The following is a 56942-nucleotide window of genomic DNA, read 5'->3' on the forward strand; positions in this document are numbered from 1 at the left end:
TTGCCGAACAGGATGCGATCGCCGGCCTTGACGTCCAGCGGGACGAGCTTGCCGGCTTCGTCGCGGGCGCCGGAACCGACGGCGATGATCTCGCCTTCCTGCGGCTTTTCCTTTGCCGTGTCGGGGATGATGATGCCGCCGGAGGTCTTGGATTCGGATTCGACCCGACGAACGACCACGCGGTCATGCAGCGGCCGGAAATTCGACTTTGCCATTTTGGATATCCCTGGTGCGGAGGTTGAAAGGTTCTCCGTTGCCGGAGCGTGGTTAGCACTCGCCAGTGGAGAGTGCTAACGTGGCGCTGAAATAGGCTGCGGGCTCGTACTAGTCAAGACGTACGAGGGGACGGCCGAAGAGCAAAGGATTTGGAATCGGCGCGGAAGCCTCGCCCCCGTTACGGTGCATCCAACTGCCTAAGCGAGCGTTTCGGCCGTAAGCTCTGGGCCAACTTTCGTCTCTGTTTGGAATGTGAAATTATGTGAAATTAGTGGCCAAGCAGTCGGCCGGAATCGATGGCCAGCCAAACAGTCTTGAGCTTTTTGCAATTCATCAGAACCTAAGTGGCATCGCCCAAAGGAGCGCTTATCGCAATCGATGGTCTGCAAATGCCTGCCGAAGCGCCTGGCAATCCTAAAGCAAGGCGCTCGCAATTTGCTCGTTCGGTAGGTTCCGATCAGCAGGTCGATAGGAATGCTCGTTTTGAGGACGATGTTTGGGATTTCGTGATCGAGCTGGATTGTTTCCGTGGTGAGGTTTGCGTCGGCGATTAGATAGACAAGATGGCGCGCCCGTCCAGTGCGCCTACCGCGCGAATCTCTCCCTTCACGAATTCCGCCGTGAACGCAGCGCGTTGAGCCGCAACGGCACCGGAAAGCCTTGACGATCATGCCGGGTACTGGCGTGTGCTGCGATGTTGTAGGTGGTCACGCGGGCCTTGACGTCATTGCGACGGTAAATGAGCAGCGGGGACCGGGTTGGGGGGCTTGGGGTTAGTCCCCGCTGCTTTGAGCTGCCTTCACAGGGTGCAGTGGCAGCACAACTAAAATAGTGACTGAGCGATGACAGGACCCAGACAGCGGAGCCTTGGGCACCCTGTCAGTCTTACATCGGCTAGTGCCGCCCCCCAAGGCTACCCGGGCGGGTGTCTCAAGAGTGCGGCCGGGGACGGACCTTCAAAGATTGCGACTTCCGCACCCCAGCCTACACTCCGGCCTGACGCGCGTGCCCACCCAATGACGAGTGCCCACCCAATTGACCCCAGCGTCAAGCGACAGGTCATTAGTAGCCGATAAAGATCGCCCCCAAATCGGCCGCTTGGGCTAGCTCGGATAGACAATTCGGGTGAGCGGGTTCAACGGGGTCAAAAGGAGGGGTCGGAATATCCGGGCCAAATTTTCTTACGACCCATCGGATAACAGGCTCATGCGTGGCACCCCCCGTGCCCCTTCGGTTTCACCACACAGGCCCGAGCGAGACGAGCCGCCAGACGCCGAGAGGCTGCCCGGTGGCGGTACCTCAGACCGACATGAGCACGCGCTGGCGGGGCTATCCTTGTCCAGCGGTTGGAGTGCGGAGTGTGCGTAGGGCATACCAATCGGGTCGCCTACTTGCGGCTGTCGTCAGTGCAACGTAGCTACCGGGTAACGAAATGGAGGGGTCTATGTTTCTATGGCCGCATTGCGCTCCTGGTCCTCAGGCCGCTCCCGGTACCGCCCTTCCTGCTTGGCCTTCCGGATACCCTGGGCCTGCCGCCGCCGCCTGTCGTCATAGTCCTTGCGGGCAATCGCGGCGATCATGTCCAGCATCATCCCGTTGATGGCCTCCTGCATTCGGCCGGTGAACTCGTCGGTTCCGCTTGAAGCCATGCTCCAGGAGGTGGGGAGGTCGAGACTGGTCTTCGTCTGCGCGATGTGGATCACCGGCTTCGACGTGCCAACCTGCTCGACGATCCATCTCGACAAGCCAATGAAGAACCACACTCTGATGCAGACGATCGCGCGCGGGAACCGAGTTGCGCCCGGCAAACAAGCGGGTCAGCGCGGATCGATCCGCTGCGCGACCAAACGCAGTCGTTGCGCGTGTGCAAGGTCGAGGAGGCGATCTTCAAGTTTACCGATCCCAACATTGCGGGGAAATCCAAGCTCACGCGGCGACTCGCGCCCGGTCGGCCGGATTTCCAATAACCATCCGCAGGAAACATCGCGGAGCGAACCGACGCCGACAGACGATCAATGACAAGCGTCTGAATTGTGACGACCTGCTCGCGCCCATAGGCCCCTTCGGCGACATCCCGCCAACGAACGCGTCCGCGCTGGCGAACCCAACGGACCTCGGCGACGGTGATATGCATATAGTCGCCGGCAATGCCAGGCCACGATCAGATCCATCGCAGCTTCGTTGCGCACCGGGACGACCGCGGCGACGGAGCACATAGCCTTCGGCCTGTTGGCCTTCGCGATACATTGGTTTTCGCGCGCAAGCGTCCACACCGCGTCTGCCGCTCCCTTCGCGCTGCTGTATTCCTCTATGAGCCTTTTCGCGATCGCCTCCCGCGTGGCGTCGTCCATTGACGCTGCATGCTCTCTGCGTAGCCGAAAGGCCTCGAGGAATCGCTGGTGCAAGGAAGAGACTGCCATCCGGAACTCGTTCACAATGTCGTTGATCACTGCTTGTGCGACAGAGGGGTTGGCGGGCCTTCGTTCTGAATGATCTTGAGTGAAACGGAGCCGGGTCGGCTGCTTACGTCGACCGCTTAGGAAGAGGCGACCGTCGCGCGTTGGGCCGAGCAGCACGGAAATGGCTGCAGAGAGATAGCACGCGGGTATAGATATTGGGACATGCGAACAGCGTGTCGGAGGAGCACCGTGTCGATGTCATCATCGGCATCGACGTAGATGCCGCGCATCAGCTTCACCAGTTTGTCCGTCTCTGCGTGTCTTCTCGATCGTTTCCCCGACCAGATGGAGAGGCATTCTAATTTTTCCGTACTTCAGTACGCGAAAGTACTGCCGAGAAAGCCTTTCTTGGGTCGTCTTCCGAAGCGGAAACGTTGAAGGACAGAGGATCATTGGGCCTATGTGTCCACGCTAGCACGGTGATTCATCCTAAAAAATGCACGACAAGCTCCATCGAACAGGAGATTTGTCGTCAACCTGCCAGCGTATTACGTGATGTTGCTAGCACCGAAGAATTTCAAGCATCAAAGACTTGCCCATGAACGACCTCAAAAAGGTGTGCCCACACAATGTCACAGCAGATGAGAATGCGAAGCTTTGGTCGATCGAGGATCGACAGGATTCGACACGACACCCATCTCCTGCCAGCCCATTCCCGTCTACTCGACCTAGGGCTGTCGAGCATGAGCAAGACCGTCCTTGCCTTATGGTCTGTGAACTCCGGCTTTGACCTCGCCGAATGGCAGTCGTAAATAATGCAGTCAAAAGTGTGCATACCGCGACGGCGACCACATTGTTTTAGTCTTTTCAACAGCCTAAGAATCTGACGGTATTCTTGACGGTATTCCTTGGAAAGATGATAAGATTTTATCAATCAAAACAAGCAGTTATAGACCTCATTGATCATTGAGTGGGAGTAGGGGAAAGACCTAATAAATTCGGCGAAGCGGCTGTTTTGGAGTAGATTAGCGTAGGATCTTCGGCGGTCCGGGAGTTCATCTGCCGCACATGATCAATGACGATCCTGATCGTCTTGTCACAGTAACGCCCGCCATAGTGATTCCACCGTTCACTCGATCGACCCGGATGTTTTACCACGAAGGATTCGCGTCCGACGCTGTGATGTCGCCCGGCATATTCTTCTGTTTCGAGGACCAGGCCCTGGAGCAGGCGCTTGAACAGGCGCGCCGGGTGCGTCACCTTCCAGTGCTCAACCGGCAGAAGCGAATGACGGGGCCTCATCTCGCTGAGTGATATCGCTCTGAAGGGCGAAAGTTCGAGCCTCGCGCCGCTTGCCAAAATCGCTGCACCGGACGCTGAACGGCACCTGCACGCCGCCTGAGGTTTCAGCGGCGGCGCTTGCGAAAATAGACGAAAGCGGCATGCCTTTAGAGGAACCAGGCATGCCGCCCATGAGTCCGACGGAATCGGCTTCCCTTGGAAATCCGTGGCGGCGCTCTCGGCTGATCGATGAGCATCGGCGCCGGCAAGGGCGACCCCTGTAGCAGGCGGCGATTTGTGTAAGCCAATCATGAAGGCCTACCGCCAGAAAGCACTGTGGCCTGAGATTTCAAGTCGGACTTGAAATATCAAGGCGCGCGGCGCACGATGGCGCAGAAATGCACCGAGAGGGAGACGGGGCGGAGGGCTGGAGCGTAGCAGCGCTTGGAGGAAGCCATGAACGTCAAAGCGATTCTCGAGGACAAGGGTCGAGCCGTCGAGACGATTGGCCCGAACGAGACGCTCGCCGTGGCGATCAACAGGCTCGCCGAGCACAGGATCGGCGCACTGGTCGTTACCAATGGCGATCGCAAGGTGGTCGGCATTGTGTCCGAGCGCGACGTCGTCTGCGCCTTGGACAAGCATGGGGCTGCGGCGCTGGAGCAGAGTGTCCGTCACGCAATGACCGCCAATGTCAAGCTCTGCACCGAGAACCACACGATCAACCAGGTCATGGAGATCATGACCACAGGCCGCTTCCGCCACCTGCCCGTGGTGAAGAACGGCCAACTGGACGGCATCGTCTCGATCGGCGACGTGGTGAAGAAGCGCATCGAGGAGGTCGAGCACGAGGCCGAAGAGATTATTCATTACATCTGGGCGGGGTAAGTTCGCCAAAGGCCCGCCGTCTGGCCGCGACGTCCTTTTTTCAGGGTTTCTGATCCCGTGCCGAACCTCCTTCGGCAGCCTGAATAACGGATAGGCAGGCTGCGGGATCGCATACCGTATCAGATGCTGAGACTTGGGCATAACGTAGCGCCAAACCATGTAATCTTGAGAAAAATTCGGTACTAGGGCACAATTTGTAGACGCATCTGAAGTGCGCAGCTATCTCAAACCCGGCCGCCTTGCGCCGAGTGACAGATCGCGGCGGAGGGTTGGCGTCGATGGATCAGGCGTTCTTTCTTCTGTTCGCTGCGGCGTCCGTGATCACGGCACTGACCGTGGTCCTGGCGCGGAATCCGGTTCACAGCGCATTGGCGCTGATGGCGTGTTTCCTGCAGATCTCGGCAATCTTCGTCTTGCTCGAGGCACCGTTGCTCGCTGTCATCCAGATCTTCGTCTATGTCGGCGCAATCATGGTCCTGTTCCTGTTCGTGATCATGATGATCGATGTGCGCGAAGCGGTATTGCAGCGGTTCTTGCCGGGCGGCAACCTGCCGGCTCTGGTGCTGCTCGTCCTGCTTGGGGTCGAGATGCTTGTACTGGTGCTCTGGAGCGACCGCTTTTCGGTCACGGAGCCCGTCGCGATGCGCGGCGGCGATCAGATCAGGCAGCTCAGCATGACACTTTTCGCCGACTATCTCCTACCGTTTGAAGCCGCCTCCGTGATCCTGCTGGCGGCCCTGGTCGGCGCCATCGTGCTGGCGCGGAAGGAGCAGGGGTGATGGTTCCGCTCTGGTGGTATATTTTGCTCGGAGTGGTCCTGTTCGTGATCGGAGCGGCGGGCGTGCTGCTCAGGCGCAATATCCTGGTCGTGCTGATGTCGCTGGAGTTGCTGCTCAACTCGGTCAACATCAATTTCATCGCTTTCGGGCGTTACTACGACGATTTCCGCGGGCAGATCTTCGCGATCTTCGTCATCGCAATCACCGCGGCGGAGGTTGCGGTCGCCCTCGGGATTCTGGTCGCCCTCGTGAGGAACAAGTCCACCCTCAAGGTCGACGACGTGACCATGATGAAAGGATAGCGGCTTGGACCCGGTGATATCGATCCGGCCGCTGCTTGCCGTCGGCGTCGCAGGCCTGGCGGCCCTTGCAGTTCTCGTTCTGAACAACCGCGAGAAACTCCGCGATCTCGTCTCGCCCTTGGCCGCGATCGCCATGTTCGCAATTGTCGCCTCGATGGCACCCACGGTGCTGGCCGGCGGGACGGTCGATTTGCGCCTGTTCGAGATTCTGCCGGGGATCGACTTCGCTTTCCGGGTCGATGCGCTCGGCATGGTGTTTGCCACCGTCTCGTCGCTCTTGTGGATCGTGGCGGCGATCTATTCCATCGGCTACATGCGCCACTTGAACGAGCACGCGCAGACCCGGTTCTTCGCCTGCTTCGCCGCCAGCCTCGCGGCGGCCGTCGGGGGCGCCTTCGCCGCCAATCTGTTCACGCTGGTGATCTTCTACGAGGTGCTCAGCCTCGTTACCTATCCGCTCGTCTATCACCATGAGGACGAAGAGGGATGGACGGGTAGCCGCAAGTACCTCGTCTATTTGATGGGGGCGTCGAAAAGCGTGCTTCTCGCCGCGCTGGCGCTGACCTACCATCTGGCGGGGTCGCTCGACTTCGTGCCAGGCGGGCTGCTGGCCGGGGTCGATGCCTCGCCGGCGCTGCTGACCGTGGTCTACTTCTGCTATCTGTTCGGCTTCGCCAAGGCCGCGGTGATGCCGATGCACGCCTGGCTGCCTGCCGCGATGGTCGCGCCGACACCGGTCAGCGCACTCTTGCATGCGGTGGCCGTGGTCAAGATGGGCGTGTTCTGCGTGCTGCGGGTGGTGTTCCATGTCTTCGGCACGGGGCTGGTGGACGGGCTGGGGCTCGGCATCGCAACGGCCTATCTGGTCTCGTTCACCATCCTGATGGCGTCCATCTACGCCCTGACGCGGGACGACCTGAAGGCGCGGCTCGCCTATTCGACGGTCAGCCAACTCTCCTACATCGTGCTGGGCGCGGTCCTGCTGTCGCCGGTCGCGATGGTTGGCGGGATCATCCACATTGCGGCGCATGCGTTCTCCAAGATCACGCTCTTTTTCTGCGCCGGGTCGATCTATTGCGCGTCCGGCAAGCGGAACATCAGCGACATGGCCGGCATCGGCCGCAGGCTGCCCTGGACGATGGGCGCGTTCTTCGTGGCCTCGCTCAGCATGATCGGGGTGCCGCCGACCGCGGGCTTCGTCAGCAAGTGGTATCTGGCGCTGGGCTCGGTGGAGGCGGGGGAGATTGCGTTCCTGGTCGTGCTCTTGGTGAGCTCGGTCCTGAACGCCGCCTACTTCCTGCCGGTCAGCTATGTCGCTTTTTTCGGGACGGAGACACAGGAAAGTCCGGCGACCGTCCGTGAAATTCCGATGGTGACGATCCCACTGGTCGCGACCGCGATCCTGTCGGTGTCGATGGGTATTTTCCCCGGCTATTTTCTCACCCTGGCGGAAGGAGTGGTCAGATGATCAGGCGTGTCGTCGATTTCTTTGGTGAGGCGAGATACGCGGAGCAACGCCGCCGGCTGTTTTATCTGGCGCTCGTTCTGATCGTCATCGCCGATTTTCTGGTCCCCCGCGAACACGCTGAATTCCTGTGGGACCGCTTGCCGGGCTGGTCGGCCGTCTATGGCTTCTTGTCCTGCGTACTGCTGATCTTCGTCTCCAAGTTCCTCGGCCATCAGGGCGGGTTGATGCGGCGCGAGGACTATTATGATTGACTTCGTCCATCCCGCCCTGCTGTTCATTCTTGGCGCCCTGCCGATCCCTTTTCTGAAAGGATCAATCCGCAAGGCCTATCTGATGTTGATTCCCGTGCTGGCGATCCTCGCCGTGCTCACCGTGCAGCCGGGCAGCTACGGCGCGGCGGAGTTCATCGGGCAGGAAATCCTGATTGCGAAGGTCGACAGGCTGAGCATCGTCTTCGCCACCGTTTTCACCATCATGGCGCTGATCGGCATGGTCTATGCGCTGCACCTGACGGGCGCCGGAGAGCATGTGGCGGCGTTCGTCTATGTTGGCAGCGCGCTCGGCGTGGTGTTTGCAGGCGACTACCTGACCCTGTTCCTGTTCTGGGAAGGTATAGCGTTTGCCTCTGCCTATCTGGTCTTTGCCCAGCGCGGCAAGCAGGCGATCCGTGCGGGGTTCCGGTATCTCATGGTCCATATCACCGGCGGCGTCGCCCTGCTGGGTGGCGTCATTCTCCACGGGCTCGCCACAGGTTCGCTGCTCTTCGGCCCGATCGAGGGGGGGATGGGCGTCGCCGCCTACCTGATCCTTGCCGGGTTCATGCTCAACGCCGCGGTGCCGCCTCTCAACGCCTGGCTGACAGACGCCTACCCGGAGGCGACCGTCACCGGAGCGGTGTTCATGAGCGCCTTCACCACCAAGACCGCCGTCTATGTGCTGGCCCGGGCGTTTCCGGGCACCGAGCTTCTCGTTTGGCTCGGCACGGCAATGGCGCTTTACGGCGTCATCTACGCGGTGCTGGAGAACGACTGCCGTCGGCTCCTGGCCTATCACATCGTCAGCCAGGTGGGCTACATGGTGGCGGGCGTCGGCATCGGTACCGAGATGGCGGTGAACGGGGCCTCCAGCCATGCCTTCGCGCATATCCTCTACAAGGCGCTCCTGTTCATGGGTGCGGGGGCGGTGATCCACGTCACCGGGCGGCGCAAGCTCACCGAGCTCGGTGGGCTCTACAGGACCATGCCGCTGACCGTGGCGCTCTACATGGTCGGCGCCTTCGCGATCTCGGCATTTCCGTTCTTCTCGGGCTTCGTGACCAAATCGATGGTGGTGGCCGCCGCCGGACAGGATCACCGCGCGCTGGTGGTGCTGGCGCTGACGATGGCATCATCTGGGACCTTCCTGCACACTGGGCTCAAGCTCCCGTACTACATGTTCTTCGGCATGGACCGGAAGCTGGAGGCGCGGGAGCCGCCCCGCAACATGCTTGTTGCGATGGGAATGGCGGCGGTGCTGTGCATCGCGATCGGGGTGTTCCCCCAACCACTTTACGCGCTGCTGCCCCATCCAGTCGACTTCGAACCCTACACCGGCGTCCATATCACCGAGAGCCTCGGCATACTGATGTTCACCGCATTGGGCTTCGTGCTGTTCCTCAGGGCGCTCGACCCCGAGAACACGATCAGCATCGACACCGACTGGTTCTACCGCAAAGGCGCGCGGCATTTCATGTGGCTCGCCGAAAAACCGCTGGCGCGCTACGAGAAGGCGGTGAGCGACGTGTCCGAGACCGCGGTGCTGCCCTTCCTACACGGAACCGCACGGGCCGGACTGCGGATCGATCTCAACGGTGTGGACGCCGTCGTGAACGGCGTCGCCCGCTCAATCCTGCGCGGTGGCGGTGCGCTGCGCAAGCTGCAGACCGGCGTCGTGACCCATTACGCGCTGGCGATGATCGTCGGTGTGATCGCAGCCATCGCCGTCTTCGCTGTGGTGTGGCGGTAGGGGTGCGATGGCGTTCCCGCTGCTTAGCCTCATCGTGTTCATGCCCGCCGCCGGGGCAGCGGTTCTGATGTTTCTCCGCAGCGACGATGCGGTGCGGTGGACGGCGCTAGGTGTCACCGTCCTCGACCTCGCTCTCTGCATCGCTATGCTGGCCGGCTTTGACACCACTACCCACGAGATGCAGTTCACCGAGACGCGCCCGTGGGTGCCCGCGCTCGGGATCACTTACGCGCTTGGAATCGACGGAATCAGCGCGCTCTTCGTGTTCCTGACCGCGCTATTGGGCTGGATCTGTGTGCTCGCCTCTTGGGTCGCGATCGACCGCAAGGTGAAGGAGTTCATGGTCAGCCTGCTGGCCATGCAGGCGCTGATGCTGGGGGTGTTCTGTGCGCTCGACCTGTTCCTGTTCTACGTCTTCTGGGAGGCGATGCTGATCCCGATGTACGTGATCATCGGCGTCTGGGGCGGCGACGGCCGGGTCTATGCGGCGTTCAAATTCTTCCTCTACACGCTGGCGGGCAGCCTTCTGTTCCTGATCGGTGTCATCGTGCTCTATTTCCACGGCGGCGAAACCTTCGACATCCGCGCCCTGATGGCGCAGGATTTGCCGTTCCGGGTCCAGTCCTGGCTGTTCTTCGCCTTCCTGATCGCGTTTGCGGTCAAGGTGCCGATGGTCCCGGTCCATACCTGGCTGCCGGACGCCCATGTGCAGGCGCCGACGGCGGGTAGCATCATCCTCGCCGGCGTTCTCCTGAAGATGGGCGCCTACGGCTTCCTGCGGTTCTCGCTGCCGATGCTGCCGGAGGCGTCGCTGTATTATTCGACGCTAATGCTTTCGCTTTCGGCGCTCGCAATCGTCTATGGCGGGTTACTCGCGCTGGCGCAGGACGACCTCAAGAAGCTGGTGGCCTATTCCAGCATCAGCCACATGGGTTTCGTGACGCTGGGTATCTTCACGTTGAACCTCCGCGGGCTCGAGGGCGGCATCCTGCAAATGTTCAATCATGGCGTAACGACGGGCGCGTTGTTTCTGTTCGTCGGCCTGATCTACGAGCGGACCCATACCCGCAGCATCGCGGATTATGGTGGGCTGATGAAGGCGGCGCCGGTCTATACCGCGTTTCTTGCGCTGTTCACCCTGTCGTCGATGGCGCTGCCGGGAACGAATTCGTTCGTGGGCGAGTTGCTGGTGCTGTCGGGCGCGTTTGCGGCCAATCTGGCCGTCGGCGCGGCCGCCGTTTTGGGGGCACTGCTGGGCGCGGCCTATCTGCTTGGCATGTACAGGAAAGTCGCGCTTGGTCCAGCCAGCATCGTCGTGCGGTTCAAGATTCGCGACGTAAACGCCCGCGAACTGGTGACGATCCTGCCGCTGGCGGTCTTCGTGCTCTGGGTCGGGCTCTATCCGAAACCTTTTCTCAACATCATCGGGCCTTCGGTGAGACATCTGCTCACGCAGGTGCATTCTAACGGGGGCGGCCAATGACCGCTGCCACGCTTTTCCAGTCGATCCTAGCGAGCCTGCCCGAGATCGTGGTGGTCACTGGGGCCTGCATCTTGCTGATTCTGGGACAGCTTGTGCCAAAGGGACAGGGGTATTTCCTCGTCTGGGCTTCCGCTGCAACCGTGCTGGTTGCGGCCCTGGCGACACTGTTACTGGCGGGCGAGGTGCGGCCGGCCTATTCGGGCATGTTTATCGCCGACCGCTTCGCGGTCTTCTTCAAGATGGTGTTCTACCTTTCGACCATCCTGACGTTCCTCCTGTCGCGAAAATATGCCGAGATCGAGGAGATCGCGTTGAGCGAATACTATGTCCTGCTGCTCTTTGCGCTTTCCGGCATGATGATCATGGCCTCGGCAACCGACCTTCTGTCGATCTATGTCGGCCTCGAGCTGATGGCGCTCTCGACCTATGTGCTCACCGGCTTCCTAAGGAAGGAGCGGCGGTCGAACGAGGCGGCGCTGAAATACGTGGTTCTCGGCGGGGTCTCGACGGGATTCTTCCTCTACGGCGTCTCGCTGATCTACGGGATCACCGGCACGACGCAGCTGGACGGGATGGCTGCGGCGGTGACCGGCGACCCGCTCGATCCCGGATTGCTCCTGGCGGTGGTCTTCATCGTCGCGGGGCTGGTCTTCAAGGTCGGCGCGGTGCCGTTCCACATGTGGGTGCCGGACGTCTATGAAGGCGCGCCGACGACAATCACGGCCTTCATGTCGGTCGCCCCCAAGGCGGCGGGGTTCGCGGTGATCCTGCGCGTGTTCCTCAACCCGCTGGTCGCCGCTTCCGACGCCTGGATCATCGTCGCGGTGATCGCGGTGGTGACGATGGCGCTCGGCAGCTTCGTGGCGCTGGTGCAGGACAATTTCAAGCGCCTGCTCGCCTATTCCAGCATCGCCCATGCGGGCTTCGCGCTCTTCGGCGTGGTGGCGGGTGGCGCCGACGGGATTGCCGGCGTGATGCTCTACCTGCTGATCTACGCCTTCATGAATCTTGGTATCTTCGGCATCGTCATCATGATGCGGAATGGCGATTTCTCCGGCGAGGTCATCGAGGACTACGCCGGCTTCGCCAAGTCGCATCGCGGGTTGGCGCTTCTGATGCTGCTCTACCTGTTCTCGCTCGCCGGCATTCCGCCGACAGCCGGGTTCTTCGCCAAGTTCTACGTGCTGGTGGCGCTCATCGAGCGGGGTTTCGTCACGTTGGCGGTGATCGCGGTGCTGCTGAGCGCCGTCGCCGCCTACTTCTACATCCGCATCGTCATGGTGATCTACATGCGCGAGCCGGAGCGCGCGTTCGAGCCTGCCCTGACGCCGTCCGTCCGCGCCACGCTCGCCTTGACCGCCGCCGGCACCATCGGCATCGGACTGTTTCCGGCGTGGTTTCTGAGGCTTGCCCAGAGTTCCGTGTTCGGCGGTTGACCACGATTGGGTTTGCAATGAACCGGCCAAGGGAATACTCTGGAGCGTACGAAAGGATGCCCTAGTCGCTGCACGAGGGCCAGCACCGCCGGCCTGAAGATTGGTCGGTCGCAGCTTGAGCAAGCCCTCGGTGGGTGACCAGGGCAGCGCGACATGACTGGAATGGAATTCCTGCCGGTTCTCTTCATGGTCGCCGGAATTGTCCTGGTGGCCGTGGTGACGCTGTTCGTCTCCTCGCTCCTGCGCCCGTCCAACCCCTATCCCGCGAAGAACATGCCCTATGAGTGCGGCATGGACCCGGCCGGCGAGGCCGCCGGGGGCCGCTTCAGGGTGCAGTTCTTCATCCTCGCAATCCTGCTGGTGGTGTTCGACGTCGAGGCGATGTTCCTGTTTCCCTGGGCGGTCGTGCTGAAGGAGATCGGGCTCGTCGGCTATGTCGAGATGTTTGTCTTCATGCTGCTGCTTATCGTGGGCTTCGCCTACGCCTGGCTGAAGGGAGCGCTGGAATGGGAGGAGTAGGCGAAACGATCCGCGACAGCGTGCTGTTCACCACCGCCGACAGTGTCATCAGCTGGAGCCGGCGGTCGGCGCTCTGGCCCGAGACCTTCGGGATTGCCTGCTGCGCCATCGAGATGATCTCGGCCGGCTGTGCCCGCTACGATCTCGACCGCTTCGGCGTGGTGTTCCGGCCTTCGCCGCGCCAGTCCGACGTGATGATCATCGCCGGCACGGTGACGCGGAAGTTCGCTCCGGTCGTGCGCCGGCTCTATGACCAGATGCCGGAGCCGCGCTGGGTCATCGCCATGGGCACCTGCGCGATCTCGGGCGGGGTCTACAACACCTACGCCGTGGTGCAGGGGGCGGAGACTTTCGTGCCGGTGGACGTGCATGTGCCCGGCTGCCCGCCGCGGCCCGAGGCGCTGATGCATGGCATCCTTCTGCTTCAGGAGAAGATCAAAAAATCCCGGGCGCTGGCCGGGACGCCTCTGGAACGGATCGCGGCGTCATGAGCGGCGAAGCCCCTCTCATCCCCGCGGCGATCGCGGAGCGTTTCAGCGGGGGGATCGACGACCTCGGTTTCGCGCACGGTGTTCATGCCTTCGCCGCGCCGTCCGGAATGATCGTCGATCTCTGCCGGTTCCTGAAGGAAAACACTATGCTGAGGTTCGATTTCCTGTCCGACATCTGCGGCGTCGATCACTACCCCGACACACCACGCTACGAGGCGGTGTACCACCTCTATTCGCTGCCGAACAAATGGCGCGTTCGGATCAAATGCCGCCTCGGCGATCCGCCGCGGGTCCCGTCAGTGACGGGGGTCTGGCGCACCGCCAACTGGCACGAGCGCGAGGCCTGGGACATGTATGGCATCCGGTTCGAGGGCCATCCCGACCTGCGCCGGATCTACATGTGGGAAGGCTTCGAGGGCTTTCCTCAGCGCAAGGACTTTCCGCTCCGGGGCTACAAGGACACGCTGAACCCGTTTGGCGCGGAAGGCCCGCCGCCGACGCAGCCCGATCTCGCCACCAAGGACATTCCATAAGGGAGGCCGTTCGAAGCCGGGAAGTGAGATGACCGAAGTCACGGAACTGAGCAGGCCGGCAGGTGAAGCGCTCGACACAAAGGAGGTGCTTCTCAACCTCGGCCCGCAGCATCCCAGCACGCATGGGGTGCTGCGGCTCGTCCTTGAGCTGGACGGCGAGTATGTCGCGCGCGTGGACCCACACATCGGCTACCTCCACCGCGGCACCGAAAAGCTGGCCGAGAGCTTCACTTACACCCAGATTTTTCCGCTAACCGACCGGCTCGACTACCTCTGCCCGCCCTCGAACAACCTCGCTTTCGCGCTAGCGGTGGAGAAGCTCCTGGGCATCGAAGCGCCGATCCGCGCGCAATATATCCGCGTGCTGATGGCCGAACTCGCGCGGATCTCCGGTCACCTCCTGATCACCGGCGCGTTGCCGATGGACCTGGGCGCCATGACCGCGTTGGTTTACGCCATGCGCGAGCGTGAAATGATCATGGACCTATTGGAGATGATCAGCGGGGCGCGGATGCACACCTCCTTCTGCCGGGTCGGGGGTGTGCGCGAGGACCTGCCCGACGGGTTCTTCCCCAAGATCAGGGAGTTCTGCGACATCTTCCCGAATCGGATTCGCGACTATGAACGGCTGGTCGAGAACAACCGGGTGTTCCTGAAGCGAACGCAGGGGATCGGCGTGATCTCGGGCGAGGACGGTATCGATCTCGGCCTAAGCGGCCCGAACCTGCGCGCTTCAGGCGTCGACTGGGACATCCGCCGCGACGAGCCTTACGAGATTTACGACCGGCTCGACTTCAACGTGATCACCCGCGACGAGGGCGATTGCTACGCGCGCTGGCGATGCCGGGTCGAGGAGATGCGCGAGAGCGTCCGGATCATCGAACAATGCCTCGACCAGATGCCCGAGGGGCCGTTCCAGATCGATATGCCGACAATCGCTTTCCCGGTGAACAAGGACAAAGTACACTGCTCGATGGAGGCGCTGATCCAGCATTTCGACCTATCGGCCTATGGCTTCAAGGTGCCGAAGGGCGAGGTCTATTCGGCGATCGAGGCGCCAAAGGGCGAGCTCGGGTTCTACATCATCAGCGACGGGTCGCAAAAACCGTTCCGGATGAAAGTGCGGGCGCCGTCATTCGTCAACCTTCAGGGACTGTTCGGGGTCAGCAATGCCCGCTACCTGGCGGACATGATCGCCGTGCTCGGCAGCCTCGACCCTGTGATGGCCGAGGTAGACAAGTAGCAGGGAATTTTGGACGAGATGAACATGCGCGAACAGATAGAGGCGGCGGCGGCGCGGTATCCCGACCAGCGCTCGGCGATCATGCCCGCGCTTCTGATCGCGCAGAAGGAACATGGTCATCTGCCCGGCCCGGTGTTGGAAGAGGTCTCCGACATCCTGGGTGTCGAGCGGGTCTGGGTCTACGAATTGGCGACCTTCTACACCCTCTTCCATACCGAGCCGGTGGGTCTGTTCCACTTGCAACTCTGCGACAACCTATCCTGTATGCTGCGCCGATCCGAGGACCTACTGAGGCATCTGGAGACTGTGCTGGGGATCGAAAAGGGCGGCACGACCCCGGACGGGCTGTTCACGCTTTCGACCGTCGAATGCCTCGGCGCTTGCGAGATGGCCCCGGTGATGCAGGTCGGCGACGACTATCACGGCGACCTCGACATTGCGCGGATCGACGCGCTCTTGGACAGGCTGCGCGCGGCGGCAGGGCAAGCGACTGGCGCCGAACTCGCCGCCGCAGGACCGCCGGGTGAATAGCCGCCATGTTCGAACCGGTCCTTCTCAGAAACATGGACGTGCCGGATGGCCATCTGCTTTCGAGCTATGAGGCCGGCGGCGGCTACCAGGCGCTGGCGAAGGCGCTGCGCGAGCACACGCCCGACGAGATCATCGACCTCGTCAAGCAATCGAACCTGCGCGGTCGCGGCGGCGCCGGATTCCCGACGGGGTTGAAATGGAGCTTCGTGCCAAAACGGGCCGACAAGCCGAAATACCTGTGCTGCAACGCCGATGAGGGCGAGCCCGGCACGTTCAAGGACCGGATCATCATGGAGCGTGATCCGCACCAGCTGATCGAGGGCATGGCGATCAGCGCCTACGCGATCGGGGCGGAAACCGCCTATGTCTACATCCGCGGGGAATACGTGCTGGCGATCCACCGGCTGGAGCAGGCGATCGCCGAGGCCCATGCGAAGGGTTATCTGGGGACACGGATTCTGGGCTTGGATTTCAATTTCGTCGTGCACATCCATTGCGGCGCCGGCGCATATATCTGCGGCGAGGAGACGGCGATGCTCGACTCGCTCGAAGGCAAGCGGGCGCAGCCCCGTCTGAAACCGCCATTTCCGGCGGTCGCGGGGCTCTACGCCAGCCCGACCGTGATCAACAATGTCGAGACGCTGGTCTGCGTGCCGCATATTGTGGCGCGGGGGCCGGACTGGTTTCGCGGCATCGGCCCTGACAAGAGCCCCGGTCCGAAGCTTTATTGCCTCAGCGGGCACGTGCGGAACCCGGGCCTTTACGAACTGCCGATGGGCATATCGCTGCGTGAACTGGTCGAGGACCGCGCGGGCGGGCCGCCGCCGGGGCGCAGGATCAAGGCGGTGATCCCCGGCGGGGTCTCGGCGCCGCTGATCCCGGAGCGCGGGCTGGATGTCGGGATGGACTTCGACTCGCTGGCTGCGGTCGGCTCGATGCTTGGCTCGGCCGGAGTGATCGTGATCGACGACTCGACCTGCATGGTCAAGGTCGCCACCCGGATCATCGAGTTCTTCCACCACGAGTCCTGCGGGAAATGCACGCCTTGCCGCGAAGGGCTGAACTGGGTGGTGAAAGTGCTGCGCCGGGTCGAGGCAGGGCAGGGCGCGCCGGACGATCTGGAACAGCTGGAAGCGCTCTGCAAGGGCATTTTCGGCAACACGTTCTGCGCTCTGGGCGACGGCGCGGCTATGGGGCTGCGGGCGGCGCTGGCGCATTTCGAGCATGAATTCGTCGCCCATATCGAGGAGGGCAGGTGCTCGTTTCACAGGGAGAAGGCCGCAAGAAGTCATGGTTAGCGTCACGATCGATGAACAAACGCTGGAAGTGGAGGCAGGCTCTACGGTGCTGCAGGCTGCCGAGCGTTTGGGCATCGAAATCCCGACCTTCTGCTATCTGAAGCGGCTGCCGGCGCTGGCCTCCTGCCGCATGTGCCTGGTGGAGATCGAAGGGCAGCGGCGGCTGCAGCCTTCCTGCGCCACCGCGGTCACCGACGGCATGGTGGTGCGGACCAACACGCCGCTGGTCGACGAAACACGTTCTTCCATGCTCGACATGCTGCTCGCCAACCACCCCCTCGACTGCCCGATCTGTGACAAGGGCGGCGAATGTGAGCTTCAGAACCAGGTGATGGCGTACGGGCCCCGCGAAAGCCGGTTCCGCGATGCCAAACGTGTGTTCCACTCCGAGGACATCCGTCTCAGCCCCGTCATCATCATGAACGTCAACCGCTGCATCCAGTGCCAGCGCTGCGTCCGGATGTGCGAGGACGTGGTCGGAGCGGTCGCCTTGGGCACCATCGAAAAAGGCATGGATACCGCCGTCACCGGCTTCGAGGGCAGTCTCGCGAGTTGCGACCAGTGCGGCAATTGCGTCGAGGTCTGCCCGGTTGGCGCGCTGATGAGCTTCCCCTATCGCTACAAGGCGCGGCCCTGGGATCTGGTCGAGACCGACACGGTCTGTCCGCACTGCGGCACGGGCTGCCAGCTGACCGTCGGCACACGCAAGGGCGAGTTCATGCGGGTCCGCTCGAAGTGGGACGAGGGGCTCAACCGCGAAACGCTCTGCGTGCGGGGACGCTTCGGCCTCGATTTCGTAGAGAGCCAGGACCGGATCAAGCGGCCGATGATCCGTCGTGATGGTGCCTTGGTTCCGGTTTCCTGGGACGAAGCCGGGGACTACCTGCGCCTAGGCCTGTCGGCCGTCGAGAGCAAGGCTGCGGGCGGGCTGGCCTCGCCGCGCCTGCCCAACGAGGTGCTTTATCAGTTCCAGAAGCTGATGCGGACGGTATTCCGGACCAACAACATCGACTGCTCGTCGCGCTGGTCCACGCCCTTCGAGACGCTCGGCCCGTTGGTGGCGGGCTTCTACACCCGCGCGCCGCTGGAGGAGGTGATCGGCAACGACTGCGTGCTTGTCGTCGGTGGCAACGTGACCGACGAGAACCCGGTCACTGAATACCTGCTGCGAGACAGCGCCCGGCGGCGGCAGACCGGGTTGCTCATGCTCTCGGCGCGGCCATCCCGTCTGGACGCCGATGGCCGGGTGGTCGTTCGCGTTCGGCCGGGCGGTGAGGCAGCGAGCCTTGCCGCGGTAGTGGCCGGGCTGGTGGCGGCGGCTGGTCAGGCCTTGCCGCGTGACGTTTTTGCCGACAGGGGCGCGACAAGCGGTGGGCCGGAAGCGACCGCAGAGAGTAACGGGCCGGACCGTCTGGTCGCCGCGCTGCTGGAAGGCCGCAGCGTCACCGTTCTTGTCAGCGCCGATCTCCTGAGATCACCCGAAGCGCGCGCGACGTTGCAGCAACTCAGAAACCTGTTGCAGCTTCTCCGCATACTCGGCAAGGACCTGGCGATGCAGTTCCTCTTCGACCGTGCCAACCAGTTGGGCGCCTGGGACATGGGGGTTCTGTCGGCGGCACTGCCGGGGCTGCGCCCGGTCAACGATGATGCGGCGCGCACCGCTCTCGTACGGGCCTGGGGCGCCGAAATTCCGCCTGAGCCGGGCGCAGATCTCGACGCCATGCTGGCGCTTTGTAACGAGGGGCGGGTAGGCGCGCTTTATATCGCCGGAAGCGACCCTCTGATGGCCTATCCCGACCGGGGATTCGTCAAGCGGGCGCTTGATGCCACCGATCTCCTGATCGTGCAGGACACGTTCCTCACAGATACGGTGGGCGTGGCCGATGTCGTCCTGCCAGCGGCGGGTTATGGCGAGGAAACCGGCACCTTCACCAACAACGAGGGCCGGATCCAGAAGGTCTGCAAGTTCCGCGAACCCGCCTTCGAGGCGCGGGGCAATCTAGCGATCTTCGACTTCGTCGCAGCGCTCCGCAACCAGGCATTGCAACCGTCGATGCAAGGCGAAATCTTCCGCGAGATTGCCCGGCTGGTTCCGGCCTGCCAAGGGCTGACGGACGGGCTTGGAGCCGACGGAGCATTCACCACGGCGGACCCGACGCCGCCGGCTGGCGAGTTCTTCGCCCCTCCGCCTAACCCGAATGCGGCCGACCGGCTCATGTTGGTCACCGGCAACTGCCTGTTCCACAATGGATATCTTTCCGAACGCTCGGAGATCCTGAATACGGTGGCGGATGACCCATATGTTGAGATGAGCGCGTGGGACGCCGCGCAGCTTTGCCTTTCGGATCGCGATCAGGTGGTCGTGCGATCCGCCCAGGGCGAACTGAGGGCGCAGCTCAAGGTCAACAGGCATTTTCCCCCGGACCTCGTGTTCGTGCCTGAAAACTATAGAGACCTGCGTCTCAACAGCCTTATGCGGCGGGGCGAATACCCTTGTCCGGTGGAGGTTCAAAAGGCGCACGCTGCCTTCGCCACCGGAGTCGGGGCGCGCCCTGAAAATCGCGGCCAAGGCATTGCCGAGCTTCCGGGCAGTTCACCCTAATCGGCTCCCCCGGGTTTGCATCCTCAGTGATAAGGGGTGCCGGCAATGTAATCGCTCAACGCTTGCTCGGTACGGAGCAATTCGTCGAGCCGGTGCTTGACCACGTCGCCGATGCTCACCACGCCGACAGAAGCGTCGCCATCCATGACCAACACATGGCGCGTGCGTCGGTCGGTCATGAGCGACATCACAAAGGGCAGCAAATCCTGTGTCGAACAGGTCACCACACTGCGGTTCATGATGTCGGCGACCCGCATTGTGGGCGCCTCGATTCCGTATTCAGCCACCGCATAGCAGCAGTCCCGCTCCGACAGCGTGCCCAGGCATTCCCCGGGCGAACGGCTGACGACCACGAATCCGATGTTGTTGTCCCGAAACAGCCGCAGGACTTCTACGACCGTCTGATCTGGTGTGACCGAGATGAGCTCGGGAGATTTGGTCTTCAAGATTTGGCGGACAAGCATCTGAGCCTCCTGTGCTCCGGCTTGACGGCTGCCGCGCGTTCACGTTCGGCGGATATTCCGCCACCAGTTGTATCCCTGAGGCTCGCTCGTCTCGACCAGCACGTCCTGTTCGGTGTTCAGGCGCGCGGCGACCACGCCGCCGCCGGTCGTCGCCTTGCCCGGTTTGCCGAGCAGGTCGTCGCGCCCGACCACCAGGTCACGCGAGGAAAAACTCGAGAATTCGTACTGTTGGCCAAGCGCGATCGCGTCGGCCGGGCAGGCGTCCTCGCACAGCCCGCAGAACAGGCAGCGGGCCATGTCGATCTCGAATTTAGCTGGATGCCGGTTGCCCTTCTCGTCCTCGTAGGGAATGACTTCGATACAGTCGCAGGGACAAATCCGCGCGCAGAGTTCGCAGGCCACGCACTTGATCTCGCCCTCTTCGTCGCGCGTCAGGAAGTGATGCCCGCGGTAACGCGAATAGGGCAACCATTTTTCCTTGTCAGGATACTGCATGGTCACGGATCTGGAGAACATGTAGCCGAAGGTCAGCGCCAAGGCGCCCGCTAGATCGGCGAAGAATGCCCAGCCGATCCATGTTCCACTTATGTGCAGTGCGCGCGACATCGCCGCCTCGCTTGGGGTGGCCCTCAAAGGAAAGCAACACCTGTTACTATTATGTTCGCCAGTGACAGTGGAAGCAAGACTTTCCAGCCGATCGCCATCAGTTGGTCGTATCGATAGCGCGGGAAGGTGAAGCGGAACCACATAAACACATAGAGAAAGAACGCGACCTTGAGCGCGAACCAGAGGAGCGGCGGCAACGGGATCAGCACGCCGTTCCAGCCGCCGAAGAACAGGATGACCGACAGGACCGACACCAGCAGCATGACGGCGTATTCGCTGACCATGAAGAACGCAAAGCGGATGCCGCTGTATTCGGTATGGAACCCGGCCCCCAGATCGCCTTCCGCCTCCGCCAGGTCGAACGGAATGCGCTGCGCTTCGGCCAGCCCGGCGACGAAGAATACGAAAAATCCGACCGGTTGGTAGACGATGTTCCAGACATCGGCCTGTGCCCGCACGATATCGAGCAGGCTCATGGATTGCGCCAGCATGACCACGCCGATGACCGCGAACCCCATGGGGATCTCGTAGCTGATCATCTGCGCGCAGGTTCTGAGGCTGCCCAGGACCGCGTATTTGCTGTTCGCGGCCCAGCCGCCGAAGATGACGCCATAGACCTCGATCCCGATCACCGCGAAGACGAAAAGGAGGGCCACATTCATGTTGGAGACGTAGAGTGTGATCTCGTGACCGAGGACCGAGATGCTTTCGCCGAAGGGGATCGCGACGAACACCACAAAGGGCGGGGCGAGCGCCAGGATTGGCGCCAGTTTGAACAGGAAGCGGTCGGCTTCGGCCGGGATGTGGTCCTCTTTGGTCAAGAGCTTGATGCCGTCCGCCACCGGCTGCAGCAGCCCGTGCCACCCCACGCGCATCGGCCCCATCCGCTGCTGGATGTGCCCGGCGATCTTGCGTTCCACCCAGGTCAGCGGCAAAGGCAGCAGCAGCAGGATCGCAATCAGCAACGCGACCTTGAAGGCGATCAGGCCAAGGGCGACGACAAGTTCCATAATCCGCGGCTACTTGTTCATCGGGTTGAGAGTTACGATACTGAGCACTGCGCTTGTCCGGCTTCGCGGAAACGGCAGTCTGCCGACGGCGACGCAACTTGTGCAATGGTATCACAGTCTTACCGTTGCTGGCCATGGTGTGTGTGTCGCTTGGCGCTCAAACGGGCCCGCACATCGAGCAATGGCACGCAATGACGGGACCAGACGGCCCCAGCGCCTAATACTGAACGCCTCCACAAACAGCCCCCTTTTTACCGTTCAACAACGGCATTCTGCACGAGACACATTCCTAAGGGCCAGAACGCAGGGCACTGAACCGCTTAATCGGTGCAGGTGACGCTCCCCCACTAAAGGGCAATCCGAACGAGTTGCCGCCCGCCCGGCCAAAAAAGAGACCGACAACGCAGACGAGAAATGGGGAAATCTCGGCAGCGTCATCGGTCCAACGGACCAAAGGCGAGGAGGGTTTGGTGCATTGTCAATGCTATCGGTCATTTCCTGACTGACGACCCGCTTCCTCAGCCGCGATGGGAACAAAAGACGCGCGACAGCCCATCGATCCGTCAGAGCACAAAAATCCGGTTGGCAAGCAGCACGATCCCGAGCTAACGATCTAACAGGCATCCCTACAGCAGAGGCCAACAGAAAGATGGTATCTCAGGACACTGCACGGCCGTGCGGCGATCGGCGGTGTTTCGGATACTGCGAGGTGCTCCGTCGCAGATTTGGATTTAAGCCATTTTGTGACGGTATTGTTGACGGTATTCGAAGGAACGCCAATTTGAACCAGCGCCAGCTGTGGTTCAGGACCCAGGACGCAATCGACCAGACGGTGCAACGGCAATTGATCCGCCGCGTCCTGCTGGGCGAAGAGATTGCGCGGACCGTGCTCTTCCTTGCCGCCGATGACAGCCGCATGATCACCAAGCAGTCCATCGCCGTCGATGCCGGTCTGCGCTGATGCGATCGCTTCTACATCTTTCAACGGGACTGCCAAGCTGATGCTTCGTTTCGGCCTCAACCCATACGGACTGACCTACACTCTCGGCCTGCAGGGGCGCGGTACGCCGCGGCACAATCCGGACGGGACGGGGCTGGAAGGCTTCATGGCGCTTGCGCAGGAACTGGGCGCACGCACGCTCGAGATCTATGAACCATGGCTGACCGACTTGCCGGACGCCGAAATCGTCGAGCTGCGCAGGCGTCTGGCCGCGCTCGACATCGTCCCGGTGGTCAGTGGCGGACTTCTGGTGGCCGGTCCGTTGGACAGCGCGTTTCGGGCGGCGCGCCTGCTCGAGGCGACAACGATCCGTATCGCACTGACCCCCGTCCTGTGCGGCGACCGCAACTGTGGGGCCCGAAATGGAGCGAGTTCGACGCGACGATCCGCGCTGCCTTGACGGAATGGGGGCCGCGTGCGGCGGCTGAGGGCCGGATGCTCGGCATCGAGAACCATCAGGATTTCGGCAGCGACGAACTGGTCGCGTTCTGCGAGCTCGGCGGCCCCGGTGTCGGCATCACCTATGATACGGGCAACACGTTCCCTGTCGGCGAGGCACCGCTTGCCTTCACGCGGCGCATCGCACCGCACGTCCGCCACGTTCACCTCAAGGATTATCGCGTGCAGTTCACCGATAAGGGGTACCGTCTGGTCCGCTGCGCGATCGGAGACGGCGCCGTGCCTTTCGCCGAACTGGCAGCCATCCTCGCCGAGCACCACGACACGCTGACGGCGGTGCTCGAGCCAGGCGCACTGGAAGCCCGTCACGTTCGCTGTCTCACCGACGACTGGTGGAACGGATATGCGCCGAAGACCGGGCGCGAGTTCGCCGCCTGCCTGAGTGCTGCGCGCGTAAACCGCCTTGCTGACGACGCCGAGTACCGGACGCCGTGGGAGCGCGACGATGACGGCGCGCTGGTTTCGTATGAGCTCGACATGATCCGGCGCAGCGCCGCCAACATGAAGAAGTTCGATTTCATTGCAATGGAGAAATCAGCATGACTGCCCGAGAACTCAGCGGCCTGACTGCCTTCGTGACCGGCTCGGGACGCGGCCTCGGCCGCGTCATAGCCGACCGCCTGGCCGAACTCGGCGCAAACGTCGCCATCCACGATCTCGACTGGACCCGGCCGTCGCAATATGGCGAATTCGCAGACCTCGGCGAATCCGCCAGGGGTCTGGAAAAGCATGGGACACGGGTAACCGCGGTTACGGGCAACATCGGTGACAGGCAAGCCGTTGCCGAAATGAAGAGGAAGATCGAGGCGGAGCTCGGCGATGTGCATGTTCTGGTCAACTGCGCCGGCGGCGACATCGGCGCCAAGGGGGTAAAGCCCAGTCCCAACAACGCGCTCGACATCGACTATGAAGACATCAAGGTGCTGACCGAGAACAATCTCATCGGCACGATGCTGGTCTGCCAGGCGTTCATTCCGCCCATGGTCAAGCGCGGCTCAGGCTCGGTGATCAACATTGCCTCGGCGGCAGCGCATATCGGATGCTCGCCGGAGGTGGTCTACTCCACGCTTAAGGCCGCCGTTGTCCATTATACCCGTTGCCTCGCCAAGGAACTGATCGACGATGGCGTGCGCATCAATGCGGTGAGCCCCGGCGCCACCAAGACGGCACGGTTCCAAGCGAGCCGCGTCGTCGATCCGGAGCGCATGGATTCAAGCAAGAAATCGCTGAACCGCTATGCCGAGCCTGAAGAAATCGCTGAGGCGGTGGCCTTCCTCGCCGGTCCGCGTGCGCGCTTCATCAACGGGCAGGTCATTCGCGTCGATGGCGGTTTCACCATCTTCCCAGGTTGAATCGCGACCGTTCACATGGCGAACTGTCGGGCTGAGCGCACCCCAATGAGCATGGCCACGACTGCCCATTGCCGACCTTACTTCGTTGATGGGTTGCGACGTGCTCGCAGAGCCCAGGAATCGACGGTGAAGTTCGGCAACACGTCAATTCTCTTGGCGACACGCTGACGTTACAGCCCGCCTGTATGCACCCACGCAATGGCTCAGATTTGTCTGGGTCGGTCTACTCGGCGCCCTGAGAAGGCGAAGATTCCGGATCGAGGCGCTTGGGCCACCGTGCGCCTGGGCAGAGCGAAACGGTCCGGTCTATAAGCTCAGAGGCGCAACATTAGAGGTTGGGGGAACAGATGAGGGAAGAGAACGACATTCAGAAGTTGGTGCGCACGCTGCGTGCTCGAGCACCTGACGACGCGGCTGAATTGCTAGCCCGAGAGTCTCCCGAGTTAATCCGCGACGCACTAAAGTTGTTACCGGATAGGCACGCCCATAAGGTGGCGGAGTATTTGCCATCGCAAAGGAGGCCCATCAAATCTCATACCGACGGCAAGGATCTCGCGATCCCCGAGGCCATCGTCGAGCTGATGGACCCGATCCCCGCCAGCGTTGCTGTCGGGACCACGGTAGCCGCCGCTGTCGAAGCCGTCAGGCGCGCGCAGGTGCCGAGCGAGTTGACTTACCTCTACATCACGGACGAGGGCGATAGACTGGTTGGCCTAGTGGTCTTGCGCGATCTGATGCTGAGCGAGGCCGACGCGACGGTGGATCAGATTATGCTGGCAAGTCCGTTCGCCCTTCACGTCGATATGCATTTGAGCGAAGCCTGCAAGGCGGCGGTACGCCGTCACTACCCGGTCTATCCCGTGGTGGACGCGGAGAACCGGCTGCTCGGGCAGGTTCGCGGCTGGCGGCTGTTCGAGCAGCAAATCATCGAGATTTCTGCCCAGCCTGGCCAGATGGTGGGTGTCCAGAAGGAGGAGCGTTCTTTCACTCCGCTGTTTTCAGCCTTCTTGAAACGTCATCCGTGGCTGCAGCTCAACCTGCTGACGGCCTTCATAGCCGCTTTCGTGGTCGGCTCGTTCACAGGCACGATCGAGAAGATCGTCGCGTTGGCGGCGTTCCTCCCGGTGTTGGCCGGACAGAGCGGAAACACCGGCTGTCAGGCGCTGGCTATTACGCTGCGTGGCCTCGCCTTAGGGGATGTGGACAAACGACCGAAGCTGCATTTGGTGCTGAGGGAGGGAGCGCTCGGGATCGCCAACGGCTTGTGCGTCGGTCTGGTGGCGGCTGCGGCCATGTGGTTCTACGCTTCACGGCAGCCGGAGTCGGCATCCCAGGCGCCCATGCTGGCGCTTGTGATCCTGCTCGCCATGTCCGGATCGTGCCTCATGTCCGGGATCTCCGGCGTGCTGATCCCGTTGGGCCTGCGGCGGGTCGGCGCCGATCCGGCCGTGGCTTCCGCGATCTTCCTCACGACGGTGACCGATATTGTAGGCATGGGCCTGATGCTGGGACTGGCCACCATGCTCGTGCTGTAGGCACGCTCGACGGACGTGATCGCGGACGAGGACGTTGTTGCCTATGAAGTGACCTCGTCGGCGTTCAACAAGATAACAAAGGCTAAGCCGCACATCGCGCAGGCCGTCCTGAGAAGCATCGCCCGCCAGCTCTCTGAGCGCTTGCGCAACGCGGCGGAAGACCTTCGGATGAGCTCCATGTGACCCTGATGCGTCGTGCGGCGACCAGATACGTGGAGAATCGCGCAAACAATATTGATCTTGTCGGCTGCGCAATCCACCGCTGATTATGAGTTGGCTTAGTTGCCGTTTGTAGCGAATACTTGATGGAAGCCAAGCAACGCTGAGAAGATGTTTGACCAACCAGCGTAGGCGAAATGCGAATGAACGCGATAGTTTGTTGCGCAGCTGCAACAGCTGCTGAAGACTCGGAGGTTTCCTGACAGTTCTGTCGCTTTTTTTCGTGCAGGCGTGCTAGATCCGCTGCACTAGTCGGGTTGGGGTGGGTTCTCGGCATGCATTCCTCGTTTTCAATGATCTTCGGCTTCGCCGCGGCGCTGCTTTGTACCGGCATATTGCCGGCCGGCGCACAAGGTCTCTATCCGGCCTATGACGATGCGTTTTCGGCCCGCATTGCCAATCCGACCGACAACGGAGCGCTAGCTCAATTCGTCACAGTTGCCGTCAACGCAGGGCAGTACGATCAGGCGATCTCGTCGATCGAGCAGTATCTCATCAAACATCCTCGCGATGCGCGTGCCCGGCTCTCGGCCAGCCGGTTGTATTATCATGTCGGCTCCTATGAATTGGCCCGGCGGCAGGCGCAGTACGGCCTCGAGGTCGGGGACCTGTCCGCGGATGAGCAGCAGGAAGCCGTTCGCCTGCTCGCCCGCATCGAGCGCGCGTTACGTGGCGTCACCTGGGAAATCGCTCTGACTGGCGGCATGTTCAGCGCATCCACCGATTTTGAGCCGGGCGGGGCCGAAGACGACCGCACCTTGGTCTCGCCCTATGGGCGGGCGGAAGGCTTTATCCGATGGGATCTCGGGACGCCAAGTGCTGATGCACTTGTCCTCTCGGGCTCGCTGGCAGCGACAGAGCGCTTTTTCACCAAAGACCTGTCGGTTCCCGGTGCCGAGGAGACTTTTATCCACGGGAACGCCGCCATTACCTTGGACAAGGGACTGCCCAACAGCGGGATCGATTCGCTACGGCTGCTACTTTCCGCGTTCGCCGTCACAGATCGCTTCGACAGCGACGTTCACGAGACCGGCGTCGGTCTAAGTGGGCGCTTCCTCGTGCGCCCCACCGTCGAGACGACGCTTTTTGCAGGTGCCGGCTACATCGATCTAAGCAGCTCGAAAGGCATCTTCGCCGATAGCAGGGTCTTCTACGAGGCAGGCGGCAGCTACCGCTTCCGCAATGGCCAGGCGCTCGGACTGCGCCTGGTCGGCTCGACTGACTTCGCCTCCGGAGCTGGCGAAATCGGCCGCAGCTACATGGGAGAGGTCCGCTACGGCGGCGTGGTGATGGAAGTACCGGACCTTTTCGCATGGTCTCACCAGGTCGCCGTCTCGGCCGGCCACAGCGACACTCCCGACTTGTCCGTCGGCATCGGCACGAACATCCAGAGCGACTTCTGGCGCATTGCCTCGGAAAGCGATTTTCAGCTCACTGAATGGCAGAAGGTCAGTGTCGATCTCGCTTATCGCGAAACCGACTTCGAGATCGCCAGCGGCGACCGAGATTCATTCGAATTGCTCGTGAGCTACACGTTGACACTCAACTGAAAGAGGCCGCGATGAGGACCCTGTATCGTCAGATAGCCGCTTGTATCGCCTGCCTTGCCTTTGCGGCACCATCTGGCGCTGAAACGGTTGGGTCCATGACGGCCTACCAGACCAACATCATCCGCAATCACGGCGAGGCGATGAACGTCGGCGCTGGCGTCGAACTCGGCGACCAGCTGCGCAGCAATATCACCGGTCTCGGAATGCTCGTGTTCCGGGACGAGTCGAGCGCCAAGATTGGTCCGAACACCAGCCTGACGATCGATGAATTCGTCTACAATCCGGGGTCCCGATCAGGAAAGATCGACATCAGGATGAACAGCGGCCTGGCCCGTTTCTACGGCGGCCAGGTTTCGAAAGGCGGCGACATGCAAGTTGCGACGCCACACATGGTGCTCGGAGCCAGAGGTGGCATCATTGAGGTGCTTGTGATTGCTGGTCAGACCGTCGGCATACTGCGCGCCGGCCGCATGACCTGCATGATGAATGGTCGCAAGCTCGTGATCACAAACCCGGGCCACGCCTGCACGTCGGACAATGACAAACTGCTGACGGGCTACGGCGGTATCGACGCGTTCCCGATTTTGGACAGCATCGATCGAATAGCCGGCACCGGCCTGCCAGGCGAACCGGGTCCGGGGCTGAACGTAAGCGCGATTTGTGCGTCAGCACTCGGCAATTCGCTCAAAGCCTGCAAGTCCACCGACGGCGCATTGCCCGGCGTGGCCATGGAGTTCCCTGACAGCCCAACGCCCCCTGTAGGCAGTGGGGTGGATGATGAGGATGATGACTGCTTTCCCGACTGCCGGTAAGGCTGGCCGAGCGGCATGAGCCCCTCGCTTGATTGGCGGCGGGCTGCCAGGCGGAAAATACCTGGTCTTGCGGTCGTACTCTTGCTGCTCGCTTGCCATTTTGCTTTCGACGGGCCGCTGTCGCGCCTGCGCGAGCGCACGTACGACCTCTACCAGTCCCTCGCTCCGCGCCAGGCCACGAGCAATCCTGTTGTCATTGTCTCGATAGACGACGCGAGCCTTAAGGCATATGGGCGATGGCCTTGGAACCGTGGCCTTTTGGCCGATCTGGTCGATGGTGTCGCCGAGTCCGGTGCCGCGGTGATCGGGCTTGCGCTGGTGCTGCCCGAGGCTGATATCTCTCCTGATGGCATCGCTGGAGACAAGCGCCTCGCCAGCGCACTGGCGAAAAATCGAACGGCGCTCGCCGTCAGCCTGGGCAACGAGGTGACGGTTTCAGAAGCAGAGCCCAAAGCCGGCTGGTCGATCGTCGGGCAGGTACCCGAGACGCTTCCTGGCTTCACCGGTCTGACAGGCTCCCTTCCTGATTTCTCGAGCGCCGCTGCAGGCCTCGGCGTAATTCGCACTTTGCCCGATCCCGACGGCGTACTACGCCATGTGCCGCTGCTCTGGCTCCGAAATACGGCTCAAGGCGTGCAGCTCTGGCCGTCGTTCTCGCTCGAACTCCTGCGCCTCTACGCCGGAGAGAACGGCTACGTAGCTCGGATGAATGTCGCCGGGTTTGACGCGCTCAGGATGGCCGGGACCATTGTGCCACTTGAGCCGCAGGGCAGCATCCGCCTCTGGGAAACCGACACCAATACGCCGCGCATATCTGCCAGTAATATCCTTTCGGGTCGCGGCGATCCGCTGCTGCGGAACGCGATCGCCATTGTTGATCTGTCAGCCGTGGGATTGACGCAGTATCTGCCCACCCCGGCGCGTCCGGCGCGACCAGGCGTCGACATCCACGCTGATGCAATCGGCCAGATGCTTGCCGCGCGCTATCTTGTAGAGCCAACGCAAGCGCGTACGCTGGAGCGGATGTGGTTGGCCCTCAGTGGCATCGTTTTCATCGGACTTTCGGGAGTGCTCGCCCAGCGTGTCATGCTTGGCGCCCTCGCTCTGGCGCTCCTGGCTGCCACGCCCTTCGCGTTCGGCGCTCTCGAATACAGCCTGCAGGGTAACCTCTATGACCCACTGCAGCCGGCGCTTGCGACGATCGTCGTAGCTGGCTTCGAAGGCTATGCCCTCTACAGGCGCAGCGAGCAGCGCCGGTCCACTCTGGCCCGGCAGTTTTCGCAATTTCTGTCGCCCTCCGTGGTGCAACGCCTCGCAAATTCGGATACCGAAGCGATCCTGTCCGGAGAGAAGCGCGAGATCACAATCCTGCTGAGTGACATACGCGGCTTCACGGCGATGAGCGAACAACTCGATGCCCAAGAAATCGGAAAGGTGGTCAATCACTTCCTCGGCCTTGCGACCGATGAGATACTCAAGCGCGACGGGACCATCGATAAGTTCATGGGCGATGCCGTGCTAGCCTTCTGGAACGCGCCGCTTGATCAGCCAGATCATCGTGAGCGCGCGCTCGAAGCCGGGCTCGCCCTGATCGAACGGGTGAAGCGCGAAAACGCCGCGTTCACCGCGCGCGGGCACCCCCCTATCGAAATCGGCGTCGCCATCGAGACTGGCATCTGCTCCGTAGGGAATTTCGGCTCCGAACGGCGCTTCGATTACACCGCGATCGGCTCGCCGGTGAACCGCACGGCACGGCTCGAGTCAACGACCAAAAAGCTGAGCATCCCCCTGGTGCTTGGTCCCGGATTTGCCCAAGGAGCATCGATGCCGGTTGTCCAGGCGGGCGCCTTCGAACTCCAAGGCTTCAAGGGCGAGGTGCCGGTTTTCACCGTTCCGGAGATACACCCCTCGTCGCAATCTGCCGAGGCAGTGTGATGCTTGGCACCAGTTCAACTCGCTATGTCATTGGCAGCCGGCGAGCGGAAGCCAAGGGCGGCGGAAATACGATGGGCGGCCCGGGCCACCATGTCGCCCAGTTCGCTTATACGCTCTTCCGGCACCCGGTTTTCCGGGGCAGCGATGTTCAGCGCCGCGATTATCTTACCCGGCGCCACGAACACCGGTGCGGTGATCGAAATCAGATCGTCGTTGATCTCGCCGCGACTGACGAAAAACTTCGCCTTGCGGATTTGCTCGAGCCCGCCCCTAAGAAGCCGAGGATCGGTCACCGTTTTCTTGGTGAAGCGCTTCAACGGGCCGGAAAGAATGGCCTCGCGCTCCTCATCACCCATATGGGCCAGGAACGCCTTGCTCGAACCGGCATGTAGCGGACGCCGCCGGCCGACAATCGCATTGACGCGAAGGTCCCGCTTCGGCTCCCATTTGGCGACGCAAAGGCTTTCCTGGTCATCGCGGATCCGCAACTGGGTGGTTTCGCCGATCTTCTGACCGAGTTCTTCCAGAACAGGGTTTGCTATGCGGATCAGGTCCATCTGTTCGCTGGCGGCGTGGCCCAGCATCAATGCAGCGAGGCCGAGGCGATAGCCTTTTCCATCCGATGATCGCGCCAGCAAGCCGCGCCGCACCAGCGTCTGCAAAAGCCGGAAAGCGCGCGCCTTGCTGTCGCCGGAACGCCGCGCGATTTCGGAAACGCCAAGATCTGCCTCGCCGGCCACAGTCTGCAACAAACTGATCGCGCGATCGACGGAATCGACCGTGTACCGGGTATCTGCTTGATCGGTCATTTCTCACTTCCTCGCCAAAGCGTCTCGTGCAGAAGGTTAAACGAGAAAATTTGTATCGTCTAGTGAAACGGTGGTTTATCTGTGTTGACAAATAGTGAAGCTTTCGTTTCACTCGCTGTCAGGAAGGAGGCCGGCACCATCAGCGGATCCCAAGCTGGGCTCGATCATGGCAAGCGGCAGCGGAAAAGAACTCCTCCGATGGAACTATCCAGAGTGGACACGGAGAAAACTAATGATGAACCGGACAATATCGCGCCGTGCACTGATGCAATGGGCGCTCGGCGGTGCCGCCGTCTTGCAAGGCATTAGCTTGACGGGGCTGGCCCAGGCAGCGGCAACCGGCCAATTGCGGATCGGCATGGCTGCTCCGCCGACGACGCTAGACCCGCATCTGAAGAGCAATGCGCCGAACAACGCGCTTGCCACCCATATCTACGACACGCTTGTCACCAACGACGAAAAGTCGATCTCCAGACCGGGGCTGGCGACGGCCTGGCGCGCGGTCGATGACACCCATTGGGAGTTCGACCTGCGCCCAGACGTGCGCTTCAGCGACGGTGAGCCGCTCACCGTAGACGACATCGTCGTCTCATTCGACCGGGCCAACACCATCGACAGCACGGCGTCGTTCCGGACCTACACGCGCAACATCAAGTCGATCACCTCGCCCCAAACCGGCAAGCTTCTCATCGAAACCAAGCAGCCGGAGCCGCTTCTGCCCAATTCGCTCAGTCGCATTCGCATCATCCGCGCCAAGTTCAAGGATACCCCGAGCGATCAGTTCAACAACGGCACCGCGGCGATCGGAACTGGCCCCTATGTGCTGAAGGAATATGTTTCCGGCAACCGTGTCGCGCTTTCCGCCAATCCCAACTACTGGGGACCGAGGCCTACTTTGCCGGACGTCGAGCTCCGCATCGTCACCGATGCCGGCGCGCGGCTTGCCAACCTGCTCGCCGGCGATCTCGATCTCGTCGAACAGGTGCCCTACGAGGGTGTTGCCCGCGTCGAACAAGACGAGCGCTTTCACATCATCCGCGGCGTATCGAGCCGGGTGGTCTTCTTCTCGCTGGACACGTTCAGGGACGTGACGCCCTTCATCAGCGGCAAGGATGGCAAGCCGCTCGACCGCAACCCGCTGAAGGATCTGCGTGTGCGGCAGGCGCTGTCCATGGCGATCGACCGCAGCGCCATTGTCGAGCGCTTGATGCAGGGCAATGCCATTGTCGCTTCACAGTTTCTGCCCGCCGGCGCCCCGGGCACCTCGGCTGCTATCAAACCCGTTCCATTCGACGCTGCAAAAGCCACGGCCCTGCTTGCCGAGGCCGGCTACCCCGATGGCTTCCGGCTGACGATCCACGGGCCCAATGATCGTATCGTCAACGATTCGAAGATCGTGCAGGCCGTGGCCCAGATGTTCTCTCGCATTGGCCTGGAAGTCAGCGTCGAGGTCATGCCCTGGTCGGTTTATGCCGACAAGGCGGATGCCCATGAGTTCAGCGTCAATCTGGACTCCTGGGGCGTCAACACAGGCGAAACCTCGAACCCGATGACAGCTCTGGTCGCGACGCAGAATCCGGACGCCGGTATGGGCATCGCCAATTCGGGCCGCTACTCCAATCCCGATCTCGATGCCAAACTGGCTGTGACGAAGCGGATGCTGGACGACACCAAACGCGAAATGATGCTCTCGGAGCTCAGCGACATCGTCTTCAACGACGTCGCCCTGATTCCGCTGCACCATGAGGTTCTCGTCGTGGCTGCCCGAAAGGACCTTCAGTTCACGACGCGGGCCGACCAGTATACGCTGGCCATGAACGCCAAGATTGTCTGAGGAGGTGTAGACTTGACGAGCATCGCCACGGGATCTGTTGCGGATCGCGGTCGCGCTACATACGATCTTGGCGCGACCGCCATCTTTGCTTCCAAATCGGACCCACGCTTCCACTATTGCCTGTATGTACCGCCCGCGGTTGGGGAAGGCGCCCAAGTCGACCTGCTGGTGGCCGTCCATGGTACCGGCCGCACCTCGTTCCTGGGTTTCCGTGATGCGTTCGCCGAGTTCGGACGCTGGAACGACTGCGCCATTTTGTGCCCGGTGTTTCCAATGGGCGTTCTCGGCGACGATGCCCGCAGCGGATACAAATACATGATCGAGGGCGACATCCGCTACGATCAGGTGCTGCTCGCGATAGTCGAGGAAGTCGTCGCGAAATACCGTCAGGACTGGACCCGCTTCGCTATGTTCGGATTTTCCGGCGGCGGGCATTTCACCCATCGCTTCGCCATCCTTCATCCCGACAGGCTATGGGCGGCGTCGATCGGCGCACCGGGATCGGTGACCCTGCTCGATCCCACGCGGGACTGGTGGGTGGGCATTCGCGACCTGCCGGAGAAGTTCGGCATCACCTTCGACGCCGCAGCGCTGGCAAAAGTGCCTGTCCAGATGATCGTCGGCGATGCCGACCTGGAGACCTGGGAGATCACGCATGTCCAAGGCAGCGCGCATTGGATGCCGGGCGCCAACGATGCAGGACAAACGAGGCCGGAACGCCTCAGCACGTTGTGTCGATCGTTCGAGGAAGCGGGTGCGCGCGTACGCTTTGATTTGCTGCCCGGGGTAGCCCACGAACGCGACGCGGTTCTCGATCCAGTCAAGGATTTCCTGGCCCAGGCGCTCAAGGAACGACGGAACGCATCAAGATGAATGCAATGATCGTTGCGCCGCAGCCGGAGGCGGTCGAGGCGGGCGCGCTGGTGCTCAAACGCGGCGGCAACGCCGTCGATGCGGCGATCGCCTGCGCTTTCATGCAAGGCGTCGTCGACCCTCAAATGGCCGGCATCGGGGGCTTTGGCTCGATGCAGGTCTATATGCCGCGACGCGGCGTGCAGGAGGTGCTAGAATTCTACGCTAGGGCGCCGCTCAAAGCGTCGCCTGAAATGTGGAGCGACTTTCTGGTCGGCCAGTCGCGCGACGGCTTCGCCTTTCTGCTGGAAGGCGGCATCAGCGAGATCGGCTATCTCGCCGTCTGCACGCCGGGCAGTGTCAAGGGCTATGCCGAGGCGCTGGCGAGATACGGCACTTTTGAATGGGCCGACGTCGTCGCACCCGCCGCCAAGCAGGCGAGGCGCGGCTTTATGGTCCGCCCGCATGTCCATTGGTATTGGGCCCAGGACGGCGTAGATACCGGCGAAGTGCGGACCCTTGACAAGCTGCGCTTCAGCAACACGGGGCGCGCCATCTATTTTCGCCCGGACGGCGCGGTCAAGCTGCCAGGCGACGTCGTCGTCAACACCGACCTCGCCCAAACGCTCGAGCGCATCGCGGCCGCCGGTCCGGACATTTTCTACAAGGGCGAGATCGCCGAAGAGATCGCCGCCGACATGGCCGCCAACGGCGGCCTTATCGGGAAGGATGATCTGGCGCGCTATGAGCTATCCACCGCGCAACCGCTCTGGGGCGAGTATCGTGGCTACGATATTGCGACCAGCCCGCCGCCCGCCAGCGGCATATCCATGCTGCAATTGCTCCACATCCTCGAGCATTTTGATGTCGGAGCCATGGAGCATGACGGTGCCGAGCACATCGTCCTGCTGGCGGAGGCGATGAAGCGCATGACCATCGACAAGGACCGCCATCTCGGCGATCCTGCCTATGTCGACGTGCCGGTCGCGCGGCTGCTGTCCCGCGACTATTGCAGCGGGCTCGCCGCCGAGATCAAGGCCGGGCTGCGCGCCAGGATCGAGCGCGTCGATGACCGGTCGCCGCGCGACACGACCCATATTTCGGTGGTCGACCGTGAGGGCAATGCCGTCGCCTTGACCCACACGCTGGGCAGTCCCTCGGGGGCGATCACCGATGGCCTGGGATTCATGTACAACGGAACGATGAGCCGCTTCGACCCAAGGCCGGGCCGGGCCGGATCGCTGGCTCCCGGCAAGCGGCGGGCCAGCTCTGCGGCGCCCACAATCGTATTCAAGGACGACCGGCCGGTGATCGTCATGGGAGCGCCCGGCGGCAGCTATATCGCGCCGTCTATGGCGCAGGGGCTGATGAATCTCATTGATTTCGATATGAGCATGTCGGAAGCGGTGGCCGCTCCGAGGATCGTGGCGGTGTCGAACACAATCGACGTCTCCAATCGCATTCCGCGCTATGTCACTGAAGAAATCGAGGGCCGGGGCTACGAGGTGAAGCGCTCCTGGCAAAGTTATGCTTTTGCCGCGCTCCACGGCATCCAGATCGAAGACGGAATTTGCCGCGGCGGCGCCGATCCGCAGCGCGACGGCATGGCGATGGCGGTGCCGGCGTGATGTGCCGCGCACAGACGACCGGCGACCCTTTCCGGCAATCAGGCTGCGGAGCGATGCCATGACCGCAGCCGTCGCGCGCCGGCTGCTCCAGGCCGTGATGGTCATGTTCGCCATGACGGTTATCGTCTTCATCGCGATCAACGTCATCGGCGACCCCGTCGACATTTTGATCTCGCCCGACGCCGATCAGATCGAGCGCGCGCGCGTCGTCCAGGCACTCGGGCTCGACCTGCCGCTTTGGCAGCAGTACCTCCGCTTCCTCTGGGCAGCGCTGCATGGCGACCTTGGCGAGAGCTACGTCTACAACGAGCCGGCGATCAGGGTGATCCTGCAGCGACTGCCGGCAACACTCGAACTGGCCGTCTCTGCCATCCTCATTGCCATCGTCGTCGGCGTGCCGCTCGGGCTTTATGCCGGACTGCGGCCGGATAGCATCTTGAGCCGCGTCATCATGACCGTCAGCATCCTCGGCTTCTCGTTGCCGACCTTCTGGGTCGGGCTAGTGCTGATCATGTTTTTCGGCGTGCAGCTCGGCTGGTTGCCGAGCGGCGGGCGCGGCCAGACCGCCGAACTGTTCGGCGTCCAATGGGCGTTCCTGACCAAAGACGGCCTTGCCCACCTGATCCTGCCGGCGGTGAACCTCGCCTTGTTTGACGTCTGCCTCATTCTGCGCCTGACGCGCGCCGGCGTCGCCGAAGTCCTGCCGCTCGATTTCGTCAAGTTCGCGCGGGCCAAGGGCCTCAGGGAAACGCGCGTGATCGGCGTCCACGTCTCGAAGAACATCATGATCCCGGTGGTGACCATCATCGGCCTGGAATTCGGCTCTATCGTCGCCTTCTCGGTCGTCACCGAAAGCGTGTTCAGCTGGCCTGGCATGGGCAAGTTGATCATCGACAGCATCAACGTGCTCGACCGTCCGATCATCACCGCATACCTGATGGCGATCGTCGCCTTCTTCGTCATCATCAATCTCGTCGTCGACCTGACCTATACGGCACTCGACCCGCGGGTGCGGCTCCAGGGCGAGGGACCGTGACATGAGCGTCGACACCTTGCCGCCACCGATGCCTATCGAGGCCGAGAAGGGTGAAGAGGCGCCGTTTCGAGTGCTCGTGCGGGCATTCTTCCGCTCGCCTGCCGCCATTGCCGGTTTCGTGCTGCTGACCGCGATCATCGGGCTGGCGCTGCTCGCGCCGCTTATAGCGCCGCAAAATCCCTACGACCTCAACCAGCTCGACATCATGGACAGCCGCCTGCCGCCCGGCTCGCAATCGATGACGGGCATGATTTTCTGGCTCGGCACCGACGACCAGGGCCGTGACATGCTTTCCGGCATCATCTACGGTCTGCGCATATCGCTCGGCGTCGGCGTCAGCTCGGCACTTTTCGCCGCCCTGTTCGGGGCCTCTTTAGGCCTGCTCGCCGCCTATGTCGGCGGTCGGACCGAGACGGCGATCATGCGCATCGTCGATCTGCAACTCTCCTTCCCCTCCATTCTCGTTGCACTGATGATCCTCGCCTTTCTCGGCAAGGGAATCCTCAACGTCGTACTCGCTCTGGTGATCGTCGAATGGGCGACTTATGCACGTGCCGCGCGCGGCACGGCGCTGGTGGAGCGGCGCAAGGAATACATGGAGGCGGCAGAGTCGCTCGCCATTACGCGATGGCGCATCCTGTTCGTCCATCTTCTGCCCAACTGCCTGCCGCCGCTGATCGTGATCGCGACGGTGCAGGTGGCGCGCGCCATCTCGCTGGAGGCGACCTTGTCCTTCCTTGGCCTCGGTGTGCCGATCACCGAGCCCAGTCTCGGCCTGCTGGTCGCCAACGGCTATCAGTACATGCTCTCCGGCATGACGTGGATCAGTTTCTATCCCGGCGTGGCGCTGCTGATTACCGTGGTTGCGATCAACCTCGTAGGTGATCGGCTCCGCGACGTGCTCAACCCGCGGGGGCGCGAATGAATGCGACCGTGCTCGAAGTCCGCGATCTCAGGACCCATTTCGGACAAGCAAAAGCCGTCGACGGTGTCTCGTTCAGCGTCGCGCGCGGCGAGGTTCTGGGTCTCGTCGGTGAAAGCGGGTCCGGCAAATCGGTCACCGGCTTTTCCATCATCGGCCTTGTCGATCCGCCAGGCACGATCGTCGGCGGCCAGATCGTCTTCGACGGCCGCGACATCACCCGCTCCAGCCGCGAGGAGATGCGAGCGCTGCGCGGGCGCCGCATGGCGATGATCTTCCAGGATCCGATGATGACGCTGAACCCGGTCCTGCGCATCGACACGCAGATGATCGAGGCGGTGCAGGCGCATGAAAACGTCTCGCGCATGGACGCCAGGGCGCGGGCGCGCGACGCGCTCGGCATGGTCGGGATCCCGAGTCCGGATGAGCGGCTGCAGGCCTATCCGCATCAGTTTTCCGGCGGCATGCGCCAGCGCGTCGTTATCGCTATTGCGCTGCTGCACCGGCCGGACTTCATCATCGCCGACGAGCCGACCACCGCGCTCGATGTGACGATCCAGGCACAGATTCTCGCCGAGATGCAAAAGCTCGTGGCGCAGAACAACACGTCGCTGATCTGGATCACGCATGATCTCGCCGTCGTCTCGCGGCTCGCCGACCGGATCGCCGTGATGTATGCGGGCCGCATCGTCGAATCCGGCCCGGTGTCGGACGGTCTCGCCCGTCCGTTGCACCCTTATACCGCCGGTCTGATCGACTCCGTTCCCAGCCGCAACCGGCGTGGCGAGCGGCTTCGGCAGATCCCGGGAATGGCGCCCAGTGTTGCGCGGCTGCCGGCCGGATGCGCTTTCGCCCCGCGCTGCGCGCGCGCCGACGCGGCGTGTGCCCAGGCGGTGCCTCTGCTCACTGCTGGCCCGCGCGAGCACCGCTGCGTTCATCCCTTGCCGGAGTTCCGCGTATGATCCCCTCCACTCCGGTTGCGGCAGACATTCAAAGCTCCTCAGCGGGTTCTAGCGGGATGGCGCCGCTGATCGAGCTGAACGAGATTTCTCACAGCTTCGGCACGCGGCCGGATCTCGCGGCCCGTTTGGCGATCTCGTTCAAACTCGCCAAACCGACGGCAAGCGTGCAGGCGATTGACGGTGTCAGCCTCGCCGTTCGCAGGGGCGAGGTTCTGGGCCTCGTTGGCGAGTCGGGATGCGGCAAGTCCACACTGGGCCGGATCGTCGCCGGCATCGTGGCGCCCAGCAAGGGATCGGTATCATGGCGCGGCAAGGACTTGAAGGCGCTTCCGCCGCTCGAACGGCGTGAGGCCAAGCTGCGCGTGCAGATGATATTCCAGAATCCCTACGCCTCGCTCAATCCGCGCCGCAAAGCGGCCGATATCGTCAGCGAGGCGCCGCGCGTACACGGGCTGGTTGAGGGCGACCTCGGTACCTTTGTCGATCAACAGTTCCGGCGTGCCGGTCTCGATCCGGCGCTAAAACACCGCTTTCCGCATCAGTTCAGCGGCGGCCAGCGCCAGCGGATCGGCATTGCGCGCGCGCTCGCCGTGCAGCCGGAATTTCTCGTCTGCGATGAGGCCGTTGCCGCTTTGGACGTCTCGATCCAGGCGCAAATCCTCAATCTCTTCATGGACCTGCGCGAGAGGCTGAACCTCACTTACTTGTTCATCAGCCACGATCTCGGAGTGGTCGAGCACATCTCCGATCGGGTGGCGATCATGTATCTCGGCCGCATTGTCGAAGAGGCTCCGGCCGAGGAGATCTTTGCACGGGCCAACCATCCCTACACGCAGGCGCTTCTCGCCGAGGTGCCGCGGATCGAAACCACCAAACGCGGCTTTGCCGCGATCAAGGGTGAATTGCCGAGCCCGCTCTCGCCGCCGACCGGATGTCATTTCCACCCGCGCTGCCCGCACGCGATGCCTCGTTGCCGCACCGAAGCGCCCCGACTGAAGGTGGTTGCTGCCGGACACAAGAGCGCATGCCACCTCAATGACGCCGCCGCCTGAACGCCTTGGAATTTTTAGAGATGACCGACCTCCAGGCGTTCCAGTCCGTGACCGATGACATGGTCCTCTGCCGCGATATCATGGTGACGATGCGCGATGGGGTAAGACTGGCGACCGACGTCTACCGACCGGCAAGGGGAGGCCGCGCGCTGGACCGGCCAGCTCCCGTCATCGTTGAGCGGACGCCTTATGGCAAGGCGATGGCGTCGCGCGCTGAGCTCGAGGTCGGCATGACCGAACCGATGGCTCGCGCGACGGTCGCCGAGCAATTCGTGCGCCATGGCTACATCGTCGTCTACCAGGACTGCCGCGGCCGCTACGGCTCGGAAGGCGAGTTCGTCAAATATCGCTCCGAAGGTCCGGACGGCTACGACACGCTTGCATGGATCGCAGCCCAGCCCTGGTGCAATGGCCGGATCGGCACCATGGGCCTTTCCTATGCTGCGCATACCCAAATGGCGGCGGCGTGCCTTGCGCCGTCCGCTCTTGCAACCATGATCCTCGATTCCGGCGGGTTCTCTAACGCATTCACCTGCGGCATTCGCCAAGGCGGCGCATTCGAGCTGAAACAGGCGACTTGGGCCTATCGGGAAGCTCGCGAGAGCGCCGTTGCCGCCGGCGACGAGCTTGCCCTAAAGGCGCTCGAAGCGGAAAACCTGCATCGCTGGTTCGGCAAAATGCCGTGGTCGGAGGGCCGTTCGCCGCTCCGCTGGGCTCCTGAATACGAGGCCTATCTGCTCGAGCAGTGGCGGCACGAGACATTCGACGGTTTCTGGAAGCAGGTCGGCATTCATGCGGCGGGCTTCTACGACGATATTCCCAACATTCCGATCGCCCTGATGTCGAGCTGGTTCGACGTCTATGTCCCGACGACGTTCGAGAATTTGGCTGGCCTTGCCCGAAACGCGAAACGGCCGCTCGCCTTGATCATGGGTCCGGGCTTGCACGGCGACCGCAATCTGACCTTTGCCGGCGACGTCGATTTCGGACCGAACGCTCCGCTCGGCGGCAATGTGGCGGCAAGCTGGCTGGAGTTTCGTCGCCGTTGGTTCGATCGCTGGCTGAAGAGCGGGTTGGAGGACGATCTCGACGAGGAGCCGATCCGTCTTTTTGTCATGGGCGGGGGAAAGGGCACGAAAAATGAAACGGGCCGTCTCGATCACGGCGGGCGCTGGATCAAAGGCAAGCGGTGGCCGCTGCCGAACGTGACGGAGCAAAGCTATTATCTGCACCCCAACGGCAGGCTCTCGGAGGTCTTTCCTGCGCCCGACGCCGTCGCGCTGAGCTATGATTTCGATCCCGCCGATCCGGTCCCGACCATCGGCGGCGCGCTGACCAGCGGTCAGCCGATCTTCGCCGGCGGCGGCTTCGACCAGAGAGAGGACAAGAGGTTCTTCGGCTGCCGCAATTTCGGCTTGCCGCTTTCCGCCCGTCTCGATGTCCTCTCCTTTGAGACCGAGCCGCTTGCCGACGATTTGACCGTGCTCGGACGGGTAGAGGTGGAGCTCTGGGCGGCGACCGATGCACCCGACACCGACTTCACGGCGAAACTGATCGACGTCTATCCACCGAGCGCCGACTATCCGACGGGCTTTGCCCTGAACCTGACCGATGGGATTTTCCGCTGCCGCTTCCGGCGTTCATTCGAAAGAGCCGAGCTCGTGAAACCTGGCGAGATCATGCGGCTTCACATCGAGCTGTTTGCGACCGCCAATCTGTTCCGTGCCGGCCATCGGCTGCGGCTGGACATCTCTTCGAGCAATTTTCCGAAGTTCGACGTCAATCCGAACACCGGTGCGCCGGCGGGGCTCGGCCGTAGCCGGCAAGTGGCGCGCAACACGGTTTTTCTCGATAGAGCGCGGCCATCGAGGCTAATCGCGGAGAGATTGGGGGCACAATCGGGCGGCTCCTTTTCGGCAGAGCTCGCTTGAGCGGACATCCTCTCTTTGATATTGCGGCTCCCTCACGGTCCCCTCCGTTCGTCCAGATCACGGTGAACGTGCCTTGAAATTATTTTTCGCCCGGTGGCTGCGAGTCTGCGCGCTACGGGAATTGCCAACTTGCTGAATATTCTGGCAGGAAAGAGTAGGGAATCTGCGCTTTTGCATATGTTTTGGGAGAACGGCGCTTGCCGGTGCGCATATCGGCGGCAGATTTGCCCTGCTTATAATTGGAATTTTCACTTCTAATTTGGCGGGCTGCGCAAAAAATATATCCTACCCTCCAGCATAAAGCCGGACATCGAAGAATGTGGATTGCCGACAACAGGCTCGGCATGCAGGGGAAGGGTTTGACCATGAAACAGGTGAAAGAGCCGACGAATACACTGACAAGAAGAAAGTTTCTCAAAGGCAGCGCGGCTGCTGCCGGGGCCGCCGTAGGGTCCGGAGCGATCGGCGGTTTTCCGACGATCTGGGCCCAGGAGATCAAGGACATCGAACTGCGCCACGTCGGCGTTTCGTACTCGGTCGTCAAGGCGATCGGCGACCAGGCGGCCAAGGATCTCGGCTTGAAAGTGACGATGCAGAATCTCGACACCTCCGCTGCCATCAACCGCTTCATCACCCAGCCGAATTCGGTCGATATCGCCGACCTCGAAGGCTGGCAGGCCAAGCTCGCCGCCAAACGCGGCGTGATCCAAGGCATCGAAATCAACAAGATCAAGGAGTTCGATAATATCCTGCCGATCTTCACCAAGGGTGAGATCGACGGCGCAGTGGTGTCGCGCCAGGGCATTTCGCCGTACGAAGCGATGTATATCGAGACGCCCGACGCGACCGATCTCCACGACGGCGTCACCGAATGGGCGACATTCCTGCCGCAAGTCTACAATGCGGATTCGATCGGCTACCGTCCTGATCTGATCGGCCATCCGGTTACCGAGTGGAAGGAACTGATCGACCCGAAGTTCAAGGGCAAGGCGGCGATCCTCGACGTGCCGGCGATCGGGATCATGGACGCCGCCCTGTGTTTCGAGAGTGCCGACCTGATCAAGTACGGCAACAAGGGAAACATGACCAAGGAAGAGATCGACTTCACTATCGACAAGCTGATCGAGCTGAAGAAGTCGGGGCATTTCCGCGCCACCTGGACCACATTCGACCAATCCGTGCAGCTCATGGCGGCCGGCGAGGTGATCATCCAGTCGATGTGGTCGCCAGCGGTTGCCGCGGTTCGCGTCAAGGAGATCCCTTGCGTCTACGCGCCGGTCAACAAAAAGGGCGACAAGGAAGGCTATCGCGGCTGGTGCAACGGGATGGGCTTGATGAAGCACCTCACCGGCAAGAAGCTTGAAGCGGCCTACGAGTATATGAATTGGTACTACACCGGCTGGCAGGGCGCTTTCGTCGCCCGCTACGGCTACTACAGCCCGGTGCCGTCCACCGCCAAGCCGTTCCTCACCGCCGCCGAATGGGACTACTGGTACGACGGCAAGCCGGCGCCGGATGAAGTCAAGGACCCCTACGGCACTCCGATGGAGAAGACGGGTACGGTGCGCGATGGCGGCTCCTTCCTCGAGCGGGTCAAGAACATCTCGTGCTGGAACACGCTGATGGACGAGGCGGCCTACATGAACAAGCGCTGGAACGACTTCAAGGTTGCGTGACCGGCGTCGCCGCAACCGGATCGGGCGCCTTGCCCGATCACACCTTCATCCGAAAATCCTCGGAGTCCGGCGATGACACAAAGCGTTGCGTTCAAGCGAAATCTGGCCGGGTGGGCCTATGTTGCCCCGCTGGTCGTCGTGCTGATCCCGTTCTTCGTGCTACCGCTGGTTGCAGTGGTGGCAGCGAGCTTCTTCGAAACCGATGGCTTCGGCGGATTGTTCCCGGCGTTCAATCTCGAAAACTACACGCAGATACTGACCTCGGAACTGACGTTCAATCTCTATTACGAGACCATCAAGTTCACCGTGCTGACGTGGTTTTTCAGCTTGGTGATCGGCTTCCTCGTCGCTTATTTCCTTGTCTTCCATGTCAGGAACCCGCTGCTTGCGCTCGGGCTGTTCCTGCTCTGCACAGTGCCGTTCTGGACCTCCAACATTATCCGGATGATTTCCTGGATCCCCTTGCTGGGCAAGGAGGGGCTGGTCAATGAGGCCTTGCTCAAGATCGGTCTGATAGACCAACCGCTCGAATTCCTGCTGTTTTCCAGCTTCGCGGTGGTCGTCGCCTATGTCCACCAGCTCACCATCTTCATGATCGTGCCGATTTTCAACGCCATGGGCCGGATCGACAAGCGCGTCGTCGAGGCGGCGCTCGACGCTGGCGCCAGCCGCTTTGATATCATGCGGCTGATCATCGTGCCGCTGTCCAAGAACGGTATCGCGCTCGGTTCGATCTTCGTGATTTCGATCGTCATGGGCGACTTCTTCGTGGTCAAGGTAATGTCGGGCGGCGGCTCTGCCTCTGTCGCCGGCGCCTTTTATGAGGACATCTCGGTGCTGCAATATCCGACCGCCGCGGCCAGTGCAGTGCTGCTCACCGTCGTTCTCGTGCTGACTGTCGGCTTGATCCTGCGCTTCGTCGACATCCGCAAGGAGATCACGCGATGAGCATGGCCCCGACCATCGCCGCAAGCGTGCCGGCGCACAGGAGCCGGGCGATTGCCCCGGCCAGTGGACGCCGGCCGTGGACCTTCTATGTGCTTGCCACCCTGTTCACGCTCTACCTGGTGGCGCTCTACGGTCCGATGGCCTGCATCTATATTCTTTCCTTCCAGGATCTGCGCGGCGGGCTGGTCTTCCCGATCAAGGGTCTCTCGCTGCACTGGTTCGTCGACCTGTTCACGCAGGTCCGCACCGGCGACGTCAAGGGCTCCTTCGAGCGCTCGTTCGAGCTTGCGATCGTGGTCACGGTGCTGACCGTGGTCGTATCCTTCCTGGCCGGACTTGGCTTTCGCAAACGCTTCGCCGGTGACACGACCGTCTTCTATTTGATGATCGGCAGCCTGGTCGCTCCCGGCCTGGTGCTCGGCATCGGCGTCGGACTCATCTTCAACTCGGTCGGTATCGAGGCAAGCCTGTTCACCTCGGCGCTTGGTGCGCAGCTTTCATGGACGTTGCCTTTTGGCGTGCTCGTCATGTTCGCCGTCATGTCGCGCTTCGACCATGCCTGGGAAGAAGCGGCGCGCGACCTTGGCGCCTCGCCCTGGCAGGCGATCCGGCTCGTCGTGATCCCGGTGCTGGCGCCCGGCCTTGTCGCTGTCGCGCTGTTCGGCTTCACGCTCTCCTATGACGAATTTGCCCGGACGCTGCAGACCGCCGGCTCGCTCAATACACTGCCCCTGGAGATCTGGAGCATGACGCTGAACATCACTTCGCCGGCACTCTATGCGCTTGGCACCGTCACCACGATCGTCTCTTTTCTCGTCATCGGGGCAAGTCTGGGCACGATCGCCTTCATCCAGAAGCGGCGCAGGAGCCGCCCGCCCGTTCTCGTGGGAGCCGGCGCATGACGGTCGGCATGGGTCATATTGAGATCGCCGGCGTCGCCAAGAGCTATGACGGCTTCAGCTATGCGGTCGACGGCGTCAATCTGAAAATTCCGGACGGCGCCTATTGCTGCATTCTCGGCCCTTCGGGCTGCGGCAAGACCACGATCCTGCGTATGATCGCCGGCCACGAGGATCCGACCGTTGGCGAGATCCTGATTGGCGGCGAAAGTGTCGTCGGCCTGCCACCGGTCGAGCGCCGTACGGCGATGATGTTCCAGTCCTACGCGCTGTTTCCGCATCTGACGGTTCGCGACAACATAGCCTTCGCGCCCAGGGTCCGTGGGCTCTCGAAGACCGAGCGCTACGCCAGGACTGACGCCATGATCGAGAAGGTACGGCTGGCCGAGTTTGCCAACCGTCTCCCGGCGCAGCTTTCCGGCGGTCAGCAGCAGCGCGTGGCGCTCGCCCGCGCTGCCATTACCGAACCACGGGTGTTGCTGCTCGATGAGCCGCTTTCGGCGCTCGACGAGCATCTCCGCATCAGGATGCGCGCCGAGCTGAGACGCATGCAGCGCGAACTCGGCATCACCTTCGTCCATGTCACGCATACGCAGCTCGAGGCCATCGCGCTCGCCGACATGGTCGTCGTCATGGAAAACGGCAAGATCAAGCAGTCTGGTCCGGCGCGTGAAATCTATGCTGCGCCGAAGGATCGCTACGTCGCGGAATTCCTTGGTGGGCAGAATGTGCTCAGTGGCAAGGTCGGCAGGATTAATGGCACGCGCGCTATGATCGCGAGCCCTGAAATCAACGGCATTACGATTCCGATGCGCGCCGGCGTCCGGCTGGAGGCCGGCCAGGCGATCGACATCGCGGTGCGGCGCGACGACGTCGAACTGTTCCGCACGGGCACAACGCTCTCCGAGCAGGACATGGCTTCGGTGCCGGCGACGATCCTCGGCATCGAATACCAGGGCAATTTCGTCAAGGTGATGCTGGACGCTGCGGGCGAGGAGGAATTCGTCGCCTATGTGCCGGAACGCCGCTTTTTCGAGAATCCATTCGACGTCGGCGATAGCGTCCTTGCCGCATGGCTGATCGACCGCGCGCATTTGCTTGCCTAGCCCGGAGCACACCATGGAAATCAATCTCACGCTCAATGCACGCCCGGTCAGCGTATCGATCGATCCGGCGATGCTGCTGGTCGATCTCCTGCGCGAGCAGCTCTCGCTCACCGGAACTCACATTGGCTGCGACACCAGCCAATGCGGTGCCTGCGTGGTGCATCTCAACGGCGAGTCGGTGAAAAGCTGTACCATGCTGGCAGTCTCGGCAGATGGCGGTTCAGTAGCGACGGTTGAAGGCCTGGCGGGCGCCGGACAGGCGAAGCTGCATCCGATGCAGCAGGCCTTCCATGAAAACCACGGGCTGCAATGCGGCTTCTGCACGCCGGGGATGTTGATGAGCGCGGTCGACCTTGTCGGACGCAATCCCGACCCAACCGAAACGGAGGTGCGCGATTGGCTGGAGGGCAATCTCTGCCGCTGCACGGGCTACCACAACATCGTCAAATCGGTGATCGCCGGCGCCGCCGCCATGCGCGCGGGCAAAGTGAGGGGCTCATGAACATGTCAAAAGTGGTTGGCATCGGCGCGGCGCCGAAGCGCAAGGAGGATCTGCGCTTCGTCACCGGGCGCGGAAACTATGTCGCCGATATCAAGCGGCCGGGCATGCTTTTTGGCGCGTTCCTGCGCTCGCCGCATGCGCACGCCCGGCTTGGAGAGATCGATGCAACTGCCGCCCGCGCCATGCCGGGCGTGGCGGCGATCTATACCGGCGAAGACCTGAAAGCCGACAATGTCGGCGGGCTGCCGGTCGGCTGGGGCATCCACGGCAAGGACGGCATGCCGATGAAGGAGCCGCCGCACCCGCCGATCGCTCATGGCAAGGTGCGGCACGTCGGCGATGCCGTCGCCTTCGTCGTGGCGCAATCACTGGAGCAGGCGCGCGCCGCGGTCGAGGCGATCGAGGTCGAGTACGAGATCCTGCCTGCCGTGGTCGGCGTGGTCGACGCGTTGCAGCCGGGTGCGCCCGCCGTCTACGACGACATTGCCGACAATCTGTGCTGCGACTGGGAGCTGGGCGATGCCGCTGCCGTGGAGGTCGCGTTCGCCGACGCGGCACATGTCGCCAGCATCGAACTCGTCAACAACCGCCTAATCGGCAATCCAATGGAGCCGCGTGCGGCGATCGGGGAATATGATTTCGCGACCGGCCAGCACACGCTGTGGACGACGAGCCAATTTCCGCACGTGGTCCGCTTCCTGATGGGTGAATTGGTGCTCCACATTCCTCAGCACAAATTGCGTGTCGTGGCGCCCGATGTCGGCGGCGGCTTCGGTGTCAAGCAGTTCCACTATGCCGAGGAAGCCGTCGTCACCTGGGCCGCCGCAAAGCTCGGGCAACCCGTCAAGTGGGTTTGCGAGAGATCGGAAGGCTTCGTCTCAGACGCCCAAGGCCGCGATCATTTCACCGAGGCCGAGCTGGCACTCGACGAGAGTGGCAAGTTTCTCGGACTCAGGGTGCGCACACTCGCCAACATGGGTGGCTATCTCTCGACCTTCGGACCAAACATCCCGACCAACCTTTACGCACCGCTGCTATCGGGCGTCTATCGTATGCCGGCTATACATTGCTCGGTGAAGGTGGTCTTCACCAACACCGTTCCTGTGGATGCCTATCGCGGCGCCGGACGGCCAGAGGCGACCTTCGTGCTGGAACGACTGGTCGACGTCGCGGCGATCGAGATGGGCATCGACAAGCGCGCGATCCGCCGCCGCAACATGATCCCGACCGAGGCCTATCCCTACCAGACGCCGGTCATCGTCGAATATGACAGCGGCGATCCGCTGGGCTGCCTCGACAGGGCCGAGAAGCTCGCCGATGCGGATGGCTTCGAGCAGAGGCGGCTGGAATCGGCGGGCCGCGGCAAATATCGCGGCCTCGGCCTGTCCACCTATGTCGAGGCTTGCGGATTGGCGCCATCGCGATTGGCCGGTAGCCTCGGCGCACGTGGCGGGCTTTACGAAAGCGCGACGGTGCGCGTGCACCCGACCGGCGCGGTCACTGTGCTGATCGGCACCCACAATCATGGCCAGGGCCACGAAACGACGTTCGCGCAGATCGTCTCGGATCGTCTCGGCGTGCCGTTCGAAGACATCGACATCGTCTGCGGCGACACCGCCAAGGTGCAGTTCGGGATGGGCACCTACGGCTCGCGCTCGCTTGTGGTCGGCGGAGCGGCGCTCTCGAAAGCCGCCGACAAGGTGGTCCTGAAGGGGCGCAAGATCGCCGCGCACCAACTCGAGGCCGATCTTGAGGATATCATGTTCGACGCGGGAGAGTTTTCGGTCGCCGGAACCGACCGCAAGAAAACGTTCACGGAGATCGCCGGCGCGGCCTATGTGCCCTTCGACTATCCGCTGGAAACCCTTGAGCCCGGCCTCGAGGAGCAGTCCTACTACGACCCGGTCAACTTCACCTATCCTGGTGGCGCGCATTTCGCCGAGGTCGAAATCGATCCCGATACCGGCATGGTGACGCTGGAGCGCTACACCGCCGTCGATGATGTCGGCACGATCATCAATCCGATGATCGTCGAGGGCCAGTTGCAGGGCGGTATCGTACAGGGTGTCGGCCAGGCGCTGTTCGAGCACGGTGTCTACGATGAAAGCTCCGGACAACTGCTCTCCGGGTCCTTCATGGACTACTGTATGCCGCGTGCCGACAATTTTCCGGCGATAGTCGTTGCCCCGCATTCAACGACATGCACCCACACGCCGATGGGCGTGAAGGGATGTGGCGAATGCGGCACTATCGGTTCGCCGGCTGCCGTTATCAACGCCGTGGTCGACGCCCTGCAGCCCCTGGGCGTCACCCATGTCGACATGCCTGCGACGCCAAACAAGATTTGGAACATCATCCGCAATTCGCGCGCCGCGCTCGCAGCCGAATAAGGGGGCTTCGATGAAATCCTTCGACTATCTGAAGCCTGCAACGACCGTGGCAGCGGCTGCCCTGCTTGCCGAGCATGACGACGCCAAGATCCTAGCTGGCGGCATGACCTTGCTGCCCACCATGAAGCAAAGCCTAGCCGCGCCCGTCGCGATCATCGATCTTTCGGCGGTCGCAGCACTTCGCGAGATAGCGTTCGATGAAGGCGTTCTGGTCATCGGCGCGATGGCTCGCCATTGCGACGTCGCCTCCTCAGCGCTGGTGCGGACACATATACCTGGACTGGCTTCGCTCGCCGCGCACATCGGCGATCCGCAAGTCCGCCATCGTGGCACGATCGGCGGCTCGGCCGCCAACAACGATCCAGCCGCCGACTATCCTGCGGCGATCCTCGCTCTTGATGCAACCGTGATCACGATCGAACGGACGATCCCCGCCGACGCGTTCTTCGTCGATATGTTCGAGACTGCGCTCGAAGCTGGCGAAATCGTCACCGGTTTCCGCGTCCCGGTTCCCGACATGGCGGCGTATGCGAAATTCCGCAGTCCTGCATCGCGCTATGCGATTGTCGGCGTGTTCGTCGCACGAACGGCCGGAAAGGTGCGCGTCGCGGTCACGGGTGCAGCCTCGTCGGTGTTCAGGGCAACCGACATCGAAACGGCGCTGCAGGAGCGGTTCGATCCGGATGCGCTGAGCCGCGTGTCATTGGATCCGTCGGGATTGAATTCGGACATCCATGCGGATCGGGAATATCGCGCCAATCTCATAATGGTCATGGCGCGACGCGCGGTCGCCGCAGCGCTCCGGAATGCCGACGAAAGTGCAACAAAATAGCGGTCGGCCGGCGTGGTTCGGCCGCGCGAGTCCGGCCCGGGAGGGCTCATGACCATGATTCCAGTCAATGTCGGCGTAGCCAGTGCGCCGGGCGATCTTGCGCGTCTCTCTGCCGTCGACATGGTCGCCGGCTACAGGGCGGGCCGTTTCGACCCCGTTGATGTGATCGAAGACACGGTGTGTGCGCTCCGCCGCATGGATGCGGTCTGCAATATCGTTGTGACTGATCTCTACGAAGAGGCTGTTTCCGCAGCCAAGGTGATCGCGCAGCGTTACCGAAAAAGCGCCGAAACCCGCCCGCTGGCAGGGGTTCCCGTCACCGTCAAGGATCTCATCTTCGTCGCCGGCAAGCCGGCGAAGGCGGGCGCGCCCTCATTTGCCGGCTTCGTGCCGCCAGTCGATGCCCATGTCGTGCGCCGTCTACGCGACGCCGGCGCCATCGTAACCTGCAAAACGACCACCTGCGAATCCGGTTACAAGCTCACTGCCGACAGTCCCGTCAGCGGCATAACCCGCAATCCCTGGTCGCTGGAGCGAACCAGCGGCGGCTCCAGCGGAGGTGCTGCTGCGGGCGTCGCCGCCGGCTGCGGTCCGCTGGCAATTGGAACCGATGGCGTCGGCTCGATCCGCGTACCTGCTTCCTTCTGCGGGGTCTTCGGCCTTAAACCGACTTACGGCCTCGTTTCGCGCGCGCCCGGCTTCTTTCCGCCATCATGGGGATCGCTCGCGCACACCGGTCCAATAGCGCGCACGGTTGCGGACGCTGCTCTGCTGCTCGAGACAATAGCGGGCTATGATGTGCGCGACGCCGCCTCGCTCGCCCTGAAGCCGCAGGAGTACTCCAGGATTCCGCCATCGGTCATGGGTCTGCGCGTCGCTTTTTCGGTCGATTTCGGGTATGCGCCGGTCGATCCGCAAGTGCGTGCGGCGTTCGCCACCGCACTCGACATTCTGGCCTCCGCGGGCGCCAACCTCGTCGAGGTTCCCTTCGCCCTCGACCCGGATATTCTCGACAGGGTGCTCAATCCGATCGCCTTCACTGAACAAGCGGCATCGGTTGGTGATCGCGGCGCGGAAGCATTTCTCGACTCGGACGAGGAGTTCCGCGCCGTTCTTGACAAAGGCCTCACCTACAGCGGCGCTGATTACATGGAGGCGACGCATCTGCGCTCCCGGCTCCGGAACCAATTCGTCGAACTGTTCCGCACCGTCGACGTGATGCTTACGCCGACAGTTGCGGTTACCGCCTTCGCGGCCGGCACGCTCGGCACGTCCTGCATCGACGGGCATCCGGTCGACGCGCATCTGGGCTGGTCGCCTTTCACGTGGCCGGTCAATCTGTGCGGCCTGCCGGCCGCGACGGTCCCGTGCGGACGTGATTCTTCGGGCCTGCCGATCGGCGTTCAGATGATCGCACCATGGATGCGCGAGACTTCCATCATCGCTCTCGCGGGAGCCTTTGAGGAAGTGCGACCCTGGACGGAGGAATGGCCGCCGCTCAACCTTCGTTGAGCGGCCTTTCGGATTTGGGTTCGCGCATGTCCGGCATCACCACAGCGCCGATCTCCCGGTTAATATCGAGGTAGTGCGACAGGTAGTCATAGAGCGCCTTGGCCGCCGGCTTGGTCGTGCCCTGCGCCTTGTAAAGCAGCAGGTCAACTTTGGGCAGCGTGGGAAAGTCGCCGCTAGCCACGATCTCGCGCATGCCCGAAACGAGTGCGCTGCGGCCGAGCACGGTTACGGCCATGCCTGAAAACACCGCCGCCTGGAGCCCGCTGACACTCTCGCTCACGCAGGCGATCCGCCATGAGCGGCCCGCCACTTCGAGGTGCTCTATCGCATGATCGCGATAGATGTTGCCCGGCGGAAGCAGCGCCAGAGGCAGAGGTGTCTCGGTATGCGCCGTCGAGTGTTCTCCGGTGATCCAGACGAGCTGTTCCTGACGCACCACTCGCCCGCCGATGAAGTCGTTCATCCGCGTGACCAGCGCGATGTCGATTTCGCCGCGATGGACCTGTCCGACCAGCGGCGTCGACAGCGAGCAGTGAAGCTGGACCTGGACGCGCGGGAAGGCACGCTGGAATACCGCAAGGATCGACGGCAACAAATAGGCCGCGTAGAGGTCGGGGGTGCCGAGGATCACCTGACCTTCGATATCGGGCGATGAGAGGCGCGAGAGCAGTTCGTCGTGCAGACGCAGGATCGAATTTGCATAAGAAAGCACCAGTCTGCCATCGGAAGTGAGCACCATTTTGCGCCCATCGTGACGGAACAGATTGCAGCCGCAGATCACGTCGAGCCGCTGTAGCTGCAGGGTAATGGCGGGCTGCGAGCGGCTGAGGCGCCGCGCCGTCTCAGTAATGCTGCCGGTTTCCGCGACGCACTGCAGCGATCGGAGCATTCTTATGTCGACGCTGATGAGGTTCATATGTTCGAGCCAGATCCGATGCGGCCGGTCTAACTACGCAAGATTCATTCCAGCCGACCTTCGGCGCAGTTTTGTGCTCCGTCGCGCAACTCGATTGGCTAAGCCCGGCACGATAAGCTTGTGCAAAGACAGGCTGCTGTGGGGCAGGCCTCAATCGTATTTGGCGACAAAACGTCCGACGGCGGCGAGGCAATCGTCCTTCTCCTCGACATGCGGCATGTGGCTGGAATTCGGGAAGACAATGCCTTCCACGTCCGGGATGCGATCGAGAAAGGGCTGGACGCAGGCTTCGGTCGCTTCGTCGTAAAATCCGCGGAACGCCAGCGTCGGCGCCTCGATCAGATGCAGGCGCTCGACGATGGTCCAGTTCCGCATCGTGCCGATGACGTGGAATTCATTGGGTCCGTTCATGGTGTGATAAACCGTCGGATCCGCGTCGATTGCCGCGAATGTCCGGGCGACCTCCCGCGGCGTTGGAAGGACACGGCAGACGTGGCGGTCATAGAAGGCTTTGGTTGCCGCAACATAATCCGGGTGATCGGTGGTCCCGGCTGCCTCGTGCCGGTCAAGCGCGAGTTGCACATCGGCCGGCAGCCCGGCCCGCAATTGCAGCGCGCCTTCCACCCATAGCGCCATTGAGGCCAGCGAATTGGCCAGGATCAATGCCTTGAGCCCGGCAGGGCGTCGCACGGCATGTTCGGCCGAAAGTATGCCGCCCCAGGACTGGCCGAGCAGGGCGTAACGCTCGGCAATGCCAATGTGAGCGAGCAGCGCATCGAGTTCGCCCAAAAAGAAATCGACGGTCCAGAAGTCGCCGCCCTTGTCGGGCAGATGGGTCGACTTGCCGTTGCCGATCTGATCGTAGTGGATGACGGCCCGCCCGGTATCGGCAAGCTCCCTGAATGAATCGACGTAGTCGTGGGTGCAGCCCGGCCCGCCGTGAGCGACGACCAATGGCAGCTTGCCCGAGTTGAGATCTCCGATCACGCGATACCAGGTGCGGTAGCCCCTGTAGTCGCTGAATCCTTCGGTGGTCGCATGTGCCGTCACAGTTCCAAGCTCCGGGTCCTGGCTGGCAGGAACCAAAGTGACGGACCCTCCCAAGCCTTGTTTGCGGCCGACGGTACTAAGCGGCCCGGCGCATTTACAGCTAGCACTATTTATAGGTTTGCCCTGGCGGGAGGAGCCCTCAGGCGGAGAGCCTCAATGCTCCGGCTCGAGCAGCCGGTAGTGGGCAGCCAGCGCGATGGCGTGGAAGCGGTTGCGCGCGCCAAGCTTGCGTGTCGCCGCGTTGAGATGCAGCGTTGCTGTCGGCACCGCGCGGCCAATCTCGCGCGCGACCTGCTTGGCCGTCAGTCCGGCGGCGGCGAGGCGCAGGCACTGGCGCTCGCGCGACGTCAGGTGGACGTATGGGCAGGTGCGGATGCCGGCATCGAAACCGGCGTAGACGGAGTCGTGCAAGAGATGGCCCAGATCGCCGATTTCGGCGATTAACTGCCTTGCTTCGGCCTCGACCCCTGGCTCTGGGTCGGCGCGGATCGCGGTGAAGGTGGCCAGATCCCCACCGGCAAGACGGATGGGCACGGTGACGCCGCAGGTCATCCTGGTATCGAGCAGATAGCTGATCACCGGATCATGCCTGGACCGAAGCACATGCTGCATGACGGTGCTCTGAACGCCCTTGTGCGACCAGAGGAACGGCCTCGATACGGCGAGCGCGGCTTCCTGCACCGGGTCAAGCTGATAATAGCCGCCTTTGCACCAGAGATCCTGCATGTCGCGCGGCACGTTGTGCAGAGCCATCAGCGACGGGGTGATCAGGTCGCCCTCATGGCTGACCGGCACGGGCGTATAGTCATAGATGAATGAGGTGAAACCGACGGGCTCCAGCACATCGGTCGCCACCGCCATGGCGGCGTCGATGCTCATTCCCGTTCGGAACCGGCTCTCTAGATCGCCTGAAAAGCCCTGCATGCGACAAGCTTACCCGCTGGCCATTGCTTGTCAAATAGCCATGTCACCCGCGTGCCCAATAGATAGGCTTAAGGCTGGCCTCTCCGACCTATCTATCTTAATAGCTATCCTGCTCGGCTTCGCTGGTCGTAGTCTTTGCGATTGGGCGAAGGTGCGGAGACCACCCGCGACCCAGATCATTTCCAGCCACGCCGCGGTCGTCGATTGCGTATAGCGTGGCCAGTCGACACGCTTTCCACGAGGAAACACAGCCATGCGACCCCAAAAGGCACTTGCAGCGTTGATACCCGGCCTGGCTCTGCTCGGCATGACGATCGTGTCGCCGCCGAGCAGTGCCTTGGCCGCGGAAGGCAAGCTTGGCGGCACGCTCCGCTTGCTGGCCAACGCCGCTGCCGGCACCGCCGATCCGCATATCAATTACACGCTGCAGTTTTTCCAGATGAACTATATTCTCTACGATGGTCTGGTGACCTACAAAAAGGCCGGGGACAAGACCGGCTTCGAGGTGGTCGCGGACCTTGCCGAAACCCTGCCGAAGGTCGAAAACGGCGGCAAGACCTACGTCTTCAAGCTGCGCAAAGGCATCAAGTTCGCCGACGGCTCGGACGTCACCAGCAAGGATGTGGTGGCTTCGTTCCAGCGCATCTTCAAGATCAGCGGGCCGACGGCCGGGACCTTCTACAACGGCATCGTCGGCGCCGATGCGTGTTTGAAAACCCCGGCGACATGCACCCTCGATGGCGGCCTGTCGGTTGACGACGCAGCCGGAACGATCACCTTCAACCTGGTCCAGCCGGATGCCGAGTTCCTGCAGAAGATCGCCATTCCGCACGCGGCGATCCTGCCGGCGGGCGCGCCGCTCAAGGATGCCGGCACTGATCCGATCCCGGGCACTGGGCCCTACATGATCGCGAGCTATGATCCGAACAAGCTGATGAAAATGGTGCGCAATCCTCACTTCAAGGAATGGAGCAAGGAAGCCCAGCCGGCAGGGTATCCCGACGAGATCGACTATGAATTCGGCCTCACCGACGAAGCGGCGGTGACGGCGGTCGAGAACGGGCAGGCGGACTGGATGTTCGATCCGCCGCCGGCGGACCGTCTTGGCGAACTCGGCACCAAATATGCCAAGCAGGTCACGGTGCATCCGCTGATGGCGATGTGGTATGCGCCGATGAACAACAATCTGGCGCCGTTCAACGACATCCGTGTTCGCCAGGCGGTGAACTTCGCCATCGACCGCGCCGCGATCATCAAGCTCTTTGGCGGCAGCAATCTGGCACAGCCGGCTTGCCAGATCCTGCCGCCGGGCTTCCCGTCATTCGCGCCTTATTGCCCATTCACCGCCAATCCGGGCGAAAAGTGGTCGGCGCCGGATATGGACAAGGCCAAACAACTGGTTGCTGAATCGGGAACTGCTGGTCAGGAGGTGACGATCATCACCGAGGACAGCAGCGTCTCGAAGTCGATCGGGGTCTATCTGCAGGACGTGCTCAACCAGCTCGGCTACAAGACATCGGTCAAGCCGATCTCGCAGAACATCCAGTTCACCTATATCCAGAACACCAACAACAAGGTGCAGATCTCGGTCTCGCAATGGTTCCAGGATTACCCGGCGCCATCCAATTTTCTGGAAGTGCTGTTCAGCTGTGCCTCATTCACGCCGGGCTCGGACGCCTCGGTCAACATTTCCGGGTTCTGCGACAAATCGATCGACGCGTCGATGGCCGAAGCAGAGACAGCCACCATCGCCGACCCAGCCAAGGGCGCAACACTCTGGACGGCCATCGACAAGGCGGTGACGGACAAGGCCCCGGTCGCTGTTTTGTTCACACCCAAGCGGGTCGATGTCGTCTCTTCCAGGCTGAAGAACTTCACCTTCAGCCCGCAATTCTACTGGATCGTCAGCCAGTCCTGGGTCGAATGATCCCCTCGAGCCAATGCGACGGAGTGCCACCGGCGCTCCGTCGCATTTCCTTTTCCGCCGGATCAGCGCATCTTCCAGGTCGAGATTTTTGCCAGGCAATCCCGTTTATGGTCCCCCGTTCATGGTCAATGTCATTGCGGACCAGCCTGCCGCCCCGGTCCGCCAGGCCGCCGCTGGCCCATGGCGCACGGCATGGCGCAAGCTTAAAGCCGATCGTTCGGCAATAGCGGCGTTCGGTGTGCTCGTCGTCATCGTCATCGCTTCGCTGGCGGCGCCGCTTTATGCGCAATACATCGCCCACACGGATCCTTTCGTAACCAATCTCAACGGCGAGATCGTCATCGATGGGGTGACCCAGCCGGTACTGCAGGCTTCCACCGAAGGCCTTGGCCTCGGCATGACGCCGATTGGGCCGACCTGGCGGATCGGGCCGTATCTGCTCGGCGCCGACAATCAGGGCCGTGACGTCGCGGCGCGACTGCTTTATGGCGGGCGGGATTCGCTGCTGATCTCGGGCGCTGCAGCTGTGCTGTGCCTCGTCCTGGCGACCTTTCTGGGGGTTGTTTCCGGGTTCTTCGGCGGCATTGTCGATGTCGGCCTGTCGCGCATTCTCGACGTGCTCTGGGCGTTCCCGGTTTTCCTGCTGGCGATTTCCCTGTCGATCGTGCTGATCGCGCAGAGCATCCAGATCGGTCCGTTCGAAATCCGCTCCGGCAGCCTGTGGCTGCCGATCTTCATCATCGGCATCGTCTATGTGCCCTATGTGGCACGGCCGATCCGTGGCCATGTCCTGACCTTGATGCAGGCCGAATTCGTCAC

General features: G+C 62.2%; 53 protein-coding genes and 1 pseudogene (1 of these 54 running past the window's edge). 45 read left to right on the forward strand and 9 right to left on the reverse strand.

Going from position 1 to position 56942, the window contains the following annotated elements; all coding sequences use genetic code 11:
- A partial coding sequence (locus tag AC0L2Z_RS00005; protein WP_473626160.1) for a co-chaperone GroES occupies window positions 1-215 on the reverse strand: 215 nt, incomplete at its 3' end.
- Window positions 216-560: 345 nt separating this feature from the next.
- Here AC0L2Z_RS00005 and AC0L2Z_RS00010 point away from each other — a divergent pair.
- Window positions 561-770, forward strand: a complete 210-nt coding sequence (locus tag AC0L2Z_RS00010) for a hypothetical protein (RefSeq protein ID WP_473626162.1) — start codon at window positions 561-563, stop codon at window positions 768-770.
- 897 nt (window positions 771-1667) lie between these two features.
- Here AC0L2Z_RS00010 and AC0L2Z_RS00015 read toward each other — a convergent pair.
- A pseudogene (locus AC0L2Z_RS00015) lies at window positions 1668-1892 on the reverse strand (recombinase family protein); the annotation flags it as partial.
- Between the two features lie 16 nt (window positions 1893-1908).
- Between AC0L2Z_RS00015 and AC0L2Z_RS00020 the strand changes: the two are divergent.
- The 17 genes from AC0L2Z_RS00020 to nuoG all read left to right on the forward strand — a co-directional run bounded on the left by AC0L2Z_RS00020 (window position 1909) and on the right by nuoG (window position 19473).
- A complete protein-coding gene (locus AC0L2Z_RS00020) occupies window positions 1909-2235 on the forward strand; it encodes a type I restriction enzyme subunit R domain-containing protein (RefSeq protein ID WP_473626164.1) in 327 nt (108 codons plus the stop codon).
- 1448 nt (window positions 2236-3683) lie between these two features.
- Entirely contained in the window at window positions 3684-3929 is a 246-nt protein-coding gene (locus AC0L2Z_RS00025) for a hypothetical protein (protein WP_473626166.1), read from the forward strand.
- Window positions 3930-4352: 423 nt separating this feature from the next.
- Complete coding sequence (locus AC0L2Z_RS00030) at window positions 4353-4784, forward strand: CBS domain-containing protein (RefSeq protein WP_473626167.1); 432 nt, start codon at window positions 4353-4355, stop codon at window positions 4782-4784.
- A 278-nt stretch (window positions 4785-5062) separates the two neighbouring features.
- Window positions 5063-5563, forward strand: coding sequence for an NADH-quinone oxidoreductase subunit J (locus tag AC0L2Z_RS00035; RefSeq protein WP_023800377.1), 501 nt, complete (start codon window positions 5063-5065; stop codon window positions 5561-5563).
- On the forward strand, window positions 5563-5865 hold the full coding sequence (gene nuoK / locus AC0L2Z_RS00040) for an NADH-quinone oxidoreductase subunit NuoK (RefSeq protein ID WP_023800378.1): 303 nt from the start codon (window positions 5563-5565) through the stop codon (window positions 5863-5865). The genes AC0L2Z_RS00035 and nuoK overlap by 1 nt, the downstream gene beginning before the upstream one ends.
- 4 nt (window positions 5866-5869) lie before the next feature.
- Window positions 5870-7333, forward strand: a complete 1464-nt coding sequence (locus AC0L2Z_RS00045) for a monovalent cation/H+ antiporter subunit D family protein (protein ID WP_473626168.1) — start codon at window positions 5870-5872, stop codon at window positions 7331-7333.
- A complete protein-coding gene (locus AC0L2Z_RS00050; RefSeq protein WP_023800380.1) occupies window positions 7330-7584 on the forward strand; it encodes a hypothetical protein in 255 nt (84 codons plus the stop codon). The genes AC0L2Z_RS00045 and AC0L2Z_RS00050 overlap by 4 nt, the downstream gene beginning before the upstream one ends.
- Window positions 7577-9337 carry a Na(+)/H(+) antiporter subunit D gene (locus tag AC0L2Z_RS00055; protein WP_473626169.1) on the forward strand — a complete coding sequence of 587 codons (1761 nt, stop codon included), beginning with the start codon at window positions 7577-7579 and terminating at the stop codon, window positions 9335-9337. Before AC0L2Z_RS00050 ends, AC0L2Z_RS00055 begins: the two co-directional genes overlap by 8 nt.
- Window positions 9338-9344: 7 nt before the next feature.
- The gene (locus AC0L2Z_RS00060; RefSeq protein WP_473626171.1) at window positions 9345-10820 is read left to right on the forward strand and encodes an NADH-quinone oxidoreductase subunit M; all 1476 of its coding nucleotides are present in this window, start codon (window positions 9345-9347) and stop codon (window positions 10818-10820) included.
- Window positions 10817-12256, forward strand: a complete 1440-nt coding sequence (locus AC0L2Z_RS00065; RefSeq protein WP_473626172.1) for an NADH-quinone oxidoreductase subunit N — start codon at window positions 10817-10819, stop codon at window positions 12254-12256. The genes AC0L2Z_RS00060 and AC0L2Z_RS00065 overlap by 4 nt, the downstream gene beginning before the upstream one ends.
- Before the next feature lie 153 nt (window positions 12257-12409).
- Window positions 12410-12775: an NADH-quinone oxidoreductase subunit A gene (locus AC0L2Z_RS00070; protein ID WP_254022062.1), complete on the forward strand. Its 366-nt coding sequence runs from the start codon at window positions 12410-12412 to the stop codon at window positions 12773-12775.
- Window positions 12763-13266, forward strand: a complete 504-nt coding sequence (locus tag AC0L2Z_RS00075) for a NuoB/complex I 20 kDa subunit family protein (RefSeq protein ID WP_254022061.1) — start codon at window positions 12763-12765, stop codon at window positions 13264-13266. Before AC0L2Z_RS00070 ends, AC0L2Z_RS00075 begins: the two co-directional genes overlap by 13 nt.
- Entirely contained in the window at window positions 13263-13799 is a 537-nt protein-coding gene (locus AC0L2Z_RS00080) for an NADH-quinone oxidoreductase subunit C (protein ID WP_473626175.1), read from the forward strand. Before AC0L2Z_RS00075 ends, AC0L2Z_RS00080 begins: the two co-directional genes overlap by 4 nt.
- 28 nt (window positions 13800-13827) lie before the next feature.
- Window positions 13828-15042 carry an NADH dehydrogenase (quinone) subunit D gene (gene nuoD / locus AC0L2Z_RS00085; RefSeq protein WP_287219778.1) on the forward strand — a complete coding sequence of 405 codons (1215 nt, stop codon included), beginning with the start codon at window positions 13828-13830 and terminating at the stop codon, window positions 15040-15042.
- An 18-nt stretch (window positions 15043-15060) separates the two neighbouring features.
- Window positions 15061-15573 carry an NADH-quinone oxidoreductase subunit NuoE gene (locus AC0L2Z_RS00090; RefSeq protein WP_065007026.1) on the forward strand — a complete coding sequence of 171 codons (513 nt, stop codon included), beginning with the start codon at window positions 15061-15063 and terminating at the stop codon, window positions 15571-15573.
- Between the two features lie 5 nt (window positions 15574-15578).
- Window positions 15579-16871, forward strand: a complete 1293-nt coding sequence (nuoF, locus tag AC0L2Z_RS00095) for an NADH-quinone oxidoreductase subunit NuoF (protein ID WP_473626177.1) — start codon at window positions 15579-15581, stop codon at window positions 16869-16871.
- Entirely contained in the window at window positions 16864-19473 is a 2610-nt protein-coding gene (gene nuoG, locus AC0L2Z_RS00100) for an NADH-quinone oxidoreductase subunit NuoG (RefSeq protein ID WP_473626178.1), read from the forward strand. Before nuoF ends, nuoG begins: the two co-directional genes overlap by 8 nt.
- 23 nt (window positions 19474-19496) lie before the next feature.
- Here nuoG and AC0L2Z_RS00105 read toward each other — a convergent pair whose 3' ends face one another.
- From AC0L2Z_RS00105 to nuoH, 3 genes are read right to left on the reverse strand one after another with little or no spacing between them, the layout of a single operon-like run.
- On the reverse strand, window positions 19497-19937 hold the full coding sequence (locus tag AC0L2Z_RS00105; RefSeq protein ID WP_023800391.1) for a CBS domain-containing protein: 441 nt from the start codon (window positions 19935-19937) through the stop codon (window positions 19497-19499).
- A 39-nt stretch (window positions 19938-19976) separates the two neighbouring features.
- Entirely contained in the window at window positions 19977-20543 is a 567-nt protein-coding gene (locus tag AC0L2Z_RS00110; protein WP_023800392.1) for an NADH-quinone oxidoreductase subunit I, read from the reverse strand.
- Between the two features lie 23 nt (window positions 20544-20566).
- Window positions 20567-21553 carry an NADH-quinone oxidoreductase subunit NuoH gene (gene nuoH, locus AC0L2Z_RS00115; protein ID WP_023800393.1) on the reverse strand — a complete coding sequence of 329 codons (987 nt, stop codon included), beginning with the start codon at window positions 21551-21553 and terminating at the stop codon, window positions 20567-20569.
- Window positions 21554-22334: 781 nt separating this feature from the next.
- On the opposite strand from nuoH, the gene AC0L2Z_RS00120 reads away from it, so the two are divergent.
- The 9 genes from AC0L2Z_RS00120 (at window position 22335) to AC0L2Z_RS00160 (ending at window position 30415) form a co-directional block, all read left to right on the forward strand.
- The gene (locus AC0L2Z_RS00120) at window positions 22335-22514 is read left to right on the forward strand and encodes an SDR family oxidoreductase (protein ID WP_473626180.1); all 180 of its coding nucleotides are present in this window, start codon (window positions 22335-22337) and stop codon (window positions 22512-22514) included.
- Between the two features lie 40 nt (window positions 22515-22554).
- Window positions 22555-22953, forward strand: coding sequence for a hypothetical protein (locus AC0L2Z_RS00125; protein WP_473626181.1), 399 nt, complete (start codon window positions 22555-22557; stop codon window positions 22951-22953).
- Window positions 22887-23555, forward strand: a complete 669-nt coding sequence (locus AC0L2Z_RS00130; RefSeq protein WP_473626183.1) for a sugar phosphate isomerase/epimerase family protein — start codon at window positions 22887-22889, stop codon at window positions 23553-23555. The genes AC0L2Z_RS00125 and AC0L2Z_RS00130 overlap by 67 nt, the downstream gene beginning before the upstream one ends.
- Window positions 23552-24364: an SDR family NAD(P)-dependent oxidoreductase gene (locus AC0L2Z_RS00135; protein ID WP_473626185.1), complete on the forward strand. Its 813-nt coding sequence runs from the start codon at window positions 23552-23554 to the stop codon at window positions 24362-24364. The genes AC0L2Z_RS00130 and AC0L2Z_RS00135 overlap by 4 nt, the downstream gene beginning before the upstream one ends.
- Before the next feature lie 347 nt (window positions 24365-24711).
- The gene (locus AC0L2Z_RS00140; RefSeq protein ID WP_473626187.1) at window positions 24712-25899 is read left to right on the forward strand and encodes a magnesium transporter; all 1188 of its coding nucleotides are present in this window, start codon (window positions 24712-24714) and stop codon (window positions 25897-25899) included.
- A gap of 15 nt (window positions 25900-25914) precedes the next feature.
- Entirely contained in the window at window positions 25915-26082 is a 168-nt protein-coding gene (locus AC0L2Z_RS00145; protein WP_023800410.1) for a hypothetical protein, read from the forward strand.
- Between the two features lie 329 nt (window positions 26083-26411).
- Window positions 26412-27668, forward strand: a complete 1257-nt coding sequence (locus AC0L2Z_RS00150) for a tetratricopeptide repeat protein (RefSeq protein ID WP_473626188.1) — start codon at window positions 26412-26414, stop codon at window positions 27666-27668.
- Between the two features lie 95 nt (window positions 27669-27763).
- A complete protein-coding gene (locus tag AC0L2Z_RS00155; RefSeq protein WP_027152473.1) occupies window positions 27764-28480 on the forward strand; it encodes a FecR domain-containing protein in 717 nt (238 codons plus the stop codon).
- A gap of 81 nt (window positions 28481-28561) precedes the next feature.
- Window positions 28562-30415, forward strand: a complete 1854-nt coding sequence (locus tag AC0L2Z_RS00160) for a CHASE2 domain-containing protein (RefSeq protein ID WP_473626190.1) — start codon at window positions 28562-28564, stop codon at window positions 30413-30415.
- 14 nt (window positions 30416-30429) lie between these two features.
- Here AC0L2Z_RS00160 and AC0L2Z_RS00165 read toward each other — a convergent pair whose 3' ends face one another.
- Window positions 30430-31224, reverse strand: a complete 795-nt coding sequence (locus AC0L2Z_RS00165) for an IclR family transcriptional regulator (RefSeq protein ID WP_091597394.1) — start codon at window positions 31222-31224, stop codon at window positions 30430-30432.
- 232 nt (window positions 31225-31456) lie between these two features.
- Between AC0L2Z_RS00165 and AC0L2Z_RS00170 the strand changes: the two genes are divergently transcribed.
- The 16 genes from AC0L2Z_RS00170 (at window position 31457) to AC0L2Z_RS00245 (ending at window position 51306) form a co-directional block, all read left to right on the forward strand.
- Complete coding sequence (locus AC0L2Z_RS00170) at window positions 31457-33058, forward strand: ABC transporter substrate-binding protein (protein ID WP_473626191.1); 1602 nt, start codon at window positions 31457-31459, stop codon at window positions 33056-33058.
- Window positions 33059-33070: 12 nt separating this feature from the next.
- Window positions 33071-33931, forward strand: coding sequence for an alpha/beta hydrolase (locus AC0L2Z_RS00175; protein ID WP_473626193.1), 861 nt, complete (start codon window positions 33071-33073; stop codon window positions 33929-33931).
- The gene (gene ggt, locus AC0L2Z_RS00180; RefSeq protein WP_473626194.1) at window positions 33928-35538 is read left to right on the forward strand and encodes a gamma-glutamyltransferase; all 1611 of its coding nucleotides are present in this window, start codon (window positions 33928-33930) and stop codon (window positions 35536-35538) included. Before AC0L2Z_RS00175 ends, ggt begins: the two co-directional genes overlap by 4 nt.
- 58 nt (window positions 35539-35596) lie before the next feature.
- On the forward strand, window positions 35597-36574 hold the full coding sequence (locus AC0L2Z_RS00185; protein ID WP_473626195.1) for an ABC transporter permease: 978 nt from the start codon (window positions 35597-35599) through the stop codon (window positions 36572-36574).
- Between the two features lies 1 nt (window position 36575).
- Window positions 36576-37499 (forward strand): ABC transporter permease, encoded by a 924-nt coding sequence (locus tag AC0L2Z_RS00190; RefSeq protein WP_473626196.1) that lies wholly within the window; start codon window positions 36576-36578, stop codon window positions 37497-37499.
- Complete coding sequence (locus tag AC0L2Z_RS00195; RefSeq protein ID WP_473626197.1) at window positions 37496-38458, forward strand: ABC transporter ATP-binding protein; 963 nt, start codon at window positions 37496-37498, stop codon at window positions 38456-38458. Before AC0L2Z_RS00190 ends, AC0L2Z_RS00195 begins: the two co-directional genes overlap by 4 nt.
- 56 nt (window positions 38459-38514) lie before the next feature.
- On the forward strand, window positions 38515-39510 hold the full coding sequence (locus AC0L2Z_RS00200) for an ABC transporter ATP-binding protein (protein ID WP_473626198.1): 996 nt from the start codon (window positions 38515-38517) through the stop codon (window positions 39508-39510).
- A 20-nt stretch (window positions 39511-39530) separates the two neighbouring features.
- A complete protein-coding gene (locus AC0L2Z_RS00205) occupies window positions 39531-41441 on the forward strand; it encodes a CocE/NonD family hydrolase (protein WP_473626200.1) in 1911 nt (636 codons plus the stop codon).
- A 365-nt stretch (window positions 41442-41806) separates the two neighbouring features.
- The gene (locus tag AC0L2Z_RS00210) at window positions 41807-43117 is read left to right on the forward strand and encodes an ABC transporter substrate-binding protein (protein WP_023800423.1); all 1311 of its coding nucleotides are present in this window, start codon (window positions 41807-41809) and stop codon (window positions 43115-43117) included.
- Between the two features lie 72 nt (window positions 43118-43189).
- Window positions 43190-44065, forward strand: coding sequence for an ABC transporter permease (locus AC0L2Z_RS00215; RefSeq protein WP_023800424.1), 876 nt, complete (start codon window positions 43190-43192; stop codon window positions 44063-44065).
- A 2-nt stretch (window positions 44066-44067) separates the two neighbouring features.
- Complete coding sequence (locus AC0L2Z_RS00220; RefSeq protein ID WP_473524315.1) at window positions 44068-44967, forward strand: ABC transporter permease; 900 nt, start codon at window positions 44068-44070, stop codon at window positions 44965-44967.
- Window positions 44964-46070, forward strand: coding sequence for an ABC transporter ATP-binding protein (locus AC0L2Z_RS00225; RefSeq protein ID WP_128167576.1), 1107 nt, complete (start codon window positions 44964-44966; stop codon window positions 46068-46070). The genes AC0L2Z_RS00220 and AC0L2Z_RS00225 overlap by 4 nt, the downstream gene beginning before the upstream one ends.
- Window positions 46071-46083: 13 nt before the next feature.
- A complete protein-coding gene (locus AC0L2Z_RS00230) occupies window positions 46084-46572 on the forward strand; it encodes a (2Fe-2S)-binding protein (RefSeq protein WP_023800427.1) in 489 nt (162 codons plus the stop codon).
- A gap of 2 nt (window positions 46573-46574) precedes the next feature.
- Window positions 46575-48962, forward strand: a complete 2388-nt coding sequence (locus AC0L2Z_RS00235; protein ID WP_473626604.1) for a xanthine dehydrogenase family protein molybdopterin-binding subunit — start codon at window positions 46575-46577, stop codon at window positions 48960-48962.
- 10 nt (window positions 48963-48972) lie between these two features.
- Window positions 48973-49794, forward strand: a complete 822-nt coding sequence (locus tag AC0L2Z_RS00240) for an FAD binding domain-containing protein (RefSeq protein WP_023800429.1) — start codon at window positions 48973-48975, stop codon at window positions 49792-49794.
- A gap of 48 nt (window positions 49795-49842) precedes the next feature.
- A complete protein-coding gene (locus tag AC0L2Z_RS00245) occupies window positions 49843-51306 on the forward strand; it encodes an amidase (RefSeq protein WP_473626202.1) in 1464 nt (487 codons plus the stop codon).
- On the opposite strand, the gene AC0L2Z_RS00250 is transcribed toward AC0L2Z_RS00245, so the two are convergent.
- From AC0L2Z_RS00250 to AC0L2Z_RS00260, 3 genes are all read right to left on the reverse strand, one after another.
- On the reverse strand, window positions 51293-52222 hold the full coding sequence (locus AC0L2Z_RS00250; RefSeq protein ID WP_473626203.1) for a LysR substrate-binding domain-containing protein: 930 nt from the start codon (window positions 52220-52222) through the stop codon (window positions 51293-51295). The genes AC0L2Z_RS00245 and AC0L2Z_RS00250 overlap by 14 nt on opposite strands.
- 150 nt (window positions 52223-52372) lie before the next feature.
- Window positions 52373-53272 (reverse strand): proline iminopeptidase-family hydrolase, encoded by a 900-nt coding sequence (locus tag AC0L2Z_RS00255; protein WP_287226318.1) that lies wholly within the window; start codon window positions 53270-53272, stop codon window positions 52373-52375.
- 153 nt (window positions 53273-53425) lie between these two features.
- On the reverse strand, window positions 53426-54151 hold the full coding sequence (locus AC0L2Z_RS00260) for a LuxR family transcriptional regulator (protein WP_473626204.1): 726 nt from the start codon (window positions 54149-54151) through the stop codon (window positions 53426-53428).
- 298 nt (window positions 54152-54449) lie between these two features.
- Between AC0L2Z_RS00260 and AC0L2Z_RS00265 the strand changes: the two genes are divergently transcribed.
- The gene (locus AC0L2Z_RS00265) at window positions 54450-56123 is read left to right on the forward strand and encodes an ABC transporter substrate-binding protein (RefSeq protein WP_473524271.1); all 1674 of its coding nucleotides are present in this window, start codon (window positions 54450-54452) and stop codon (window positions 56121-56123) included.
- Between the two features lie 121 nt (window positions 56124-56244).
- Window positions 56245-56942, forward strand: the 5' portion of a protein-coding gene (locus AC0L2Z_RS00270) for an ABC transporter permease (RefSeq protein WP_287226308.1). The gene runs 331 nt beyond the window's last position; the window shows 698 of its 1029 coding nt (coding positions 1-698); its start codon is at window positions 56245-56247; the stop codon falls past the right edge of the window.

It is taken from the genome of Mesorhizobium sp. WSM4850 (assembly GCF_055811735.1).

What these genes read in the sequence shown, in the direction of transcription:
- nuoK (WP_023800378.1), top strand. Translation starts at nt 5,563, where the DNA reads ATGGTTCCGCTCTGGTGGTATATTTTGCTCGGAGTGGTCCTGTTCGTG.
- AC0L2Z_RS00195 (WP_473626197.1), top strand. Translation starts at nt 37,496, where the DNA reads ATGAATGCGACCGTGCTCGAAGTCCGCGATCTCAGGACCCATTTCGGA.
- AC0L2Z_RS00125 (WP_473626181.1), top strand. Translation starts at nt 22,555, where the DNA reads ATGCTTCGTTTCGGCCTCAACCCATACGGACTGACCTACACTCTCGGC.
- AC0L2Z_RS00240 (WP_023800429.1), top strand. Translation starts at nt 48,973, where the DNA reads ATGAAATCCTTCGACTATCTGAAGCCTGCAACGACCGTGGCAGCGGCT.
- AC0L2Z_RS00210 (WP_023800423.1), top strand. Translation starts at nt 41,807, where the DNA reads ATGAAACAGGTGAAAGAGCCGACGAATACACTGACAAGAAGAAAGTTT.
- AC0L2Z_RS00200 (WP_473626198.1), top strand. Translation starts at nt 38,515, where the DNA reads ATGGCGCCGCTGATCGAGCTGAACGAGATTTCTCACAGCTTCGGCACG.
- AC0L2Z_RS00105 (WP_023800391.1), bottom strand. Translation starts at nt 19,937, where the DNA reads ATGCTTGTCCGCCAAATCTTGAAGACCAAATCTCCCGAGCTCATCTCG.
- AC0L2Z_RS00090 (WP_065007026.1), top strand. Translation starts at nt 15,061, where the DNA reads ATGAACATGCGCGAACAGATAGAGGCGGCGGCGGCGCGGTATCCCGAC.
- AC0L2Z_RS00150 (WP_473626188.1), top strand. Translation starts at nt 26,412, where the DNA reads ATGATCTTCGGCTTCGCCGCGGCGCTGCTTTGTACCGGCATATTGCCG.
- AC0L2Z_RS00075 (WP_254022061.1), top strand. Translation starts at nt 12,763, where the DNA reads ATGGGAGGAGTAGGCGAAACGATCCGCGACAGCGTGCTGTTCACCACC.
- AC0L2Z_RS00110 (WP_023800392.1), bottom strand. Translation starts at nt 20,543, where the DNA reads ATGTCGCGCGCACTGCACATAAGTGGAACATGGATCGGCTGGGCATTC.
- AC0L2Z_RS00225 (WP_128167576.1), top strand. Translation starts at nt 44,964, where the DNA reads ATGACGGTCGGCATGGGTCATATTGAGATCGCCGGCGTCGCCAAGAGC.
- AC0L2Z_RS00190 (WP_473626196.1), top strand. Translation starts at nt 36,576, where the DNA reads ATGAGCGTCGACACCTTGCCGCCACCGATGCCTATCGAGGCCGAGAAG.
- ggt (WP_473626194.1), top strand. Translation starts at nt 33,928, where the DNA reads ATGAATGCAATGATCGTTGCGCCGCAGCCGGAGGCGGTCGAGGCGGGC.
- AC0L2Z_RS00230 (WP_023800427.1), top strand. Translation starts at nt 46,084, where the DNA reads ATGGAAATCAATCTCACGCTCAATGCACGCCCGGTCAGCGTATCGATC.
- AC0L2Z_RS00050 (WP_023800380.1), top strand. Translation starts at nt 7,330, where the DNA reads ATGATCAGGCGTGTCGTCGATTTCTTTGGTGAGGCGAGATACGCGGAG.
- AC0L2Z_RS00035 (WP_023800377.1), top strand. Translation starts at nt 5,063, where the DNA reads ATGGATCAGGCGTTCTTTCTTCTGTTCGCTGCGGCGTCCGTGATCACG.
- AC0L2Z_RS00080 (WP_473626175.1), top strand. Translation starts at nt 13,263, where the DNA reads ATGAGCGGCGAAGCCCCTCTCATCCCCGCGGCGATCGCGGAGCGTTTC.
- AC0L2Z_RS00245 (WP_473626202.1), top strand. Translation starts at nt 49,843, where the DNA reads ATGACCATGATTCCAGTCAATGTCGGCGTAGCCAGTGCGCCGGGCGAT.
- nuoG (WP_473626178.1), top strand. Translation starts at nt 16,864, where the DNA reads ATGGTTAGCGTCACGATCGATGAACAAACGCTGGAAGTGGAGGCAGGC.
- AC0L2Z_RS00165 (WP_091597394.1), bottom strand. Translation starts at nt 31,224, where the DNA reads ATGACCGATCAAGCAGATACCCGGTACACGGTCGATTCCGTCGATCGC.
- AC0L2Z_RS00070 (WP_254022062.1), top strand. Translation starts at nt 12,410, where the DNA reads ATGACTGGAATGGAATTCCTGCCGGTTCTCTTCATGGTCGCCGGAATT.
- AC0L2Z_RS00220 (WP_473524315.1), top strand. Translation starts at nt 44,068, where the DNA reads ATGGCCCCGACCATCGCCGCAAGCGTGCCGGCGCACAGGAGCCGGGCG.
- nuoF (WP_473626177.1), top strand. Translation starts at nt 15,579, where the DNA reads ATGTTCGAACCGGTCCTTCTCAGAAACATGGACGTGCCGGATGGCCAT.
- AC0L2Z_RS00250 (WP_473626203.1), bottom strand. Translation starts at nt 52,222, where the DNA reads ATGAACCTCATCAGCGTCGACATAAGAATGCTCCGATCGCTGCAGTGC.
- AC0L2Z_RS00030 (WP_473626167.1), top strand. Translation starts at nt 4,353, where the DNA reads ATGAACGTCAAAGCGATTCTCGAGGACAAGGGTCGAGCCGTCGAGACG.
- nuoD (WP_287219778.1), top strand. Translation starts at nt 13,828, where the DNA reads ATGACCGAAGTCACGGAACTGAGCAGGCCGGCAGGTGAAGCGCTCGAC.
- AC0L2Z_RS00135 (WP_473626185.1), top strand. Translation starts at nt 23,552, where the DNA reads ATGACTGCCCGAGAACTCAGCGGCCTGACTGCCTTCGTGACCGGCTCG.
- nuoH (WP_023800393.1), bottom strand. Translation starts at nt 21,553, where the DNA reads ATGGAACTTGTCGTCGCCCTTGGCCTGATCGCCTTCAAGGTCGCGTTG.
- AC0L2Z_RS00025 (WP_473626166.1), top strand. Translation starts at nt 3,684, where the DNA reads ATGATCAATGACGATCCTGATCGTCTTGTCACAGTAACGCCCGCCATA.
- AC0L2Z_RS00055 (WP_473626169.1), top strand. Translation starts at nt 7,577, where the DNA reads ATGATTGACTTCGTCCATCCCGCCCTGCTGTTCATTCTTGGCGCCCTG.
- AC0L2Z_RS00265 (WP_473524271.1), top strand. Translation starts at nt 54,450, where the DNA reads ATGCGACCCCAAAAGGCACTTGCAGCGTTGATACCCGGCCTGGCTCTG.
- AC0L2Z_RS00065 (WP_473626172.1), top strand. Translation starts at nt 10,817, where the DNA reads ATGACCGCTGCCACGCTTTTCCAGTCGATCCTAGCGAGCCTGCCCGAG.
- AC0L2Z_RS00260 (WP_473626204.1), bottom strand. Translation starts at nt 54,151, where the DNA reads ATGAGCATCGACGCCGCCATGGCGGTGGCGACCGATGTGCTGGAGCCC.
- AC0L2Z_RS00215 (WP_023800424.1), top strand. Translation starts at nt 43,190, where the DNA reads ATGACACAAAGCGTTGCGTTCAAGCGAAATCTGGCCGGGTGGGCCTAT.
- AC0L2Z_RS00155 (WP_027152473.1), top strand. Translation starts at nt 27,764, where the DNA reads ATGACGGCCTACCAGACCAACATCATCCGCAATCACGGCGAGGCGATG.
- AC0L2Z_RS00140 (WP_473626187.1), top strand. Translation starts at nt 24,712, where the DNA reads ATGAGGGAAGAGAACGACATTCAGAAGTTGGTGCGCACGCTGCGTGCT.
- AC0L2Z_RS00205 (WP_473626200.1), top strand. Translation starts at nt 39,531, where the DNA reads ATGACCGACCTCCAGGCGTTCCAGTCCGTGACCGATGACATGGTCCTC.
- AC0L2Z_RS00020 (WP_473626164.1), top strand. Translation starts at nt 1,909, where the DNA reads ATGTGGATCACCGGCTTCGACGTGCCAACCTGCTCGACGATCCATCTC.
- AC0L2Z_RS00185 (WP_473626195.1), top strand. Translation starts at nt 35,597, where the DNA reads ATGACCGCAGCCGTCGCGCGCCGGCTGCTCCAGGCCGTGATGGTCATG.
- AC0L2Z_RS00060 (WP_473626171.1), top strand. Translation starts at nt 9,345, where the DNA reads ATGGCGTTCCCGCTGCTTAGCCTCATCGTGTTCATGCCCGCCGCCGGG.
- AC0L2Z_RS00235 (WP_473626604.1), top strand. Translation starts at nt 46,575, where the DNA reads ATGTCAAAAGTGGTTGGCATCGGCGCGGCGCCGAAGCGCAAGGAGGAT.
- AC0L2Z_RS00170 (WP_473626191.1), top strand. Translation starts at nt 31,457, where the DNA reads ATGATGAACCGGACAATATCGCGCCGTGCACTGATGCAATGGGCGCTC.